31 protein-coding genes and 3 pseudogenes (1 of these 34 running past the window's edge) are annotated in these 42,648 nt (G+C 70.7%); 19 read left to right on the forward strand and 15 right to left on the reverse strand.

All coding sequences use genetic code 11. The features are described from left to right. Together ACFCZF_RS05675 and ACFCZF_RS05680 are read right to left on the reverse strand one after the other, a co-directional pair. Nucleotides 1–99: the 5' portion of an MFS transporter gene (locus ACFCZF_RS05675; RefSeq protein WP_376670563.1), read on the reverse strand. It extends 1,668 nt beyond the left edge of the window; the window shows 99 of its 1,767 coding nt (coding positions 1–99); the start codon lies at nucleotides 97–99; its stop codon lies off the left edge, out of view. Nucleotides 100–103: 4 nt separating this feature from the next. Beyond that, nucleotides 104–1,372: an MFS transporter gene (locus tag ACFCZF_RS05680; protein ID WP_376670564.1), complete on the reverse strand. Its 1,269-nt coding sequence runs from the start codon at nucleotides 1,370–1,372 to the stop codon at nucleotides 104–106. A gap of 119 nt (nucleotides 1,373–1,491) precedes the next feature. Between ACFCZF_RS05680 and ACFCZF_RS05685 the strand changes: the two genes are divergently transcribed. The 7 genes from ACFCZF_RS05685 to ACFCZF_RS05715 all read left to right on the forward strand — a co-directional run bounded on the left by ACFCZF_RS05685 (nucleotide 1,492) and on the right by ACFCZF_RS05715 (nucleotide 10,937). Continuing rightward, on the forward strand, nucleotides 1,492–2,049 hold the full coding sequence (locus ACFCZF_RS05685) for a TetR/AcrR family transcriptional regulator (RefSeq protein ID WP_376670565.1): 558 nt from the start codon (nucleotides 1,492–1,494) through the stop codon (nucleotides 2,047–2,049). A 344-nt stretch (nucleotides 2,050–2,393) separates the two neighbouring features. Further along, complete coding sequence (locus ACFCZF_RS05690) at nucleotides 2,394–3,752, forward strand: ABC transporter substrate-binding protein (protein WP_376670566.1); 1,359 nt, start codon at nucleotides 2,394–2,396, stop codon at nucleotides 3,750–3,752. Nucleotides 3,753–3,824: 72 nt separating this feature from the next. Beyond that, nucleotides 3,825–4,739: a carbohydrate ABC transporter permease gene (locus tag ACFCZF_RS05695; protein ID WP_376670567.1), complete on the forward strand. Its 915-nt coding sequence runs from the start codon at nucleotides 3,825–3,827 to the stop codon at nucleotides 4,737–4,739. Beyond that, the gene (locus ACFCZF_RS05700; protein ID WP_376670568.1) at nucleotides 4,736–5,635 is read left to right on the forward strand and encodes a carbohydrate ABC transporter permease; all 900 of its coding nucleotides are present in this window, start codon (nucleotides 4,736–4,738) and stop codon (nucleotides 5,633–5,635) included. Before ACFCZF_RS05695 ends, ACFCZF_RS05700 begins: the two co-directional genes overlap by 4 nt. Next, nucleotides 5,632–7,692: a beta-galactosidase gene (locus ACFCZF_RS05705; RefSeq protein ID WP_376670569.1), complete on the forward strand. Its 2,061-nt coding sequence runs from the start codon at nucleotides 5,632–5,634 to the stop codon at nucleotides 7,690–7,692. The genes ACFCZF_RS05700 and ACFCZF_RS05705 overlap by 4 nt, the downstream gene beginning before the upstream one ends. Nucleotides 7,693–7,739: 47 nt before the next feature. After that, nucleotides 7,740–9,884, forward strand: a complete 2,145-nt coding sequence (locus ACFCZF_RS05710; protein WP_376670570.1) for an alpha-galactosidase — start codon at nucleotides 7,740–7,742, stop codon at nucleotides 9,882–9,884. 60 nt (nucleotides 9,885–9,944) lie between these two features. Next, nucleotides 9,945–10,937: a LacI family DNA-binding transcriptional regulator gene (locus ACFCZF_RS05715; protein WP_375911165.1), complete on the forward strand. Its 993-nt coding sequence runs from the start codon at nucleotides 9,945–9,947 to the stop codon at nucleotides 10,935–10,937. 432 nt (nucleotides 10,938–11,369) lie between these two features. On the opposite strand, the gene ACFCZF_RS05720 is transcribed toward ACFCZF_RS05715, so the two are convergent. Then, a complete protein-coding gene (locus tag ACFCZF_RS05720) occupies nucleotides 11,370–14,528 on the reverse strand; it encodes a sigma-70 family RNA polymerase sigma factor (RefSeq protein WP_376670571.1) in 3,159 nt (1,052 codons plus the stop codon). A 239-nt stretch (nucleotides 14,529–14,767) separates the two neighbouring features. Continuing rightward, a complete protein-coding gene (locus ACFCZF_RS05725) occupies nucleotides 14,768–16,888 on the reverse strand; it encodes a glycoside hydrolase family 10 protein (protein ID WP_376670572.1) in 2,121 nt (706 codons plus the stop codon). Between the two features lie 217 nt (nucleotides 16,889–17,105). Between ACFCZF_RS05725 and ACFCZF_RS05730 the strand changes: the two genes are divergently transcribed. The 10 genes and pseudogenes from ACFCZF_RS05730 to ACFCZF_RS05775 all read left to right on the forward strand — a co-directional run bounded on the left by ACFCZF_RS05730 (nucleotide 17,106) and on the right by ACFCZF_RS05775 (nucleotide 30,003). Next, the gene (locus ACFCZF_RS05730) at nucleotides 17,106–18,410 is read left to right on the forward strand and encodes an ABC transporter substrate-binding protein (RefSeq protein ID WP_376670573.1); all 1,305 of its coding nucleotides are present in this window, start codon (nucleotides 17,106–17,108) and stop codon (nucleotides 18,408–18,410) included. A 105-nt stretch (nucleotides 18,411–18,515) separates the two neighbouring features. After that, entirely contained in the window at nucleotides 18,516–19,397 is an 882-nt protein-coding gene (locus ACFCZF_RS05735) for a carbohydrate ABC transporter permease (RefSeq protein ID WP_376670574.1), read from the forward strand. After that, nucleotides 19,397–20,311 (forward strand): carbohydrate ABC transporter permease, encoded by a 915-nt coding sequence (locus ACFCZF_RS05740; protein ID WP_376670575.1) that lies wholly within the window; start codon nucleotides 19,397–19,399, stop codon nucleotides 20,309–20,311. The genes ACFCZF_RS05735 and ACFCZF_RS05740 overlap by 1 nt, the downstream gene beginning before the upstream one ends. Further along, entirely contained in the window at nucleotides 20,308–21,087 is a 780-nt protein-coding gene (locus ACFCZF_RS05745) for a GntR family transcriptional regulator (protein ID WP_376670576.1), read from the forward strand. The genes ACFCZF_RS05740 and ACFCZF_RS05745 overlap by 4 nt, the downstream gene beginning before the upstream one ends. Then, nucleotides 21,084–22,016 carry an ROK family protein gene (locus tag ACFCZF_RS05750; RefSeq protein ID WP_376670577.1) on the forward strand — a complete coding sequence of 311 codons (933 nt, stop codon included), beginning with the start codon at nucleotides 21,084–21,086 and terminating at the stop codon, nucleotides 22,014–22,016. The genes ACFCZF_RS05745 and ACFCZF_RS05750 overlap by 4 nt, the downstream gene beginning before the upstream one ends. Before the next feature lie 100 nt (nucleotides 22,017–22,116). Then, nucleotides 22,117–23,634 (forward strand): DUF4127 family protein, encoded by a 1,518-nt coding sequence (locus ACFCZF_RS05755; RefSeq protein WP_376670578.1) that lies wholly within the window; start codon nucleotides 22,117–22,119, stop codon nucleotides 23,632–23,634. A 5-nt stretch (nucleotides 23,635–23,639) separates the two neighbouring features. Continuing rightward, a complete protein-coding gene (locus ACFCZF_RS05760) occupies nucleotides 23,640–25,400 on the forward strand; it encodes an FAD-dependent oxidoreductase (protein ID WP_376670599.1) in 1,761 nt (586 codons plus the stop codon). 83 nt (nucleotides 25,401–25,483) lie between these two features. Continuing rightward, nucleotides 25,484–26,176: an N-acetylmannosamine-6-phosphate 2-epimerase gene (locus tag ACFCZF_RS05765; protein ID WP_376670600.1), complete on the forward strand. Its 693-nt coding sequence runs from the start codon at nucleotides 25,484–25,486 to the stop codon at nucleotides 26,174–26,176. A 4-nt stretch (nucleotides 26,177–26,180) separates the two neighbouring features. After that, entirely contained in the window at nucleotides 26,181–28,811 is a 2,631-nt protein-coding gene (locus tag ACFCZF_RS05770) for a glycosyl hydrolase-related protein (protein WP_376670579.1), read from the forward strand. 135 nt (nucleotides 28,812–28,946) lie between these two features. Continuing rightward, nucleotides 28,947–30,003, forward strand: a pseudogene (locus tag ACFCZF_RS05775) (50S ribosomal protein L11 methyltransferase). Nucleotides 30,004–30,068: 65 nt separating this feature from the next. Here ACFCZF_RS05775 and ACFCZF_RS05780 read toward each other — a convergent pair. From ACFCZF_RS05780 to ACFCZF_RS05790, 3 genes and pseudogenes are all read right to left on the reverse strand, one after another. Continuing rightward, a pseudogene (locus ACFCZF_RS05780) lies at nucleotides 30,069–30,186 on the reverse strand (IS5/IS1182 family transposase); the annotation flags it as partial. A 62-nt stretch (nucleotides 30,187–30,248) separates the two neighbouring features. Next, on the reverse strand, nucleotides 30,249–31,169 hold the full coding sequence (locus ACFCZF_RS05785) for a phosphotransferase family protein (protein WP_376670580.1): 921 nt from the start codon (nucleotides 31,167–31,169) through the stop codon (nucleotides 30,249–30,251). Nucleotides 31,170–31,215: 46 nt separating this feature from the next. Beyond that, nucleotides 31,216–31,989: a transposase family protein gene (locus ACFCZF_RS05790; protein ID WP_376670581.1), complete on the reverse strand. Its 774-nt coding sequence runs from the start codon at nucleotides 31,987–31,989 to the stop codon at nucleotides 31,216–31,218. Nucleotides 31,990–32,122: 133 nt separating this feature from the next. Here ACFCZF_RS05790 and ACFCZF_RS05795 point away from each other — a divergent pair, with 133 nt between their 5' ends. Further along, nucleotides 32,123–32,770 carry an SMI1/KNR4 family protein gene (locus ACFCZF_RS05795; RefSeq protein WP_376670582.1) on the forward strand — a complete coding sequence of 216 codons (648 nt, stop codon included), beginning with the start codon at nucleotides 32,123–32,125 and terminating at the stop codon, nucleotides 32,768–32,770. 480 nt (nucleotides 32,771–33,250) lie between these two features. On the opposite strand, the gene ACFCZF_RS05800 is transcribed toward ACFCZF_RS05795, so the two are convergent. Beyond that, the gene (locus tag ACFCZF_RS05800) at nucleotides 33,251–33,757 is read right to left on the reverse strand and encodes an SMI1/KNR4 family protein (RefSeq protein WP_376670583.1); all 507 of its coding nucleotides are present in this window, start codon (nucleotides 33,755–33,757) and stop codon (nucleotides 33,251–33,253) included. Between the two features lie 549 nt (nucleotides 33,758–34,306). On the opposite strand from ACFCZF_RS05800, the gene ACFCZF_RS05805 reads away from it, so the two are divergent. Next, nucleotides 34,307–34,678: a hypothetical protein gene (locus ACFCZF_RS05805; RefSeq protein WP_376670584.1), complete on the forward strand. Its 372-nt coding sequence runs from the start codon at nucleotides 34,307–34,309 to the stop codon at nucleotides 34,676–34,678. Between the two features lie 597 nt (nucleotides 34,679–35,275). On the opposite strand, the gene ACFCZF_RS05810 is transcribed toward ACFCZF_RS05805, so the two are convergent. The 7 genes and pseudogenes from ACFCZF_RS05810 to ACFCZF_RS05840 form a co-directional block, all read right to left on the reverse strand. Further along, on the reverse strand, nucleotides 35,276–35,407 hold the full coding sequence (locus ACFCZF_RS05810; protein ID WP_376670585.1) for a hypothetical protein: 132 nt from the start codon (nucleotides 35,405–35,407) through the stop codon (nucleotides 35,276–35,278). A gap of 59 nt (nucleotides 35,408–35,466) precedes the next feature. Beyond that, nucleotides 35,467–38,849 (reverse strand): annotated as a pseudogene (locus ACFCZF_RS05815) (RHS repeat-associated core domain-containing protein). Between the two features lie 317 nt (nucleotides 38,850–39,166). Then, nucleotides 39,167–39,502, reverse strand: coding sequence for an ANTAR domain-containing protein (locus ACFCZF_RS05820; RefSeq protein ID WP_376670586.1), 336 nt, complete (start codon nucleotides 39,500–39,502; stop codon nucleotides 39,167–39,169). A gap of 62 nt (nucleotides 39,503–39,564) precedes the next feature. Beyond that, the gene (locus ACFCZF_RS05825) at nucleotides 39,565–39,750 is read right to left on the reverse strand and encodes a CBS domain-containing protein (RefSeq protein ID WP_376670587.1); all 186 of its coding nucleotides are present in this window, start codon (nucleotides 39,748–39,750) and stop codon (nucleotides 39,565–39,567) included. An 88-nt stretch (nucleotides 39,751–39,838) separates the two neighbouring features. Next, the gene (locus tag ACFCZF_RS05830) at nucleotides 39,839–40,387 is read right to left on the reverse strand and encodes a GNAT family N-acetyltransferase (protein WP_376670588.1); all 549 of its coding nucleotides are present in this window, start codon (nucleotides 40,385–40,387) and stop codon (nucleotides 39,839–39,841) included. Next, nucleotides 40,372–40,677: a hypothetical protein gene (locus ACFCZF_RS05835; protein ID WP_376670589.1), complete on the reverse strand. Its 306-nt coding sequence runs from the start codon at nucleotides 40,675–40,677 to the stop codon at nucleotides 40,372–40,374. Before ACFCZF_RS05835 ends, ACFCZF_RS05830 begins: the two co-directional genes overlap by 16 nt. A gap of 27 nt (nucleotides 40,678–40,704) precedes the next feature. After that, nucleotides 40,705–41,661 carry an XRE family transcriptional regulator gene (locus ACFCZF_RS05840; protein ID WP_376670590.1) on the reverse strand — a complete coding sequence of 319 codons (957 nt, stop codon included), beginning with the start codon at nucleotides 41,659–41,661 and terminating at the stop codon, nucleotides 40,705–40,707. Nucleotides 41,662–42,648 lie beyond the last annotated feature (987 nt).

Below are 42,648 nucleotides of genomic sequence, written 5' to 3' on the forward strand. Positions count from 1 at the left end.
GTGCAGGGCGGCGGCGAGGAGCACGGCCGCGGGCACCGGCTGCCCGATCCGGGTGAGGAGAGGGCCGAGTCGCTCGGTCCGCTGGCGGAGGCTGGACACTCGATCATTCCTCGATGGTCTGACTCGGCCGTCTCCCGGCCGGGTCCTGGGGGTGGAGGGCGGCCACGTCTTCGGGTCCGACGCGCACCGGGGGAGAGGTACGCGCGCGGGTACCGGCGGCAGGGGCTGCGATGACGGCCGTGGCGACGAACACCAGCACCACCACCATCGCCGGCCGCAGCCCGTAGTGATCGCCCAGGAAGCCGAGAGCGGGCGGCCCCACCAGGAAGGCGACGTAGCCGATCGTGGCCACGAGACTGACCCGGGCGGTCTCGTCGGGCCCCGAGTCGCCCGCCGCCGACAGGGCCACCGGGAAGCCCAGGGACGCGCCCAGGCCCCAGAACAGGACGGCACCCGCGGCCACGACGGCGTTGTCGGAGAAGATGACCAGGGACAGGCCGACGGCGCCGGAGATCGCGCTGGCCCGCACGACAGTCGCCCGGCTGTAGCGGTTGAGGAAGAACGTGCCGCTGAAGCGCCCGAGGGTCATCGCCGCGGCGAACCCCACGTAGACGAGTGAGCCGGCCGCGGCGTCGAGCCCGTGGCCGTCGACCATGAGCAGCGGCAGCCAGTCGTTGGCGGCGCCCTCGGCGAGAGCCATGGCCAGTACGATGGCCCCGATCAGGAGCAGCCTCCGATCCCGCCACACCCGCGGCCTCGAACGCCGCGCGGCCTCCGAAGTGGGCGCAGCGGTGCGGATCCCGATCCCGGCGGGCACGGCACGGATGCCGTACGCGAAGAGCGCGGCCGCCACCACGGCGACCGCCGCCAGGTGCCAGTGGGCGGGGAACGACGCCGCGGTGGCCGCCATGCCGGCCAGCCCTCCGATCACGGTGCCCAGACTGAAGCATCCGTGCAGCGTGGGCAGCACCGCGGAGCCGGTGATCCGCTCCACGTCGGCGCCGTCCACGTTGATCGCCACCTCACCCGACCCGATCCCCGTGCCGAATACACACAGTCCCGCGGTGACCAGGGGAGCGGAGGTGAGGGCGCTGCCGACCCCGACGACGACCACGCTCGCGATGACCAACACGGTCGCCAGTGCCGTGACTGGCCGGGTGCCGAACCTCGACACGAGGTGGCCGGAAGCCAGGATGCCGGCCATGGAGCCGACCGACAGGCCGAAGAGCACCAGGCCCATCTGCCCGGTGGTCACTCCCAGGTGATCACGGATGTCCGGCGTGCGCGTGACCCAGGAGGACATCGCGATGCCGTTGAGGAAGAAGAACAGGAACAGTGCCCGACGGCGTCGGCGTACGGCGCGGTCTATCAAGAAGGGGCTCCGCGGGCGTTCGACAGAATGGACTGGCAGGCACGATTCCGCGCACCCGCCGGGAATGTACAAATGTACACACCGGGTGGGGATCCGAGAAGACGAGGCAGACAACGGCGATGACAGGCAGCACGCGCGGCCCCAACGACCCCCGGCGCCGCGAACGCATCCTCGACGCCGCGCTCGACGTCGTGGCCGAGCACGGCGCCATCAAAGTGACCTTCCGCAGGATCGCCGAAGCAGCAGGTGTACCGCTCGGCTCGCTCACCTACTACTTCGACGACATGCAGCACCTGTTGACCGACGCCTTCACCCGGCACGCGGAGTCCGTCTCCACGCGCTACGGAGCGCTCCTGGAGGCCGCGCGGTCTCCCCGGGAAGCACAGGAGGCGGTCGTCGAGATCATCTGCGGCAAGGTCTGGGGCACCGACCGCAATCTCCTGCTCGGCTACGAGCTCTACGCCTTCGCCGCCCGCCACCCCGAGGTGCGCGCCGTCATGCGGTCCTGGATGCAGGCCAGCCGGGACGCGCTGGCCAGACACTTCGACCCGCTCACCGCCCGGGCCCTCGACGCCCTGGTCGAAGGACTCTCCATCCACAACTCCGTCGACCTCCGGCCGACCGACCGCGGGGAGGTGGCCGCCATCGTGAGCGCCGTGGTCGACCGGCGCCGCTGAACGCGGCGATCGGACCGGCGCAAGGGGCAACCGATGACGCGCCGGATGCACCGCGCCCGGTTCGGGGAGCGTTCTCGTGCTCCGGCCGGCCGCGGGGCCCTCGCCCACATTGCCACCGTAACGTAATCGATTCCGCGTGGCGAGAGCAGTCGGTGCTCATCATGGCTGAACCCCTTGAATCCCAGCTCAGACGCTATATTATGACTCTGCGTCAAGTAACGGTGTGGTTGCGAACGAAGCGTGAGGCCGATTTTCTCTTCCAGGCCTGTTGACTTCCGTCGGTTCGCATTATCTCTTTTGCCCACCGCTTCGTCGGAGCGGACCTCGGCGCAAGGAGCGACCTCATGGTGACGCGTGCTCGTACATCCCTGGCCAGACGCTGCATGCTCGGCACAGTGGCCCTGACCCTCACCGCGGTGACCGCCTGCGGCGGAGGCGGCGGCGACGAGAGTGACGGCGCGGCCGGCGGGTCCTGCGAGCCCGCCTCCGGCAAGGTCACGCTGGACTACTGGTCCTGGGTCCCCGGCATCCAGAAGGCCATCGACGTGTGGAACAAGGAGAACCCGGACATCCAGGTCAAGGTGAAGACCGTGCCCTCGGGCAATGCCGGCACCTACCAGAACCTGTCCAACGCCCTGAAGGCGGACAAGGCTCCCGACCTCGGCCAGGTCGAGTACGACTCCCTGGCCAGCTTCCGGCTCAAGGAGGGCCTGACCGACATCTCCTCCTGCCCCGGCGTCAAGGAGGCCGGCGGCAAGTTCGTCGACTGGACCTGGTCCCAGGTGGAGTTCGGAGCCGACGGCAAGGACGGCGTCTGGGCCGTGCCCCAGGACACCGGCCCCATGGCCCTGTTCTACCGCAAGGACATATACGACCAGCTGGGCATGAAGGCCCCCGCCACCTGGGGCGAGTACGCGGAGCAGGCCCGCAAGCTCAAGAAGGAGGGGAAGTTCATCACCCACTTCTCCCAGACCGACCCGAACTGGTTCACCGGTCTGCTGTGGCAGAACAAGGCCACCATGTTCGAGCGCGACGGTGACGCCTGGAAGGTCACCGTCGACCGGCCCGAGAGCCGTCAGGTCGCTGACTACTGGCAGAAGTTGATCGACGACAAGCTCGTCGCCACCGACCTCCAGGGCTTCTCCCCGGCGCTGTACAAGGCCTGGAACACCGACGAGGTCGTGACCTGGGTGAGCGCGGCCTGGGGCTACAGCACCATCCGCGACAACGCCAAGTCCACCGCCGGCAAGTGGGCGGTCGCCCCGATGCCGCAGTGGAAGGCGGGCGACCAGCAGGCCGGCAACTGGGGCGGCTCCACCACCACGGTGATGCACGGCACCGAACACCCCGCCGAGGCCGCCAAGTTCGCCCTGTGGCTGAACACCGACCCCGAGGCGCTGGCGATCCTCAACCGCGAGGGCGGGCTCTACCCGGCGGCCAAGGCGGGCCTGGAACTGCCCGCGCTGCAGCAGCCGGTCGACTTCTACGGCGAGCAGAAGATCTTCGACGTCTTCGCGCAGGCCTCCGCGGGCGTCGACACCGGCTTCACCTGGGGCCCGACCATGACGGACACCTACCGGTACCTCAGCGACGGGACGGCGAACGTCATCGGCGGCGAGAACACCCTGGGCGACGTGCTCAAGGACACCGGCGCGAAGAGCGCGGACTCGCTGCGCAAGCAGTCCCTCGACGTGACCGAGTAGACCGCGTCGCCGGACCCCTCCTGCCCTTCCTGCCGCCTCGGGGCGGCAGGAACAGCACCGCAAAGGCTGCCCGTGACTCCCACCACCGCCGCACCGGCCCCGGCGCGCCGACGCCCGCGCCGGATCCTCGCCCCGTACGCCTTCCTCGCCCCCTTCCTCATCCCCTTCGTCCTGTTCACCCTCGTCCCGGTCGGCTATGCCTTCTGGCAGAGCCTGCACAAGACCGAGCGGACCGGCGGCACCTTCGGCAAGACGCAGATGGTGTTCGCCGGCTTCGACCAGTACACGCGGGTCCTGCAGGCGGACTACTTCACCGAGAGCCTGCTGCGGGTCCTCGGCTTCGCCCTCGTGCAGATCCCCGTGATGCTGCTGCTCTCCCTGGTCCTCGCCCTGCTGCTGGACTCCGCCGTGGCGCGCGCCAAGAAGTTCTTCCGGCTCGTCTACTTCGTGCCGTACGGCATCCCCGGTGTCGTGGCGGCCCTGATGTGGGCCTTCCTCTACGACCCGCGGCTGTCGCCCGTGGTGGACCTGCTGCGCGACGTCGGCGCCGATGTCGACCTGCTCGGCCCGGACGCCATCCTGTGGTCCATAGCCAACGTCGTCACCTGGACCTACACCGGCTACAACATGCTGATCATCTACGCCGCCCTGCAGGCCGTGCCCTCCGACATCGGAGAAGCGGCCCGGGTGGACGGGGCGAGCGCCTGGACCATCGCCCTGCGCATCAAGATCCCGATCATCCGGCCGGCCCTGGTGCTCACCGGCGTCTTCTCCATCATCGGCTCGTTCCAGCTCTTCACCGAGCCGCAGGTCTTCCGCTCCATATCCACCAGCGTGACGAGCACCTACACCCCCAACATCGCCGCGTACTCGCTCGCCTCGGGCGACAGTTACAGCGAGGCCGCCGCCCTGTCCGTGATCCTCGCTCTCGTCACGTTCGTCCTGTCGTTCGCGTTCCTGCGCTTCACCTCCAGGAGGCAGGGATGAGTTTCCTCACCCGCACCGAGGGGGCGCACGCTCCCGCACCCACCGTGCGCCGACGGCCGCGCACCGGCGTGTCCACCGCCGTCGCCGTGACCTTCATGATCGCGGTCGCCTGCTACATGCTGCTGCCCGTGTACTGGCTGCTCGTGTCGTCGACCAAAAGCCAGAGCGACCTCGTCAGCACCCCCGGCTTCCTCCCCGCCGCATGGCACCTGGGCGACAACCTCTCCTCGCTCTTCGCCCAGCAGGACGGGGTCTACGCCCGCTGGCTGCTCAACAGCCTGTTGTACGCGGGACTGGGCGCGGCCGTCGCCACCCTCCTGGCCGCAGCCGCCGGGTACGCCCTGGCCAAGTACACCTTCCGCGGCCGGGAGGCGGTCTTCTCCGTCGTCCTCGGCGGCGTCCTCGTACCGGCCACCGCACTCGCCCTGCCGCTGTTCCTGATGTTCGCCGAGTTCGACGCCACCAACACCTTCTGGTCGGTGTTCCTGCCCAGCGTCGTCAGCCCGTTCGGCGTCTACCTCTCCCGCATCTTCGCCGCCGCTTCCGTCCCGGACGAGGTGATGGAGGCCGCCCGCATGGACGGCGCGAGCGAGTTCCGCATCTTCCGCACCGTCGCGCTGCGCCTGATGGCGCCCGCCCTGGTGACGGTCTTCCTGTTCCAGTTCGTCGTCATCTGGAACAACTTCCTGCTCCCCCTGATCATGCTGCAGGACGAGCGTCTCTACCCCGTCACCCTCGGCCTGTTCACCTGGCAGTCGCAGACCAGCCGCATGCCCGAACTGCAGACCCTCACCATCGTGGGCGCCCTGATCTCCGTCGTGCCCATCGTGCTCACCTTCCTCCTCCTGCAGCGCTACTGGCGCGCCGGACTCGCCGCTGGAGCCGTGAAATCGTGAACCACCCCCTCACCGACGTGACCCGCGCCCTCGGCGGGGTCGCCTACGGAGGCGACTACAACCCGGAGCAGTGGCCGCGCGAGGTCTGGCGGGAGGACGTACGCCTCATGCGTGAGGCGGGCGTCAACCTCGTCACCGTAGGCGTGTTCTCCTGGTCCCGTATCCAGCCGCGCCCCGGCACCTACGACTGGAGCCTGCTGGACGAGGTGCTCGACCTGCTGCACACGCACGGCATCGCGGTGGACCTCGCCACCGCCACCGCCGCCCCGCCCCCGTGGTTCACCCGGCAGCACCCCGACGCCCGGCCGGTCACCGCCTCGGGCACCCGCCTCGCACACGGCAGCCGGCAGGTCTTCTGCCCGAGCAGCCCCGCCTACGCCGAAGCCGCGGACGCCCTCGTCACGGCATTGGCGGCACGGTACGGCGAGCACCCCGCACTCGTCATGTGGCACGTGCACAACGAATGGGGCAACCACAACGCCCTGTGCTACTGCGACACCAGCGCGGCCGCCTTCCGCCAATGGCTGCGGGAGCGGTACAAGAGCCTCGACGCGCTCAACGACGTCTGGGGCGCCGACTTCTGGAGCCAGCGCTACGGCGACTGGGACGAGATCGACCCGCCCCGGGACACCACCGCCTTCCGCAACCCGGGTCAGGAACTCGACTACCACCGCTTCTCCTCCGACGCGCTGCTCACCCGGCACCGCGCCGAGAGCGCCCTCCTGCGCCGGATCGCTCCAGGCGTGCCCATCACCACCAACGTGATGGGCACCCTGGAGAAGAAGGTCGACGGCTACGCCTTCGCCGCCGAGTGCGACCTGGTATCGGTCGACCACTACCTCCCGGCCGCCGACCCCGACGGACACATCGACCTGGCGCTCAACGCCGACCTGGCCCGGGGCATGGCCGGGGGCCGGCCCTGGCTGCTGATGGAGCACTCGACCTCGGCCGTCAACTGGCAGCCGGTCAACGTGGCGAAACGACCGGGAGAGATGCGCCGCAACAGCCTGGCCCACCTCGCCCGGGGCGCGGACGGACTGATGTTCTTCCAGTGGCGGCAGTCCCGCGCCGGCGCGGAGAAATGGCACTCCGCGATGCTTCCGCACGCCGGCACCGAGGGACGTGTCTGGAAGGAGGCCAAAGCACTGGGAGCCGAACTGGCCACGCTCGGCGAGGTGACCGGCAGCCGCGTGCGCGGCGACGTGGCGATGCTGTTCGACTGGCACAGCTGGTGGGCCCTGGAGCTGCAGGCACGCCCGTCGGACCGGACCCGCTACCTGGACGCGGTCCGCGACTGGTACGAGGCACTGTGGACGCTGAACATCACCTGCGACCTCGTACCGCCCGGCGCCGACCTGACCGGCTACCGCGCCGTGCTCGCCCCCGGTCTGTACCTGCTGTCCGACAACGATGCCGACAACCTGAGCCGTTACGTGGACCAGGGCGGGCATCTCGCCGTCGGCTGCTTCAGCGGGGTCGTCGACGAGTACGACAGGGTGCACCCGGGAGGGAACCCCGGCGCCCTGCGCGAGGTGCTCGGGCTCGTCGTGGACGAGTACCTGCCGCTGCGCGCCCAGGACCACGCCCGGCTCGACGACGGAACACAGGTCCGGCAGTGGGTGGAACGCGTCGAATCCCGCGGCTGCGACCCGGTGCTGCGCTTCGCGGACACCGCCGACGGCGGCCCCGCCCGCGGTGGCCCCGCCGTCACCCGGCACACCTTCGGCCGGGGCGCCGGCTGGTACACGGCCGCCCGCCTGCCGGTTCCGGCTCTGCGCGAGGTGCTGCGCACCCTGTGCGCCCAGGCCGGCGCGGGCCCCGTCGTCGAGGCACCCCCGGGGCTGGAGGCGGTGCGCCGCACGGGAGAAGAGCATGCCTACCTCTTCCTGATCAACCACACGCGGGAAGCGGTCGCCGTCCCCGTCACCGGTGTGGCCGTCACTGTGGCCGTCGCCGGTGCCGGGACCACCGGCGCCGAGATCACCGGCGGCCGGGTGGTCGTCCCGCCCGGCGACGTGGTCGTGGTCCGTGAGGACCTCACGACCGCCCCGGCCTGACCTGCCGTCACCCCAGCGCCAGAGAAGCACCCGCGAGGAGCGCCCCGATGAAGAAGCCTGCCGCCCCGTTGCCCTCCGTGGAGACCCACGAGGCGAGCGGCACCGTGCTGCTGCGCACCACTCACAGCGCCTACGTACTGAGGGTGGACCGCGTCGCGGGCACGGTGCGGCACATCCACTGGGGCGCTCCGCTGCCCCTCGCCGACGCGGTGACGCTGCCGGTCTGGTCCGAACACGACAACAGCTTCGCCGGCCGGTGGGACGGCGTCGAGGAGTACCCCGTCGACGGCGGTGCCCGCTTCGGTGTGCCCGCTCTGGAGGTCCGTTTCCCCGACGGTTCCAGCCCGCTGGAGCCGACCGTGCTGGACGTGGCCCGGCGGGCGGCCGATCACGTGGTGGTCCGCCTGCGGGACCGCACCCGGCCGCTGGCCTGGCACCTGCACTACCGCGTCCCCGCCGACGGCGACGTGCTGGAACGGTGGACGGAGTTCCATCACACCGGCGCAGACGCCGACGGGGACGTCCTGCTGCTGCGGTACGCCTCGGCACACTGGCCACTGCCGCACCGCCCGGCCTGGCGGACCGGCTCGGTGCACGGCGGCTGGGCCGGCGAGGGCCGCCTCGAGAGGTCGGTCCTCCCGGTCGGCGAGACGGTCATCGGCAGCCGCCGCGGCCACACCGGACACCACGCCAACCCCTGGCTGGCGCTGGACGCCGGGGACGCGGGCGAGGAACACGGCGAGGTCTGGGTCGTCGCGCTCGCCGCGAGCGGCAGCTGGCGCCTCACCGCCCAGCGCACCGCCGCCGGCCGGACCGGTGTGGTGGCGGGGGAGGGCCACGAGGGCATCGAGCTGCGGCTGGCACCGGGCGGGAGCCACCGCACGCCGGTCAGCCTCGCCCTGTACACCGCGCACGGCTTCGGGCAGGCCGGCAGGGACTTCCACCACCATCTGCGCACGCATGTCCTGCCCAACCCGGGAGAACTGCGACCGGTGCTGTACAACTCGTGGGAGGCGACCTCGTTCGAGGTCAGCGAGGACAATCAGCTGGCCCTCGCCAGGCGCGCCGCCGACCTGGGCGCGGAACTCTTCGTGCTCGACGACGGCTGGTTCCGCGGCCGCGACGACGACCGGGCCGGACTCGGCGACTGGACACCGCACCCCGCGCGCTTCCCACGGGGACTGCGCCCGCTCGCCGACGAGGTCCACCGCATGGGCATGGCGTTCGGCCTCTGGGTGGAACCGGAGATGGTCAACGCCGACAGCGACCTGTTCCGCAGCCACCCCGACTGGGTCCTGCACCAGCCCGACCGCACCGCCACCGAGCTGCGCAACCAGCTCGTCCTGGACTTCTCCCGCCCGGAGGTGACCGAGTGGGCCCTCGGCTGGCTGCGCGAGGTGGTGGCGGACAACGCGGTCGACTTCCTCAAGTGGGACTTCAACCGGGCGTTCACCGAAGCCGGCGCGCACCCGGCAGGACCGGACGCCCGACGCGTCCACGTCGAGCACGCCCGGGGCCTGTACCGCGTACTGGACCAGCTGCGCGGGGACTTCCCGCACCTGCGGATCGAGGCCTGCGCGGGCGGCGGCGGACGCGTCGACCCGGGCATCCTCGCCCGCACCGACCAGGTGTGGACCTCCGACAACACCGACGCCGTGGACCGCCTCACCATCCAGCACGGCTTCAGCCGGCTCTACCCGGCCAGTGTCATGTCCGCCTGGGTGACCGACAGCCCCAACCCGCTGACCGGCCGCGTGGTGCCCATGCGTTTCCGTTTCCACAGCGCCATGGCGGGCGTCCTCGGCATCGGAGGGGACCTGACCCGCTGGACGGACACGGAACTCGCCGAGGCCGCGGAACTGGCCCGGGTCTACAAGGACATCCGGCCCGTGGTGCAGCACGGGCGGCAGTACCGCCTGCTGGCCCCGGGCGAAGGACCCCTGGCCGCCGTGCAGTACGTCAGTGACGACGGCGGCCGTGCCGTCGTACTGATCTGGCGGCCCAGCACGGCGTTCGGCCCCGCGCTGCCGCCCCTGCGACTGCGCGGACTGGACGAGGAAGCCCGGTACCGGGACGAGGAGACCGGACGCGCATGGTTCGGGTCGACCCTTCAGAGCTTCGGCCTGCCCATGCCCGACCTGCCTACCGGCGACTGCGCGAGCGCGCTGGTGCGCCTGCGACGGCAACGGTGAGAGCGCTTCCAGGGTCAGTTCGGACGTGAAGTAGGGTGACCATGGAAGGGAGCGTGTGTGGTGCGTGAGCGGGTCACCATGGCCGACGTCGCCCGTGCGGCCGGGGTGTCGTCCGCGACGGTCTCCTACGTCCTTTCGGGCAAGCGGCCGGTGGCCCCCGAGACCCGGGCCGCGGTCGAGGCCGCCATCGAGGAGCTGTCCTTCACCGTCAACGTCACGGCCCGCAGCCTGCGCACCGGTCGGTCCAGTCTCGTGGCGCTGATCGTGCCGGACATCGCCAACCCATTCTTCGCGCAACTCGCCGCCACACTTCAGGAGCAACTGCGCGGACTCGGGCTGCACGTCGTCGTCTGCGACACCGGCGCGCGCCGGGACGAGGAGCGGGCCATGCTCGCGGAGGCGGTGCACCAGCACTTCGCCGGGGTCGTCATCACCCCTTTCCGGCTCAAGCCGCAGGACTTCAAGCCGCTCGTCGACGCCGGTCTGCCCGTCGTCGTCAGTGCCGACGTCTCCTTCGGCCCGATCGATCTGGTGACGCCCGACGCCCGGGTGGCCACCCGACGGGCACTGGAACGGGTGGCCACGGCCCAACGTCGGCGCATCGCGATGATCGCGGGTCCCCGCGACGCCACCGGCGGGGACCCGCGCCTGGAACACCTCAGAGCCCTCGCCCTGCAGTTCGGCATGTCACTGCCGCACGAACTGGTCGTCCGGGGGGAGCACACGAGGGAGGCCGGAGCAGCCGGATTCGGCACGCTCATGAGCCGCCGCTATCCACCCGACGCGGTCTTCTGCGCCAATGACGTGATGGCCGTCGGTGCCATGGACAAGGCGCATGAACTGGGTGTCGACATCCCGGGTGATGTGGCCCTGATCGGCCACGACGACGCCTCCTTCGCCTCGCTCGTGCGCCCGCAGCTGACCACCATCCGCTACCCGGCCACCGAGGTCGGCCGGTCGGCCGCCCAGTTGCTCATCGAGCGGCTGAACGGCCGACAGGTTCCCAAGACGGTGCACGTGAAGGCCGAGTTTGTGGCACGTTCCTCCGTCTGAGGCGACGACCCGGTGATGCGGTGCCGTGCCGCTTTCGCCGAGCGGACCCGCTGCCGGCACGGGCCTGCCCGCTCGGGGTCAACTTCGACTCTCTGAATTCCCAGTGCCGTGGCCGCTTCGTTGGGCCACGCCCGCGCTCTGTCGACCTCCTCATTCCGCTGCCTGACATGCCACCTGTGGCGCCGCCGGGCGCCGGCCTTCCGAACGGCCTGCCCGACCCGCCCTTCAGACACATCACCGACAAGCCGGTCGGCACTGCCGTACGCGAGCAACCGGCCGCTGCTCATGCCCACCCCGTACTTCCGGGACGGCAGGCGCCGTCAGCACCAACTGGTGCTGAGGGCGGACCGTCCCCTGGAGTACCGGGTGGGGGAGCGGTGAACGAAGCCGGACACCGGGGCCGGAGTGACGCTCCGGACCCGGGCCGCCTGGTCAGGCCGAGCGGTGACGGCCCGCGGCGTTCCGCTTCTTCCTGCGGGCCAGCAGCGTGCCGCCGGCCAGACAGGCCAGGCCGGTCAGTGCGAGGGGCCACACCTGCGCGCCGGTAGCGGCCAGTCCGCCCCCGCCGCCCTGCGGACGCGTCCCCTCGTCCGGCCCGGCGGCGAGCGGCGCGGCGGAGGACGGCGTCCCCTGCGGGCGCGGCGCCGCACCGGCCGGAAGGTCATCGGCGGCCGGCGCCGTGCCCGCGGTCGCGACGACCGCGCCCAGGTCCACCGGCTCGCCGGCCGGAGCGTCGATCAGGCCGGCCGGGCGGCTCTGAAGCGGCGCCCCCTTCTCGCGCACCGGGCTCTTGGACGGCAGGGTGAAGTCGCCACGGGCCGGGTCGGTGACCGCCGCCGCCGCGTCCTCGCCGGTCACCTGGAGTCCCGCGCCCTCGTACGACAGGGAGCGCAGCTCCTCGAGGGAGGAGGGCTCCAGCGCCTCGCAGGAGGAACCGGCGGGCTGCAGCGTGCCGAGCCGGACCGAGCGGGCGGCCGGGTCGTTCACGTAGCCGTTGTGGTCGAGCGCGGACAGCATCGACGGCGAGGCGGCGCAGGGCCACCGCTGGATCATCAGGTGCTTGCGGGTGGTGTCCGTGCTCGGGGCCACGAACAGGTTGTTGGTCACGCTGACGTTGCTGGTCACGAAGGTGGCTCCGGCCTCCTTCTCCCACGGCTGCGGCTCGCGGTCCGCGTTCTCCTTCACCAGCAGGTTGGTGACGTTGCCCGACATGGTGTTGTTCACCAGCTCGACGTCCGAGGCGTTCGCGACGGCGAGCCCGGTGCCGTTGTTCGCCGCGATGTTGCCCGTGAACAGGGCGCCGCGCGAGATCTCGAAGAACGCGCCGAACTGGTGGTTGGCGGTGAACTGGTTGCGTACGACCGTGGCGTCGCGTATGTCGATGTCGAGCCACAGGGCGTGCGCGTAGTTGCCGAGGAAGTGGTTGCCGCGCGCGGTGACGTTCGTGGAGTCCATGATCTTGACGCCGGCGGCGTCCCAGGCGGTGCGGAAGCCCTCGGTGTTGTTGTAGGACACGAGGTTGTTCTCCAGCAGCACACCGCGTGCCTGGCCGCCGCCCATGCCCTTGCGCCCGTTGAAGCTGAGGTTGCTGCCGCGCACGACGATCTCGTCGGGTTTGCCGGCACCCAGGAGGTTCACCCCGGACACGCCGTTGCGCACGGCCGTGACCCGTTCCACCGTCACGCGCGGCGCGCCGATGCGCAGGCCCTCGTCGCCGAAGTGCGCGAAGCCGATGCCCCGGACGACGGTACCGGCGGCCTCCTGCCCCCAGACGGTCAGCCCGTAGGGGTGCGCGGCCGCTTCCATCTCGTGTCCGTCCGGATCGCCGCCGACGCACAGGGAGCCGTCGGCGACGGCGAAGGTGCCCGCCCCAACGTCCGCGAGTCCGGAGACCTGCCGCAGGGCGGAGCCGTCGGAGAAGACCATTTCGCGCCGGTGGGCCAGGGGGTACTCGGGGTCGAGATAGTCCTTCGGGTCCTCCCAGTCGGGGGTCGGCAGATTGTGCTCCCACGGCGTGCACCAGCGCCCGTCGCGTTTTCGCCAGGAGTCGACCACCTCACTGCCCTTGATCCACACCTGGGCGTTCGGCGCGGCCTGGAGGGTCAGGCGCTTGGTGATGCTCGCCTTGGCCACCCGGTAGGTGCCGGACCGCAGCACCACCGTCCCTCCGGCCGGCGCGGCCGACAGGGCGCGCCGCACGGTGGCGTACGGGCGTGCGGCGCTACCGTCACCGGAGTCCGAGCCCGAGGGCGCGACGTGGACGGCGTCCGCCGGGACGGGGTAGGCGGTGTCGGCGATGCGCGGCAGCGGACCGGTCACCGCGGGCGGCGCCATGATCCGTGCGGGCAGAGCGTCGCCCAGCTCTGCCCGGGGAGAGGAGGCGGCCGAGCGGCTCGGACGCCGCGCCGGCGTCGACGAGGCGACGTTCTGGCTGCGCACGGGCCGGGCGAGCGGCCCCGGCTCGGCGGACGGCGTGATCACCGGCGTACGGTCGCCGGCGGCACGCGCCGGTTCGGGCGCGGCGGAGGGCAGCGCGAACGCGGCGACGGCGACGGCCGTGGCGGTGCCGACCCCGGCACCGGCCACCGCGAGGGACTTCACCGACCCGCCGCGACGCAGGTGCCGCAGGCGGACGAGACCACGTCCGGGCGGCGGCTGCGGCACGGTGGCGCCGGAACCGTCGGGCATGGTGGCGCCGGGACCGTCCGGCACCGTTGAGCCGGAACCGTCTGGCACGGTGACCGAGCCGCCGTCCGCACCACTGCGGACGGCGGTGTCGGCAAGGGACGTGGGCAGGGCGGGGTCACGCAGCCCGAGCGGGAGCGGCACCAGACCGAGGCCCGTCAACAGGCCTTCCGCAGGCAGCAGTCCGTCCTGGTCCTCGACCAGGCCGGCGCAGGAGGGGCAGTCCCGCAGATGTCGGTCGAGACGCTTGCGCATCAGCGGCGAGGGCCTGCCGTCCCAGGCCGCGACCAGCTCCGTCCACGGCGCGCACTCCTGCGCGTGCCGGGCCCCGACGGCTCGCACAACGCGGCGCGTCACGTCGAGCTGTTCCCGCATCCGCTGCACCCGCACCGCGGCGTGCGTGGCCGGCACCGCCAGCGCGGCGGCGAGGTCCTCGCGGGTCAGTTCGCCGGCCAGCTCCAGCCACCACAGCGAAGCCGTCTCCCGGTGCCCGGGGTCGAGCCACGACATCGCCAGCGCCGTCTCGCGCCGCTGCCCGCTGAGCCGCAGCCGCAGCACCGCCTCCTCCTCGAATCCGGTGTGCACGGCGAGGTGCTCCTGAGCGTCCTCGTGGTCCACGAGGTCGGGGGCCAGGCTCTGGGAGCGCCAGCGGTCCTTGACCTGGCGCAGCGCGATGGACACCAGCCAGGGACGGAAGCGGTCCGGTTCCCGCAGTTGCCGTAGCCCTGTGAGCATTTTGATGACGGTTTCCTGGACCAGGTCGTCGACATCGGGGCCCCCTCCCACGGCCCTGCCCACCACGTTGTAGACCAGCGGGAGGCAATCCCGTGTCAGCTCCTCCAGCGCCCGTGGTTCGCCTGCTCGGGCGGCGATCACGGTGCGTAGCTGCGCCTCTGACTCGTGCACTCGACATCTCCTGAAACGACATGAATCGGTGGGCCGGGCCGTTCCCGCGGCCTCACCTGTACAGACGAGTCCGGCGACTGGGGATAACAGAAAATCAGAATCGGAGTTCGGAAGTGATCCCGGGCTCCCCGGGGGACCTGCCGGGAAGGTCCCCGTGCTGGTCTCAGGAGCCAGGGACGCGAAGGGGCGGGAGTCCGTGCCGCCGCGACGAACTCCCGCCCTGTTCACCGGTGCGGGTTTCAGCCCTCGGCCTGCTCCAGCCAGCGGCCCACCATGCGCAGGTCACGGGTGACGCCCGAGGTGAATCCGCCCTGCGCGCCGTCCCAGTCGGCGGAGTTCGCGACGACCGCCGCGACCTGGCGCCGGGCCGCAGGCAGGCCGTGATCGCCGGCCGTCTCCAGGAGCTTCTTCGCGGTCTTCAGCCGGATCGAGGCCTGCTTGGCGTCCGCCCCGCTCACGCACGCCCCGGAGGCGGAATCGAGTCGGCTCAGAACGGGACCCAGTGCCGCCTCGGCGGCCTTGGCCGGATCGGCGTGCGGCGCGAACGCCTTCGTGCGGTAGGCCCCGAGGTGCAGAGCCTGGATCTGCGCGTCGGTGAGCTGGTTGTACGCGAACAGTGCGGTGCCGTCGGAGCCGGCGTCCTTGACGGCCTGCAACTGGTCGCCCATGACATTCGCGGGTGAGCCGTTGATCGGCCCGTAGGTGGCCGTGTAGAGGTAGGCGTTCCCGACGCGCTCGCGCATGACCTCGGTGTCCTCGCCCACCGAGTCCGGAGAGAAGCCGAAGGACATGCCGGTGAGGAGGTCCAGGTAGTCCTTGTCGATCCAGTCGGCCCAGTTCTGGAACTTCTTGCTGAGCCCGTCCACCGGGTCGGCGAACACTGCGCCGGACAGGGCGAGTTCGGGTTTCAGCTCGCGCTGCATGTCCCTGACGCTCTTGACGAAGGACGTGATGTTCTCCTCGCGCCAGGAGTTGAAGACCTTCCACCCGGGGTCGGTCTCCTTGAGCGTGTACGGGTCGACGCCGTGCTCCTGCCGGAACGCCTGGCGCGAGTAGTCGCTGTAGGAGAAGGACGACGCATAGGGCAGGGAGACGGGGTAGCGGATGTAGTCCAGGTGCAGTCCGTCGAGGTCGTAGTCGCTGATCATCTCCCGGAACACGGAGCGGATGTAGTCGCGTACTTCGGGCATCGCCGGGTCGACCCAGTAGTAGCCGGGTTCCATCGTCGAGGGCTGAGGACCCTGCTTGCCGACGTCCGAGCGCTCTACGGCTGCCCATTCGGGGTGTGCCTTGAGGATCGGGCCGGGGCCGGCCTGCCCGCCGGTGCTGTCGTCGCCGGCACCCTCGGAGCCGACGAAGAAGGTGTGCGCCCAGCCGTGCAGCTCGATGCCCCGACTGTGGGCCTCCTCGATCCACACCTTCAGCGGGTCGAAGCCCCGCATGTTCGGGCGCTGCGCCTCGACGCCGGCGGCCTTCGCGGCGTCCGACGGGAAGATGGTGTAGCCCTGCCAGAGCGTCTCGAGGAACACCACGTTGAAGCCCGCGTGCTCGATGCGGTCCATCGTCGCGCGGATCGCCTCGGGAGTCGTCTCCTTGGGGCGCACCCACACGCCTCGGCCCTCGACGGGACGCGACTCGCGTGTGCGGTCCGCGGCGCCGGTCGCCGTGGTCGCGGCCGTCGTGGCGAGCGCGATCGCGTCGGCCTCACGACCGTCCCTCAGCGCGTCGCGTGCCTCGGTGATCGTCCGTGCGGACTCGGCGATGCCCCGGTCGACGTCCGCCTCGGGAAACACGGTGCAGGACCGGGCGGCCTCGGTACGGCGGGCCAGCGCGTCCTCGCGCAGCAGTTCAGCGCGTACGACGTACGCCTCGGCGTCCACCGTGACCGTGACCCGGTCGTCGGCGATGCTCACCTTCGCGCCGATGCTGCTGTGGGCGGCGAGCCACTTGGCGGCCTTGCCGTGGCCGGACAGGACGAGGCCGTCGCGGGGAATGGCGCGGTCGCTGCCGCCGATGGCGACGATGCGGCCGTCCTCGACGACGACCTCCTGACCGTACTCGTTCGTCCCCGTGGTGGGCGACCCGAACTCCGGTGTGTAGGCGATGAGCTGGTCGGTGCCGCGGCAGCCGGGAAAGCACGTGCCGTTGCCGTCCGTGCCGCCGGGGTTGGTCTCGGCCGTCGGGTTCACCGCGGAGAGGTCGTAGGAGGCGGGGGCCTGGAGCGTGGCGGGAGCCTCGCCGCCCGTGGCCGCGGCGGACGAGGGGTGTGCGGTGCCGGCGTGGGACGGGGCGGCGAGGAGCGAGGTGGACAGTGCTGCGGCCGTGAGAAAGGCCAACGGGAACTTCCGGTTCACGGGCACGGGAGAGGACCTCCGGATCGGTGGGGATGCCCGGAAGCATCGACAAGAGGTCCGTACAAGTCAACGGCTGAACGCCAGTTTGCTGAACTTTCCTTGGAGTATTGACTTGTTGGTCAGGCCCACTGACACTACTCGGGCAGCAAGTGGTACGGACCACTTAGTGGTCGTGTGTGCTGCCTCTCCCGCTGACCCAGCCGTCCGACTCGCAAGGAGTGCCATGCCTTCCAAGAGAGGCGTCCGTCTCGCCGCCCTCGCCGTCAGTGTTGCGACGTTCGCCAGTGCGTGCGGCCTCGGTTCGACCGACACCGGCACGGACACCTCCGCGGAAGGGGAGGTGAAGGGCCAGATCACCTTCCAGACCCTTCAGCTCAAGCCGACCTTCACCGAGTACATCGACGGTGTCATCGCGGACTTCGAGAAGAAGCACCCGGAGACCGACGTGAAGTGGGTGGACATCCCCTTCGAGGGTGCCCAGGAGAAGATCACGGCCGACGCCAGCGCCGGCTCACTGGCCGACGTGGTCAATCTGAACCCGCAGTTCGCGCAGGCCCTTGAGGACAAGGGCGTCTTCGTCGACATGGACAAGGCCGCCGCGGACGTCAAGGACGCGTACGTGCCCGGCGCGTGGGACGCCTTCACCGTCGCGGGCAAGCCCGGCTCCTTCGGCATCCCGTGGTACCTCACCTCCGAGGTCACCATGTACAACAAGGACCTGTTCAAGAAGGCCGGCCTCGACGCGAACAAGCCCCCGGCCACCTTCGACGAACTCCTCGACCAGGGCGCGGTGCTCTCCGAGAAGGGCAAGGGCGACTTCTACGGCATCCACCCCGCGCTGGAGAACCGGTTCATCACCGACCTGGCCAAGCAGGGCGTGCCGATCGTCGACGAGGACGGCGAAACCTGGACGTTCAACACGCCCGAAGCCGTCGCCTACCTGGAGAAGCTGGTCAAGGCGTACAAGGGGGGCACCTACCCCAAGGACTCCCTGACCCAGGACCACAGCAAGGAGACCGAGGCCTACCAGGGGGGCCGTATCGGCCTCTTCCCCTCCGGCCCGAACTTCCTGGCGATCATCAAGGAGAACGCGCCCGAGATCGCCGAGGCGACCGGTGTGGGGCCCCAGATCACCGGTGACCAGGGCGTCACCAACATGTCGGTCATGGGCAACCTCATCCCCAAGACGAGCAAGAACCAGGCCACCGCTCTAGCCTTCACCAAGTTCCTCTCGAACGCCGAGAACCAGCTGGCTTTCAGCAAGATCGTCACAGTCCTGCCCAGCACCAAGGCCTCGCTGAAGGACACGTACTTCACCGGCGAGGGCGACGGCTCCGTCGAGGCCCAGGCCCGACGGATCTCCGCCGAGCAGATCGCCAAGGCCGAGAACCTGGTCCCCGTCCAGTACGACCAGCGGGTGACCGCCGCGGTCATCGGCCAGGTCGAGCTGGCGCTCAAGGGCGACCTCTCCGCCAAGGAGGCCCTTGACAAGGCGGTCGAGGCGGCCAACAAGATCAGCGCGAAGTGACGCGAGGCTGATCCCTCCCGCGCGGGACGCCCACCGCAGACCTGACGGCCCGCCCCCGGTGGGCGTCCCCCACCGCACCACCCCCGAACTCTCCCTGGAGGCCCCGTGACGACCGGCCGCCGCTGGTACGCCCCCTGGCTCTTCTGCGCACCGGCACTGTTCTTCGCCATCGCGTTCTTCATCGTGCCGTTCGCCAACACGCTGGTCCTGTCCTTCACGGACGCGACCACCCTCGGCGGCGGTGTCTTCACCGGCCTGGAGAACTACACCCGCCTGCTGGACGACGAGGCCTTCTGGCTGTCGCTGCGCAACACCGCGCTCTACACCGTCGTCGTCGTGCCCCTGCTGGTCCTCCTGCCCCCGCTCCTCGCGATGCTCGTGCAGAAGAAGATCGCCGGCATCGGCTTCTTCCGGGCCGTGTACTACTCCCCGGTCGTCGCCTCGATGGTCGTGGTCGGCCTCATCTGGTCCTGGCTGCTGTCCTCCGACGGCATCGTCAACTCCGTACTGCGTGGCCTGCACATCGTCTCCGAGCCCCTCCCCTTCCTCACCGACTCCACGCTGCTGCTGTTCAGCGCCATGGCGATGACGGTCTGGAAGGGCCTCGGCTACTACATGGTCGTCTACCTGGCGGCGCTGGCGAACGTGCCCAGGTCCCTCCTGGAAGCCGCCGAGGTCGACGGTGCCGGTCCCGTGCGCCGCTTCTGGAGCGTCACCGTCCCCACGATCCGGCCCACCATGGTCCTCGTCGGCACCCTCGCCGCGATCGCCTCCGGCAAGGTGTTCGCCGAGATCTACACCCTCTCCGACGGAAGCGCCGGCCCCGGCGGCGAGGCCCGCACCCTCGTCTACACCATCCGTGAGACGGGCCTGGGACTGGGCGGCGAAGCCGGTTACGCCTCCGCGATGTCCGTCTTCCTCTTCCTCGCCACCCTCGGCCTGTCGGTCGCCGTCACCCGACTCAACACCCGGGAGGACAAGGTCTGATGAGCACCACGACCACCCCCGCCCCGGCACCCGCCGTGAAGACGCGTCCTCACCGGTCGACGCCTGCTCCCGCCCGCCGTGCCGCGCGCGTACGCGCCGTCACCGGTCGTGTCCTGCGCTACGCCGCACTACTGGTCGTCCTCGTCGTGATGGTCGGCCCGTTCCTGTGGCAGTTGTCGACGTCCCTCAAGGGGCTGGGCGACCAGGTCTTCGGCTACCCACCGCAGCTTCTGCCGCACGCGCCGACACTCGAGCACTACGGCGCCGTCACCGAGACCGTCCCCGTGCTGCGCTACGCCACCAACTCCCTGGTGGTCGCCGTCAGCTGCGCGGCGACCAACATCGTGTTCGGCTCGATGGCCGGCTACGCCCTGGCCCGGATGGCCTTCCGGGGCCGGAAGATCGTGTTCGCCTGCTTCCTCGCGACGATCATCATCCCCTTCGAGTCGATCCTCGTCTCGGAGTTCCTCATCGTGCGTTCCATGGGCATCAACGACACCCTGTTGGGCGTCATGGTCCCGCTGGCCGTCACCGGCCTGTCCGTGCTCCTCATGCGCAACGCCTTCGCGGGCCTGCCCGCCGAGATCGAGGAGGCCGCCGTCCTGGACGGCGCGAGCGAATGGCAGCGGTTCTGGCGCATCGCCATGCCTTCGGTGCGCGGGACGATCGCCGTCGTCGCCATCTTCAGCTTCGTCTTCGCCTGGGACGACTTCCTGTGGCCGCTCGTCGTCCTGTCCGACTCGGACAACTTCACGCTCACCGTGGGCATCCAGTACCTGTCCGGCACGTTCACCAACGACCAGCGGGTGATCGCCGCAGGCACGATGATGGCCGTCGTGCCGCTGCTGGTCCTGTTCTTCAGCCTCCAGCGGTACTTCTTCCGGGGAGTCGGCGAAGGAGCGGTGAAGGGATGACCGGCGTGACGGTCGAAACAGGGGCGGACCAGCCCGCGGAGCCCGGCGGCGAGCGGGGCGGTTCCGGTACGGCCAAGCACGAGGCGCTGCGGCGCGCCCTGTCGAAGATGATCGACGACGGACTGGCGCCGCACGAGGCCCTCCCCAGCGAGCGGGAACTGATGCAACGCTTCGCGGTGAGCCGGATGACCGTGCGACGCGCGGTGGAACGCCTCGCGCAGGAGGGGCGCGTCTACCGCGTCCAGGGCGCCGGTACGTTCGTCGCGGACCCGGCCACCATCAGCAAATCGCTGCACCTCACGTCGTTCTCGGAGGACATCCGGGCCCGCCGCATGGTGCCCGGGAGCCGCTTGCTGCAACTGGAACGCACCGGCGCCGACATGGTGTGCGCACGCGACCTGTTCGTCGAACCCGGCGCGCCCCTCGTCCACATCGCGCGTCTCCGCCTCGCCGACGACGAACCGATGTGCTTGGAGAACGCCTGGCTGCCCGAGGCGTACGTCCCCGGCCTCGTCGACCAGGGCGAACCCGACTCGCTGTACCAGTTGCTCTCCCGCGCGGGCGTCGCCCCGGAGTCCGCCGACCAGACGATCCGCGCGACCGTCCTGGACAGTGAGCAGGCCCGCCTGCTGGAAGTGCCGCCGCACTTCCCGGCACTGCTGGTGCAGCGCATCACGAGGGACGCGCGCGGCCGGGCGGTGGAGCGGGCCGAGAGCCTCTACCGCGCGGACCGCTACGACTTCCGCGTCACCGTGTTCCGGGAGCGGCATCCATGACCGCGGCTCCCATGGTCGAAGCCCTGGGCCTGGACATCGGCGGCACGAAAGTCCAGGCGGGCGTCATCGGAGAGGACGGCCGGGTCCTGGCCCGTCGCAGCGCCCCCACCCCCGCGGCGGAGGGCCCGGACGCCGTCCTTACCACCGCCGTGGCCCTGGCCCGCGACGTGCTCGCCGAGACCGGCCCCGTCCACGCCGCCGGTCTCGGCACCGCCGGAGTGGTCGCGCCGGACGGGCGCAGCATCGCCCACGCCACCGACGCCCTGCCCGGCTGGGCCGGCACCCCGGTCGCCGACCGGCTGGAGGCAGCGCTCGGCCTGCCTTTCACCGTTCTCGGCGACGTCCAGGCATTCCTCGCCGGGGAAGCCGTGGCCGGCGGGGCGCGCGGAGCGGATGTCGCCGTCGGGGTCATGGCGGGCACGGGGATCGGCGGGGCGGTCCTGGTCGGCGGCGAGGTGCTGCGCGGCGCGACCGGTGCGGCCGGCCACCTGGGTCACGTCCCCGTGCCGGCAGCCGCGGGCGAACCCTGCCCGTGCGGGCGCACGGGGCACGTCGAGGCGGTCGCCTCCGGGCCGGCCATGACCGCCCGGTTCCGGCGTATGCGGCCGACGACACCCGTCGCCGATCTGCGCGTCGTGGCCTCGTTGGCCGCCGAGGGGGACCCGGACGCGGTCCGTGTCCTGACCGACGGCGGCCACGCCCTGGGGACCGCGCTGGGCGGCGTCGTCGCCACGCTCGACCCCGGCGTCGTCGTCATCGCCGGCGGCGTCCTCGGTTCGGGCCCGTGGTACCTGGACGCGCTGCGCGACGCTCTGAGCCTGGCGACGCTGCCGTCCCTGGCCGGTGTCACGGTCCGCCGCGCCGAACGGGGCTCCGACGCCGTCCTGCTCGGCGCCGCGGACACGGCACGGCGGCACGCACGGACGTGACGAACCCACCGCCGAAGGGCCCGTCGGGCACCGTCCCACCCCCGAACGGGCCTTCGCACACGACCCCGCGAAACAACCCCCACTCCAGGAGAACCACCCGGTGAACGCCACCGACGCCCCCCGGAACCATCACCCCGGCATCGCCCTGGTCCCCCTCGACGAGCGTCCCGCCTGTGCGACGCTGCCCGTGATGGTCGCGGCGCTGGCCGGGGTCCCCGTCCGGACGCCCGCCGCACTGCTGCCCGCCCTGCGCACCCCGGGAGACCCGGACGGCATCGGCAGGTGGCTGGCCGGGCAGGCCCCCGACGCTGCCGTGGTGTCCCTGGAGACCCTCGGACACGGCGGCCTCATCGCCTCCCGCACCCGCCCCGGCACCGTCGCCTCGATCGCCGCACGCCTCGAACCGCTGCGCGCGCTGGCGGCCACGGGCACCCCCGTGCACGGCGTCACCCTCGTCACCCGCACCCCCGACTCCGACGACGCCATGGAGGAGCCCGACTACTGGGATCCGCACGGACCCGCACTGCACCGCTGGTCCGCCGCCCTGCACCGGGCCTCACTGCACGGCGCGCCGGTGCCGGAGACGGACGTACCCGACGAGGTGCGCGCCGACTTCCTCGGTCGCCGGCTGCGCAACCACGCGCTGAACCTCGTCGCCCTGGAACTGGTCGCCGACGGCACACTCACCTCCCTCGTCGTCGGCGCCGACGACACCGCGCCGCACGCCCTGGCCACCGCCGAACTGGGCTGGCTCACTGGGTGGACCAACTGGCTGGGCGGGCCCGTCGCCGTCCGCCCCGGAGCCGACGAGGCGTGCACGACGCTCGTCGCCCGCACCGTCGGCACCCTGCTGGGCGGCCCGGCGATCCGCGTCGCGATCGAGGGCCGGGACCTGGATCGCGTCGCGCCCTACGAGAACGTGCCCGTCGGCCGCACCGCCGCGGGTCAGGTCGCCGCGTGCGGTGGCATCGTCGTCCAGGAGGACGATGACGCCGACGTCCGTCTCCTCGTCCACACCCCGGACGGCACGGGCGCCGACTGGGCGGTCGCCCCGCCCGCCACCCGCGCGGACGACGCCCGCGAACGGGCCGAGTCACTGGCCGGCCGGGCCGCGCGGCTCCTCGCCTCCGGCCACCGGGTCGCCGTCGCCGACTGCGCTCAGCCCAACGGCGCCGATCCCCTCCTGGTGACCGCACTCGCCGGGGCGGGGATCGCCGAGGAACTCGTCGCCTACGCCGCGTGGAACACCGCCGGCAACACCCTCGGCACGGTCGCCGCGCACGCCCTGACCCACGTCGCCGCCGAGAGTGCCGGAGTGCTGGACACCGCGGCGCACCGCCGACTGCTGCTGCACCGCTACCTGGAGGACGCCGCCTACATGACGTGCGCCCGCGCCACCGCCCGCGCCGAGCTGGGCAGCGTCCCCGGACGCCACGACCACGTGCCCGACGGGCACCGCGTCCTCGCCCTGATCGAGGCGGAGCTGACCGCGTTCCAGACAGGGCTCGGCATCTTCCCGGAACTGTGCCTGGAACCCGGTTCGGTGCGCCTGCCGTGGCACCGCACCTTCGAAATCGACTTCACGGTGACCACCGCCGTGGCCCAGGAGGACCGTTGAACACCGTGGAGAGTGACGTCGCAGTCATCGGCGGGGGACTGGGGGCCGTCGCCGCCGCGCTGGCCGCCGCACGCGCCGGACGGCGTGTCCTGCTCGCCGCGCACGCCGACCGCCTCGGCGGCCAGGCCACCACCCAGCTTGTGCCCGCCCTCGACGAGCACCCCCACGTCGAGCAAGCCGGCATCTCCGCCTCCTACCGGGCCCTGCGGGAGCTGACCCGCGCCGCGTACGGCGGCCTGCCCAACCCCGGCGACGGCTGGGTGTCCCGCCTGTGCGCCGAACCCGTCGCGTTCGAACGGGCCCTGGAGACCCTCCTCGCCCCGCACGTCGACGCCAGCCGCCTCACCGTACTGCGCTCCCGCACGCCGATCCGCGCCGTGCGCGCCACGGACGGCACCGACCGCATCGCCGGGGTCGTCCTCGCCGGCCCCCGAGGCGACGAACTCACCGTCCGAGCCGAGGCGTTCTGCGACGCCAGCGAAGCGGGCGACCTGCTCCCGCTCGCCGGCGCCGACTGGGTGTGCGGCTCGGAGGGCACCGACGCCCACGGCGAGTCCCTCGCCCTGCCCGGCGGCCCGCACCCGGACGCCGTCCAGTCCTGCACCGTCGGCTTCGTCGTCGAACACCGCGCGGGCGAGGACCACACCGGGCCCGAACCCGTCGGGTACGCCGCGCTGCGCGACGCCCAGCCGTTCACGCTCGACATCGCCGGCTGGGACGACCGGACCCACCGCTACCGTGTGTTCACGGACGGCCCCGACGGCCACCCGCCGTTCTGGACCTACCGGCGGCTGCGCTCCGCGGCCCTGCTGGGCGCCCCGGAAGCCGCCCTGATCAACTGGTCCGGCAACGACTACGCCGCTTCCTCCTCTCTGGACGACCCGGCCGCCGCCTACACCCTCGCCAAGCACCTCAGCGCCGCGTTCCTGCACTGGCTGCGCACCGAGTGCCCCCGCGACGACGGCTCCGGCCGCGGCTACCCCGGCCTGCGGCTGCGTCCCGACATCGCGGGCACTCCCGACGGTTTCGCCGCCGAACCGTACCTGCGCGAGGCGCGCCGCCTGCGTACCGCCCGCGTCGTGCGCGAGCAGGACCTGACGCCCGTCACGGGCTCCGCACGGGCGGTCGCCATGCCCGACGCGTGCGGCGTGGCCAGCTACCACATGGACCTGCACGCACGCGTCGGCCACCCCGGCTCCGCCTACGCGCCGACAGCGCCCTTCCAGGTGCCGCTGTCCGCGCTCGTCGCCGAGAGCCCCGGCAACCTGCTCGCCGCGGCGAAGAACCTCGGTGCGACGCAGGTCGCCGCCGCCGCGTACCGCGTCCACCACGGTGAGTGGGCCGTGGGCGAGGCGGCGGGCGCCCTCGCCGCGCACGCCGTGGCCACCCACCGCAGCCTCTCCGCCGTCGTCGCCGACCCCCGCACGAGACTCGCCCTCCAGGCGAACCTCGTCGCGGACGGCGTACCCCTTGCCTGGCTTCTGGACGTCCCCACCGACGCGGAGGGCGGCGTCCCCGCCCACCTCCTGGTCGCGGCGGGCGGCCTCACCGGGCGCCGTCGGGCGGACCTGGCCGTACGTCCGCACGAACCGGCCACCGAAGCCGACCGGGCGGCCCTCCACGCCGCCGCCGAGCGCCTCACCGGCCGCCCGCTGACAGGGGTACCCGTGGCGGACGGCGACTCGTGGGCCGACCAGGTCCGCGCCGTCGGTACCGCCATCGGCCTCGCCCCGGAGCGGCCCGCACCGGCGGCGGGGCCCGCATGACCCCCCACAAGACCGCACCAACGAGGGAAAGGCCGACGGTGGAACAGCGCGAGGAGACACGGACGACGCCACGGGCCGAACGGCTGCCCAGGGCGGAGATCTTCCTGCGCGCCGTCGACGGCGGACTGGTGGTGTCCTGCCAGGCCCGCCCCGGCGAACCCCTGGACGAGCCCCACTTCATGGCGGTCCTGGCCCGGACCGCCGTGCTCGGTGGTGCCCGCGCGATCCGCGCCGAGGGCGTCGAGGACGTCGCCGCGATCCGCGCTGCCGTGGACGTGCCCGTCCTCGGCCTGTGGAAGGACGGCGACGCGGGCGTCTACATCACCCCCACGCTCCGGCACGCCCTCGCCGTCGCCGAGGCCGGCGCCGACGTCGTCGCCCTGGACGGCACCGCCCGCCCCCGCCCCGACGGCCGCACGCTGGAAGCCACCGTCGCCGCCCTGCACACGGCGGGCGTCGCCGTAATGGCCGACGTCTCCACGTTCGCGGAGGGCACCGCCGCGATCGAGGCCGGTGCCGACCTGGTCTCGACCACGCTGTCCGGCTACACCGCCGCCAGCCCCCGTCTGGACGGCCCCGACCTGCGACTGGTCGCCGACCTCGCCGCCGCCCACCCGGGCTTCCCCGTCATCGCCGAGGGTCGCTACCACACGCCCCGGCAGGCCGCCCTGGCGCTGGAGGCCGGCGCCCGGGCCGTCGTGGTGGGCGGCGCCATCACCCGCCCGCTGGACCTCACCGCCCGCTTCGCCGCGGCCCTCGCCCCGAAGGACGACTGAGAACATGACCGACCCCACCGCCGCCCCCGCCGAGTGCCACGTCGTCACCCACGTCCACTGGGACCGTGAGTGGTACCGCCCCTTCGAGGCGTTCCGCGCCCGTCTCGTCGAACTCGCCGAACAGGTGTGCGCGGAGCTCGACGACGGACGGCTCGGCTCCTTCCACCTCGACGGGCAGACGATCGTCCTCGCCGACATCGCGGCCCTGCGCCCCGATCTCGCCGACCGGCTGCGTTCCCACGCCGCCGCCGGGCGCCTGACCATCGGCCCCTGGCACGTGCTCGCCGACAACCAGCTCGTCTCCGGCGAGAACCTCGTCCGCAACCTCCTCGCCGCCCGCCGCTGGGCCTCGGGCGCGAACCTCGCCGACGTCGGCTACAGCCCGGACGCCTTCGGCCACCCCGCCGATCTGCCGCGCGTCCTCGCCGGGTTCGGCATGGACACCGCTCTGGTGTGGCGGGGAGCGCCCCCCGGCGTGGCACGCTTCCGCTGGAGGTCGCCGGACGGCTCCGAGGTGTTCGCCGTCAACCAGGCCTACCACGCCGCCGAGGTGCTGTGGCCCGCCCAGCACAGTGACGGGGGAGAGGACTCCCGTGTCGCGGAGTTCCTGACGGCCGAGCGCGACCGCCTGCCCGGCGGGCCCTGGCTGCTGATGAACGGCGGAGACCACCTCGCCCCCTCCGACGCCGCCGCCCGGGTCGCCGACGCCCGCCGGGCCGCCGCGGCCGAGGGGGTCACCCTCCGCGAGTCGACGCTGCAGGAGTTCTTCGCCGACGCTCGCAAGGCGGCCGCGGCCCACGGTCACCCGCCCCTGCACGAAGGCGAACTGCGCGTCCCCGGTGACCGGCTGACCTTCGTCCTGCCCGGCACCCTCTCCGCCCGCGTCGACATCAAGCAGGCCAACGCCGCCGCCCAGACCCTCCTGGAGCGCTGGGTCGAACCGGCCCTCGCCCTGCACGCCCCCGACGACGACACGCTCGCCGCCGAACTCCGGCACGCCTGGGAGCTGCTGCTGCGCAATGCCCCGCACGACTCGATCTGCGGATGCAGCGTCGACGCGGTCCACCGCGAGAACCACGTCCGCTACGAGCGGATCGGACAGATCGGCGAGCACCTTCTGCAGCGTGCCCTGCTGACCTCCGGGCTGGACACCCGGCTGTACGGGGAGCGGCCCGCCGAGGAGACGTCGTTCGCCGTCCTCAACCCGCACGGTGACGAGCACACCGGCCCCGTCACCGTCGAACTCCTCACCGCCGTCGGGCGATTCCCCGCCGAGGTCACCGGGCCCGACGGGCGGCCGGTGCCCTTCGAGGCCGAGGACCTGGGCGTCGAGACGTCCTTCGAGGCGGACCTGGAACTGCTGCCCGACTCCAAGCCGTCGCAGCGGCACCGACTGCGGCTGCGCGCCCACCGGGTGCCGGCACTGGGCCGCCGCCTGTACCGCGTGCGGCTCTCCGACGCCCCGGTCGAAGCCGCCGACCCGCACGACTCCCGCGAACTCGTCCTGGCCGACGGCAGCGTGGCAACCGTGGCGGACGACGCCTCCCTCACCCTCACCCGCCCCGACGGCACCGTCCTGACCGGCTTCGGCCGTCTCGTCGACGGCGGTGACAGCGGCGACACCTACAACTACGACCCGCCCCGCACCGACAGCCTCCGCACTCCCGCCGTGCGCACGGTGCGCCGCACCGTCTCCCCGGTGCGCACCACCCTGGAGATCGACGCGGTGCTCACCGTGCCGCGTGGCCTCACCGCCGACCGCGGCGCGCGCGGCGCCGATGAGGTGGAACTCCCGCTGCGGGTGAGTATCGCCTCGTGGCACGGTGAAGCCGCCCTGCGCTGGAACGTCGAGTTCGACAACGCCGCACGCGACCACCGTCTGAGGCTCCACCTGCCCACGCTCCACGGCACCGGCACCTGGACCGGCGACGGCCATTACGCCCTGGTCGAGCGCCCTGTGACCGCCGACCTGGGCCCGCTGCCCGACCGACCGGGCCACGAGGCGGTCTGCGCAGCCGCACCCGTGCAGTCCGCCGGCGCCATCGGCTTCGGCGCGGGCCGCGTCACGGTCGCGGCGCCGGGCCTGCCCGAGATGCGCGGCGTTCCCGGTGCGGACGCGGGCACCGAGGAAATGGTCGTCACACTGCTGCGCTCGGTGGGCTGGCTCTCCCGCTTCGACCTGCGCTCCCGGACCACCGGCGCCGGACCGATGCTGCCCACCCCCGACGCCCAACTGCCCGGCCACCGTGCCTTCACCTTCGCCACGGCCCTCGGGGCCCGGACCGGCCTGTCCGAGTTCGCCGCGTCCGTGCGGGTGCCGTTGCGTGCCGTGCAGATACGACCCGGTACGGAGGATCGTGGGTCGGCGCACGGAGTGGGCGTGTCCGGAGCCCTGCTGACCGCGCTGAAGCAGGCAGAGGACGGCCGGGGCCTGATCATCCGCGTCTCGAACCCCGCGCCGGAGACCACCGACGTCCGCGTGCGCATCCCCTCGGGCTCGAGCGTCGAAGTGTGCCGCCTCGACGAGACCCCGGACACCGCCGCCGTACGGCTGCCCGCCCCGGACGCGGACGGCGTCCTGCGCTGGAACGCCGCGCCGTTCTCCCTGACCACCTTGCGGCTGATCCGGACCTGACGGTTCGTCCGTGCCCGGCCCTGGCCGATCGTGCACGGTCGGCCGGGACCGCGCTGTTGGCGCGTCCAGGTCCGCCGGACCGCCTACTGGGCACTCGGCCGAGGTCGACTGGCCGGCCTCGCAGTCGAGGCGGAGTTGGTGGACATCCACTGGACCGAAAACCACACCCACCAGTCCGCCCGCTGGCATTCCGAGAACGCTGCCCCTCTTCCCCGGCGACCGTCGTCGCCGACGACCGGATGAAGGCCAACGACGCCTACCGACAGGCGTGCGAAGGAACGGCCCTGCTCTGGCAAGGCGACTTCCACAACGCCCGGCAACTTCTGCAGGCGATGGGCCGCCGAATCGACCGCAAGCCGCCCAGGCCCAGCACGTCCCCGAGCGAGAACTTCCACCTGCACCGACGCAGCAGCAGCCGCCGCACCCGCGTCCTCGGAAGGCTCCTGGTGCTGCTGGACGACGACTACGCGCTGGCGTCGCGCCGGGCCCCCGACGTCCGGCAGGCATGCCTGGAAGCCTACGGCCCCCACAGGGACCCACGGCAGTCTCTCTGCGGGAACTACTAGGAGTGATCGGTGCTCACCAGTGGCGTTTGAAAGAGGTCGACGTGCCGGCGCTCGGGGCTCGCATCCACCCCCACTACGGCGTGTTCGCACCCGTCAGAGGCGAGTACGTTGGCCTGGTCGCCCACACGCCACTGCCACCGACGACCCAGCACAGTCCCACAAGTACGGCATTCGACCTCGGCACGGGAACGGGCGTCCTCGCTGCGCTCCTGGCCCACCGCGGTGCCAACCGCGTCGTGGCCACCGACATGAGCTCCCGCGTCCTGACCTGCGCCAAGGAGAACGTTCACCGGCTCGCTCTGACCGACCGAATCGAGGTGTCGGGCCACGGCCTGTTCCCCGACGGCCGCGCCGACCTCGTCGTCTGCGACCCGCCCTGGCTCCCCGCCCGTCCGACCGGCCCTATGGAACAAGGCGTCTACGACCCGGACAGCATCATGCTCCATAGCTTCCTCGCCGGCCTCCGAACACGTCAGCAGTTGCTCGACGCCATCCAGGAAGCACAGCTCCGCGTTGTGGACAAGATGGATTCCAAGCCCCGTCACCCACGCTCCAAGGACGCTGCCGACCCACTCCACACAGCACGAAGCGCCGAGACCACGTCCCTCTGGCGTCTGACAACGTGACCGGTACCTGGACCACGCAACGACATCTCGCTTATCGGTTCGCCAGGTGAGTACATCCCGTGCGTGACTTCGCCGATCATGGGTCTCGTAGTCGCGTGCGAGTCGGCGGTGGTGCATCAGCCAGCCGACGGTCGGCTCGACCACCCAACGTCGGGTGATGACCTTGAACCGTTGACGCCGGGGTCGCGTTGGACGACCTCGAGGCATGCAGCGGCGGAAGCGATGCGTATGTGGCAGACGCGGTGCTATGAGACCAACAGAGCCAGCGTTTCCTTCGCGTTGTGCTCGGCGATTTCCTGCATCACCGTGCGGTGCGGGAAATCGCCATCGAGCAGGCGAAGGGGGCCAGCCACCAGTGAGAGACGCATCGCAAGCATGTAGAGGTCGAGCCGTGCCGGATCGAGTCCGGGGCGGGACAAGGCTGGGTGCTGGTCACCGAAACGAAGCTGCAGGAACACGTGCTCCCACTCGACATCGAAGAACATCAGGCCCTCAATGTCGATGAGGACGGGGTGGCCGGACGCATCGACCAGGACATGGTCGGGCCCGAGTTCTCCGTGAATCAGCCCGTGCTTCGTGCGCGGAGCCACTCGTGTGGCCAGCTCCTCCAGGCGGTCGTGCAAGGGGGCCGCGGCTGAGCTGATGCTGGGGTCGCGTTCGGCCGCCTCAGCGAGGTCCTCGATGGCACGTTCGAGTACCAGTTGCTCGCATGAATCGCCACTGGCTCTGTCGCCTCGATCGAGCACGTCCACCCTGCCGTAGTGCTGGCTGTGCTGCTGGTGCATCACGTCGAGCATTGCGGCCAGCTCGCTCAAGGTATGTGATGCGCGTGCGGGATCCGTCTTGAGGAGCGCCTCCAGAGTGCCACCGGCAACGTCCTCGACCACTGCCACGTCCGCCGGGTAGCGGCGTCGGCTGCCATCAGCGAGAAGCACTCCTGGAACCCGGACTCCAAGGCCGTCCAGTATCCGCTGGGCCGCCAGGAAGGAGGCCAGCCCGGAGGCGGGAGCGAAGGGGTGGGCCGGGTCGGTGGCTTCCGCAGCCGGCCAGAAGTTCTCGGCCTCGGCCCAGCTGTAGACGATCACACTTGCTGTGCGTGATTCGCTCGTGCGAACCCGGTAGACCCCCTTCTTGCTCCCGCCGCGCAACCGGTCCACTCCGACCACGCGGGCCTCCGCCCCCAGTGCCTCATGCACGATCCCTGACAAGGCTTCACTGAGCCTTTTCCACGTGATCAGGTGGCGAGTTCGAGGCGACGACGGCGCGGACGACGGTGGTGATCTGGGTGGTGCTGCAGCGAAGCTTCCGCAGGAGCCGCCAGCATTTGAGGGTGGCCATGGCACGTTCGCCGAGGCTGCGGATCTTGGCGTGATCGTGGGTCTGACGCCGGCGCCAGCCGCGCAGATTCTTGTCTCGGAACGGGACGCGGACCGCAGGACCTGCGCCCTGATACGCCTTGTCCGCCCAGCACTTGACGGCGTCGGCGGCGAGAGCGTCGGGAATGCCGTGGGTCCTGGCCGCGGTCAGATCGTGCACGGCTCCGGGTAGCGCGTCCGAGACCCAGACCAGACGGCCGGCTGGATCCGCGAGCACTGGCACGTTCATGCCGTGGTGCTTCTTCTTCCCCGAGTAGTACGGGCGGTCGGCGGCGATGCGGTCGATCGGCAGCACGGTGCCGTCGAGGATCACGTACGCCTTCTTCCGCGCGGTCTCCATGGCCTGTTCGAGCGTGGGAGCGAGGGCGGCCAGGAGGTCGACGGCCTCGCGTATGCAGCGGTAGGTCGTGGCGATCCCGATGCGGAAGCCTGCGGCAAGGCGCGCGTAGGTGTCGCCGCAGCGCAGGTGGGCCAGGACGAGCAGGGCCTGCCGGCCGCAGGTCAGGCGACGCCAGCGGGAGCCGATGCGGCGGCGGTGACCTGCGAGGAGACCGGAGAGGTGCTGCAGGGTGCGGCTGGACAGATCGATGCCGGACGGGTAGACAAGCACGCGAAAACTCCTGGCGGACTGGTGATCTTGGTCGTGAACCCGTCTATCAGGAGCTTTCTTCATGTCCGCCGCCGGTGCCGCACGTCCAACCACCCATCAGGTCAGAAACGGCTGACTGAGAGGATGCTGTGCCATGACCGGACCGATCAGTGAGTCGTGGACGCGAATCGAGAACTGGCTGGCAGAGTACGCGCCGGCGACCTACGCCGCGCTGGCACCGCCTGCGGATCCGGCGGACATCGCCGCAGTCGAACATGTCATCGGCCACCCGCTGCTGAAGCCCTTGGTGGTGTCGCTGCTGCGACACGACGGTTTCCTCAACCAGTTTCGGGGCTCGCTGCTGCCAGGGCGCTACAGACCGATAAGTGCACGCGAGATAGCGGCTGCGTGGCAACTCCTCACCGGCTTCTACGACAAGTGCGAGGCTGATGAGAAAGGAAAGGAGGCGGACAACGACTTCATGAAGCTAGGGTTCAGCAGCGTCCTGTACGGACACCCGCAGTTGATCCCCATCGCGCGGGATCTCGGCGGAGGGCACATCGTGCTGGACCACCGTCCCGAAATCGACCGGGGGCGCGTCCACGAAGCCGAGGCCGTGGAAGGCGTTATGCGCCTGTCACATGAGATGTGGACGTCTCTGCCGGCGCTCATGGAGGCGATCGCCACGTCTCTTGAGACCGGCCAGCCACTCAACGGCAACATGCCGGTAGTGGACGAGGAGCAGAGGCTGTACTGGGACTCCATACCGCTGCGCAATGACCGGACCCTGCATCGATCATGACACATCAGAGGCGGATAGTGAGGATCTGAGCCTCGGACGCGCTACCCGGGGCCGTGCACGATCTGACCGTGGCCCGGACCCACGGCACCCCCGACGCTCTCGCCGCCGCCGACACCAAGTGCTGGGCGGACAAGGCATACCAGGGCGCAGGCTATGCCGTCCGCGTCCCGTTCCCGGGCAAGGGCCTGCACGGCTGGCGGCTGTCACGCCCGCGTTCACTGCCAAGATACGCGACCTCGTCGAGCGTGCCATGGCCACCCCTCACATGCTGGCGGCTCGTGCGGAGCTCCGTCGCAGCACCACCCGGATCACCGTTGTCGTCCGTGCCGTCGCCGCCCTTGAATTGGCCACCTGATCAAGATGGAAACGGCTCAGTGTCTCGTGTGTCCAAGATCAGGGGTCAAGGCCCATGCGAGATTTCGTGCCTCGTTCACCGTGCAGCATCTTCACCCCGGTCTTTGGATGCCGACTCGGGTCCTTTCAGCGTGCGGTGCAGTTCTTGCCGGTTGTCTCACGTTGCGGATACGGCCCGTCGGGTGTGGTGCCGTGCAGCCAGTCGGTGATCCATTCGGCCAGTGACTGTCCAACGGGGGCCAGGGCGTGTGCGGTGCAGCAGAGGTTGGGGTCCCAGTCCCACATCTGTCCGTCGGCCGTCTTGAAGTCGATCAGTGCCCACATGGCGCAGCCCCGGTCCATGAGCGGGACGATGCCCGGAGGCAGGGGATGCTCGGGATCAGCGAAGTCGTGATACGCCTCGGTGATGTCGGCGCAGTCGCTGAACCAGTCGCGGGTGTCCGTTAGGGACACCGCCTCCCACGATCCGAATCCGCCGTTGGCGACTTCGAGGTAGAGCCTGCGTAGAAGCCGGGGCATCAGGTGTCCCACCATCTGTTCCACCGCCCGGACGTCATCCGTGGACGCGGGGTCGGGCAATTCCTGGTCGGCAACATGCGCACGGACAGCCAGGATGAGGTCGTCGTCAGTCACAAGCAAATCTTCGGTCACCTCAGTCCGCGTGTCTATGGGCGAATGGCCTGTTCAACGCTTCCTCGAGGAGCTTCAAGCATCGCAGTTCGGATCTTGCGGACGGCCGCGTCGGCGACGCTGCCCAAGCAGCACCAAGGACCTGTGGCCCGTGCGGTGTCCTCGCCTGTGAACCTACAGACCAGGGCCCGGTTCCTGGCGTACGAGTGAACCAGCGGCGGGGTGCACGATGCGATCAGGGTCGTCCAGGCCACCGAACCCGGCACCTGCCAGGTGACCGTGGCCGGGAACTCGACGTGGCCACCGCGCCGGAGGCCCGTACGGCCCTTCGCACGGTGCTCGCCGACCACCAGCATGTGGTGCTCGACCTCAGCTTGTTAAGGCCGTCGACACGGCGAGGGAGCGCGTAGCCGAGTACCTGCTGGCCGCGCGGCTGGAGCATCTGCATGAGGGGTCCACCGCCCGGTCCGCGAGGCCTGCTTCGTGGACGGAGCGGCTGCCCGGCCTCGCCGCGCGCCCGCTGGACGGCGACGCCACCGGGGCGGTGACCGCATGACCGGCGAGCTCAGCGGCGTCGACCTCGCCCGCCAGACCCTGGTCGCGGCCCGGGAGGCGGCGACGAAGAACGGCGCCAACCAGACGAAGAAGCCGAAGCGGCGCACCACCACCGTCGTACGCTGTGACGGGCGCGAGCCGCTCGGGCTCGGTGCGGCGATCGGCATGATGATGACCGAGCGCGGCATGGTCGCCCCGGCCGCCGGCGGATCCGTCCTCGCCGGCTTCGACGCCATCCTCGCCGCGTCCGTGCCCGAGCTCGCCGGGCGCGTGAAGCCGCGGCGTTCGACGCGGACACCGGCCGCCTGGACGCCGTCCCCGACGCCCCGGCCGTCGGCACGAAGCTGCGCTGGAGCGCACCGAAGTTGATCGCGGCGCTGCGCCCGCGCGTCCGACCGCCGGCCGCCCGACGACGACGTTGTCGCGACACCCGGCGGCGCAGAAGGCCGCGAAGTCCGCCGTCGCCCCGCGTGCCCTCGATGAGCTGTCCTGGGCGGGCCGGCGAGTCAGCCGCCGCGCCGGGAGCGCCCTCGCCCGAGGTGGCGTGGCAACCGTGCGGGCAAAGGTTCTCCAGCGCGGGAGGCGGGCGCATCACCGGTGGTTTCCGCTCTGGACGGGGCGGGACCTGCCAGGGCGCCCGGAGGGGTTGAGGAAACTGATGTTGCTGTCAGAGGTTGTGAAGTGCACTACTGAACGCCCAGAACGCCAACCAGCACGAGGACTCCGCACAAGGTCATCCCGGCTCCGACTACCACCGGCATAACTCGAGCCATTGCGGGCTGTTGGCGATTGGCCCGGCCAAAGACGTTGGGCTTTTGCATCGCGCGTCTGGCGAATGCCTGGCTTCCGAGTATCAGCACGAGCCCAACGATTATCGCACCGAGTCCTACTAGCGTGCGTTCTTCCATCGGTTCCTCCCAACCACGGTGCTCCGCCACCAGGCGTGGCTCTGGGGCAGAGGAAAGCTCACCTGTTCCGCTTCCGAAGGAGCCCGACGACAATGATCACGGCGAAGACCACGGCAACTGCGATAAGGACGTACAGCAGCGGCCCTGTGACCGGCTCCTTGCCTTCTGCGGCGAAGGTTGTGAGAAACATTTCCCTCTCCTGCCAATGAGGGCCGGGGGCGGCGAACAGCCACCCCCGGCGCGTTGCGATCAGAACTGGACTTGCAGCCCGCCCGAGCACTTGGGAGTGGACGCTCTCGGGCCGCCTACGCCGCCCGTCCCGGCGAATGAGCCTCCCTGCGCGATCTGGAAGCCGACGCTGCCGAATGCGGCCTGGCACTTGCCGTAGGCAGAAGGTCCGGCGCTGGCGTCGCCGGTGCTTTCCTCATAGCCGCCGGAAACGCCGGGAGATCCGACTCCGATGTTGAAGAACCCGCCTCCTTCGCCCTGGTCGTCTTCCGCGTAGCCGCCTCCGACACACACCCAGAAGCAGGCCTCTCCTCCGATCTGCCAGGCGGCCAGGCCGCTGGGGTCGATGCGGTTGACGGGGTCGCCTTCGGCGTAGAGGTAGGGGTTCTTCTCCTGGCCGGAGGGGTCGGGGCTGGTGAAGCGGCCGATGTTGGGGTCGTAGTAGCGGGCCGCGTAGTGGTACAGGCCGGTGGGGTCCTGGTAGCCGCCGGCGAACCGGTAGGGCTGGGGGACCTTCTCGGTGGTGGTGCGCTGCACGCCGCGGGGGCTGTAGGCATACGTGTTGACCTTGGCACCGGTCTCGTCGGCGAGCGCGATGACGGAGCCGAGCGCGTCGGTGAGGTAGTAGTACGACTTGCCCCCGGTCGTCATGGAGTTCAGCGTGCCCCGGGTTCCCGGTTGAATCCCATGTCCACGCCTGCCGTGGTCTTGGCGGCCAGGCCGATCGGGCCGTTGTGGAAGAAGGTGTCGCCGAGCTTGATGCGCTCGCTCTGGTCGGTCGAACCGTACTGCCCGGCGTAGGTCTTGCCGCCGACGGTGATCGACGTCATCTGGCTGTAGTCGGACCAGGTCTCGCCGGTGCGGGTGCCCTCGGGCGTCGAGGCGCCCGCGGTCTCGTTGCCGACCTTGTCGTAGGACCAGTTGGCGGAGGAGCCGTTTTTGGCGGTGACCTGCTGGGCGTCGTTGACCGTGTAAGTGGTGCCGCGCGGGCAACTGGGGTCGACGCCCTGGCTGGTGAGGTTGCCGGCCTGGTCGTAGCAGTACTGCCAGGAGGCATTGAGCGTGGTGCCCTTCTCCTCCTTGGCGTAGGAGAAGCGGCCGGCGCTGTCGTAGGTGAAGGTGGTCTTCAGGCCGGTGACCGCGTCGGTGCGGGTGCGGATCTTGGCGCCGTCCGTGCCCGCGTTCGAGTACCAGTATGCGAGGTCCACCAGGGTGCCCTTCGGCGAGGTCGCCTTGATCTTCTCCGGGCGGCTGGACTTGTCCGGTGTCACCGTCTGGACGGTGCCGCCCGGGTAGGTGGTCGTGGTGCGGAAGTCGTTGGCGTCGTACTTGTACGTGGTGGTCTTACCGGTCGGGTCCTTCAGCTCGGTGAGCTTGTTGACCTCGTTCCAGGTGTAGTCGGTGACGCCGGCCGGGTCCTGGTAGGTGTCGACGTTGCCGGCCGGGGTGTAGGTGAGCTTGGTCTGCGAGCCGTTCTGCAGTGTGCGGACCGTCTCCCTGGACAGCGGGTCGAACTCGTACTTCGTGACCCCGGTGCTGTCGTCGCGCTGGCGCAGGTTGCCGTCGCCGTCATAGTGGTAGCGCACCGTGGCGTTGGTCGAGGAGACCAGCACGACCCGGTCGCGGTTGTCGTACTCGTACACTGTCTTGATCCCACGGCCGTCGGTGACCGTTTCGGGGCGGCCGAGCGCGTCGTAGGTGTAGGTGGTGTCGCCCAGCGGGGCGGGCGGGTCCACCTTGGACAGGTTGCCCTTGGCGTCGTAGTCGAACGAGGTGGACACCGACTTGGTGTCCGACATGGTGGTGGTGACCTTGCAGGTCTGGCCTTCGAAGCCATCGCAGGCCGGGGTTGCCGGGTTGTAGTCGAAGGAGCGCTTGCCGCCTCCGGTGCCCGTGACGGCCACGGATTTGGTGTTGCCGGCGGTGTCGTAGGTGTAGTCGGTCTTCTCGCCGTCGGCGCTGGTGAACGACTTCGGCAGGTCCGCGCCGGCGATGGTCTGATACCCGGTCAAGGACGCGGTGGCTCCGGTGGGCAGTTCGGCGGAGGTGGGGTTGTTGCGTCCGTCCCAGCCGTAGGCGGTGACGTTGCCCGCGCCGCCGCCGACGCCCATGGCGTCCTCGGCGGTGTCGATGTTGTGGTTGGCGTCGAAGGTCCGCTTCCGTGTGTGCCCGAGTGCGTCAGTGACCTTGGCGACGCCGCCGTCCGCGTTGTGCTCGTACTTCGTCGCGTGCTGCTCGGGGTCGGTGGCCGTCGTCGTCCCGGCCGCCGACGGGTCGGCGTTGGAGTAGGCGTAGGTGTAGGTGGGGCCGGTGTGCCCGGCCGCGGCGTCGAACTCGGTGGCGCGCAGCATGGAGCGGACGCGGTTCTCATCGTCGTAGGTGAAGACCGTGACCCGCCCCTCCGGGGTGGTGATCTTCGTCAGGCGGCGGGAGGAGTCGTAGTCAAAGACGGTGGACTTGCCGTCGGTGTCGGTGGTCTTGGCCAGGTCGCCGGCCGGGTTGAGGCCAAAGACGGCGGTGCGGCCGGTGTGGTCCTTTGCCTGCCACTGGCTGGCGTCAGTCTTGACCAGGTCGATCCAGCGGCCTGAGCGGGTCTCGGTGAGCTTGAAGCCCTTGTGCTCCGTGCCCTCGTCGTGCTGGTCGATCGTGATGGTGCCGTTGTTCTTGTCGGTGACTTTGGTCAGCGTGCCGTGCTCGTTGTAGGTGTCCTTGGAGCCGGACTTGCGGTCGGTCAGGGTGTAGGTGCTGTCCGCGTTCTTCTTCAGGTCCTTGGAGTAGCCCTTGGGCGTGGTGAAGGTGCCGTCGGCGTTCTCGGTGTAGCGGACGGTGGCGCCGGTGGCGTCGTAGAGGACGACCTCACCAGAGAAGAGCTGGAGGTAGCGCTCGTACTCCTGCCACCACCGCTGGGACACCTTGCCCCAGGGCGCGTCGAAGGAGTTGTACGTCCGCGCCAGGCGCAGCGTCTTGCCTACGCCGGCGATCTCGAAGTCGGTCGCGGCAAGCATGAGGTTGCCGGTGGAGAGGTTGATCCTTGCTACCAGCGAGTCGGTGATCCGGAAGTCCGAGATCTGGTGCCAGGGCACCGCGCCCTGGTCCTCCGGGACGTACACCGTCGGAGCGGCGTCGGCCGCCGCCGACCGCAACGAGCCCTTCGGCGGCTGCGGGATCTCACCGGTACGTGCACGTTCCTTCTGCTCGGCCCGCCACGCGGCCTGCTCCTTGGTCGGTTCGGCCTCCGCCTCACCGGGTACCGGCTTCGTCTTGCCGGCCTTGACCGGAGGGACCTCGAAGTCGGTCTTCTTGCCCCACGCCGACGTCGGGCCCGGATCCGCCGGCTCGGGTGTCGGCCCGGCGAACACCGGGGCCACCGGGGCGACCAGTGACAGCGCCGCCAGGGCCGCTATAAGCCCGTAACGCGAGGATCTCCGGGCACGCCGAAACGGCGTGCTTCCAGCACGCGAATGCATCAGCTTCCCCCCACAGGAAGTCAGGCCCGGCAACCCCAGCGGTCACCAGAGACGCACAAGCTGTCACAAGAAGCACACAAACCGGCGCAGCGTCCCCTCGAACTGACTTTCCACGCAGGCCGGAATCAGCCCAGCCGTTTGCCGAGCACAAACGGAGCTTTCCGGGATTTTTGGTCTCAGAAGATGGGCGGTATAGCCGCATCTACCGGCACTGTGCGTCGCAGAGATGACCGGAATCCTTCGGCACCGCAGCCCTATGGCGTGCCCGGCCTGTGGTGGCGGGCGCGCAGCATCCGGCCCAGCACCTGGCGCATCGGCGGGGGCCGGCGGGGGCCGACGGTGGTGTCCACCAGATGCCGGGCCACGGTGTGCAGCTTGGTGTTGCTGTGCTGGGAGACGCCCACCAGAACCTCCCAGGCTTCCTCGGGTGTGCAGCGGCCGATCGCCATGATCATGCCGCGCGCCTGGTCGATCACCGGCCGGGACGCCAGGGCCTGGCGCCACTGCGCGTTCTCCGCACGCAGCCGCTCCAGCTCCGCGCGCCTTTCCCCGGCGGGGTCTGCATCGTCGCTGGCGCGGTTGGGTCTCACAGCTGTCCGCCTACCCGGCCATGGTCCGGTAGGCCTGTTGGCCGTGCCACCCTTGGCGGCCGTTACGCGTTGGGGTCGGCAGCGCTGATACCGCCCAGGGCGGGGGCCGGGCCGCGTTCGACGGCCAGGTCGCCGAGGGCGACGATGCCGACCGGTCGGCCGTTGTCGACGACCGGCAGGCGACGCAGCGCCTTGGACCGCATCAGCTGCACCGCCCGGTCGACGTCGTCGTCCGGGGCGACGGCCATAGACCTGTTGGACCCGAGGGGGCCAACGGCTGCTGAACAGCAACGAAGAAGCCGCCGGTGCCGCCGGGGGCTTCGCTGTGCCCAGGGTTTAGGGAGCGGTCGGCACGCGCAGGTCGCGCAGCATCACCGAGAAGTTCGGGGAGTCGGGGAACGGCTGCCGGTTGCCGATCTTCCGGTAGCCCCACGACTCGTACAGCGCCTCGACCTTCGGGTGGTCGGGGTCCACGAGGAGCACCGCCAGGGCCTCGGGCCTGTCCTCGAGGAGTGCGGCGTGCAGCCGCTCGGCGGTCCCGGTCTTGCGCCAGGTCGGGCGCACCATCAGCTCCGACACCGAGAAAGTGGAGTCGTCCGCCGGCGGCTCGCTCAGGTGCTCGCGCCACCACTCCCTGCCCGCGGTCGCCGGGGCGCCGTACGCGAACCCGACCGGTTCGTCGCCGTCGTAGCCGATGACGCAGGCGAACCCGGGATGGCCGCCCCAGTGGTCCACGAACCAGGGGAAGCGCTGGTTGAACTCGTCGTCCATCTCGTCGGCGTAGGCGTCCGCGTGTACGTCCAACAGGGTCTGCCGGATGACCGGCAGGTCCTCGTGGCCGAAGCGGCGGAGTTCAACGGCTGTGGTGGTCAAGAGCTGCTCCATTCGGTCCGGTAGCGGTCCATCCACTCATGCGCGATGTGCGCGGAGGGAGCACGGGCGATCAGGTCACGCTGGAAGTCACCGAGGAGCAGCCGCATCCGTCCGGGCAGCGGCGTGCCCGCCATGATCTCGAAGACCTGGCCGCTGGTGGCGCACGCCTGCTCGACGTCGTCCTGGTGCAACTGCGCGAGAGCGAGCCGGGCCGTGGTGTGGGCGCGGTTGCGCCGGTAGGTCTCCGGCAGCGCGGCGAGCGCCCGGTGGGATGCGGCTTCCGCCTGGGCCGGGTGGCCCACGACGTCCCGCACAATCGCGGTCAGCGACTACAGCTCCGCAGGCCCGTAGAAGGCGATCCAGGTGGCCCGCGGTTGTGTCAGGTCGCCCTTCGCCAGAGCATCCTCGGCCCGACCGAGGCAGCTCAGCGCAGCGCGGTTCTCGCCGTTGTGCGCGAGACCGGCAGCGGTACGGGCGTAGGCGAGGGAGGCGTGCAGCGGGCTGCGCCGGGCGATAGCCGTCGCCTGGGCGGCCTGGGAGGACGCCACTGCCTCGGGGTAGTCGCGGCGCTGCCGGGCGAGCATCGCCCGCAGGTTCCACACCTGCATGGCCATCTCGGAGTCCTGAGCGAGGCCCGCGAGCGTGAGCGCCCGGTCCAGGTGGCGGCCGGCACCGTCGAGCCGTCCGGCGTCGATCAGGGACCATGCGGCCGTCGCGGTGAAGTCGGAGGCGAGCGCGAACAGCCGTTGTCGCACGCGCTGGGTGGTGGACTGCTTCTGCAGTCTCAGCGCCTCGGCGGCCCCGTCGAGGGCGGCCTGCTCCAGGCCGTGGCCGCCGCGTTCGGCGTCGAGGGCGACCAGGCGCTCGACGTCGTCGCGTAACCGGATCACATCGGAGGTGCCGACCCGCGAGGGCCGGGCGGAGACCGGAGAGGCGAGGGGTATGACGGCGGCGGCCGCGGTGCCGGCGGATGCGCCGAAGAACTGGCGACGGCGCACGTCAGGGTCCTCCGGTAGTGCTGGTGGAACGGACTTGGACTTCCCCCGGGGCACGAACCCTAGAGCCGTGGCGGGCAGGCCGGTGACGATCTCCAGGCCCCGGCGCTGGCGTCCCTGCGGCCACCGGTTCTCACCGGACAGCCAGCGGTACACCGTGCGCTCTGACGTCGTGCCGTCCCGGCCGGTGAAGGCGCCGATGGCCTTGTTGACCGCTTCGGCAAGCTCCTCCGTCGCCGTCTGGTGCTTCTTCAACCAGGCGGCTAAGGGTTCGTTTCTGGTCTCCGCCACGACAGCACGGTAGGGCGTGCGCCCGGATGACGGCAGGTAACGGAAGAGCCAATTCGTCGGTCGGCCCGTGGCAGGTCCGGCCGACTTCGTCATGCACCCCGGGCGGTGACGGACGGTTAGGTGTCGTGTACGGCCCCGCCGCGCCTCGTTCCCCCCGTGCGAGCGCGGCGGGGCGCCGACCCGATCCACCTGCTGAGGCAGCGATGACCAGTGCAGGAACGTCACAGGAAGAGACCGCCGCGTCAGCCGTCCCGGCCCCTGCTGCGGCCGTGCTGTACGTGTGTGCGGAGCGGAGCAAGCTGACCCCTACGCTCGCGGCCGACCGCGCCGAGGCGGAGGGGCGCGCGTTCGCTGCGGCTCGCGGGCTGCTGACTCTCACTTCCGTGCCACAGGCGATTCTCATTCCGATGTCATCTGAGAGATGTCCATCGCCCGCTAGTTGTTGGGGCGTCATGTGACTACTGCAGACGCAATATGAGAACTGTTGACGCAGGCACCTGAGAATCGCCTGTTCAGTTCACTGAGAATCACAATACGAAGACGGTTGTGACCTGCTGTTTCTTCCTGAAGGTAGCGAGATGGTCTTCACACGCCCCCACGCCGACGGCGCTCGCGTGTGCTGTACCTGGGCCAACCGACGATACGTCACTCCCGCTAGCGCGGGCTCAACGCGACGTAGACGCGGATCTTGGCGTGGTCCGACGAGTCATCCCCGCTAGCGCGGGCTCTACGACAACTGCCGCGTTCATTCGGAGCTGGAGGAGGAATCATCCCCGCTCGCGCGGGCCCTACTGGGAGATGGCCAACTCTCGGGCCGACATGGCCGGATCATCCCCGCTAGGCCGTGTCTGACAAATGATCACGATGGGGGTGACCGCCTCGTGTGAAGAGAAGATGCCTTTCGTCCAGGCCAACGATCTACGCTGGCTCGATGGGCAACGATCGACGCGTCCGTCACCTCGTGGTCAATGAGGCCGTCTGGCGTTG

The sequence above is a fragment of the Streptomyces sp. NPDC056296 genome (assembly GCF_042268605.1).
Lineage (GTDB): Bacteria > Actinomycetota > Actinomycetes > Streptomycetales > Streptomycetaceae > Streptomyces.

Bases quoted from the DNA above. Each gene is read 5' to 3' on its own strand.
- ACFCZF_RS05685 (WP_376670565.1), top strand. From the start codon at position 1,492: ATGACAGGCAGCACGCGCGGCCCCAACGACCCCCGGCGCCGCGAACGC.
- ACFCZF_RS05690 (WP_376670566.1), top strand. From the start codon at position 2,394: ATGGTGACGCGTGCTCGTACATCCCTGGCCAGACGCTGCATGCTCGGC.
- ACFCZF_RS05700 (WP_376670568.1), top strand. From the start codon at position 4,736: ATGAGTTTCCTCACCCGCACCGAGGGGGCGCACGCTCCCGCACCCACC.
- ACFCZF_RS05710 (WP_376670570.1), top strand. From the start codon at position 7,740: ATGAAGAAGCCTGCCGCCCCGTTGCCCTCCGTGGAGACCCACGAGGCG.
- ACFCZF_RS05730 (WP_376670573.1), top strand. From the start codon at position 17,106: ATGCCTTCCAAGAGAGGCGTCCGTCTCGCCGCCCTCGCCGTCAGTGTT.
- ACFCZF_RS05740 (WP_376670575.1), top strand. From the start codon at position 19,397: ATGAGCACCACGACCACCCCCGCCCCGGCACCCGCCGTGAAGACGCGT.
- ACFCZF_RS05745 (WP_376670576.1), top strand. From the start codon at position 20,308: ATGACCGGCGTGACGGTCGAAACAGGGGCGGACCAGCCCGCGGAGCCC.
- ACFCZF_RS05750 (WP_376670577.1), top strand. From the start codon at position 21,084: ATGACCGCGGCTCCCATGGTCGAAGCCCTGGGCCTGGACATCGGCGGC.
- ACFCZF_RS05770 (WP_376670579.1), top strand. From the start codon at position 26,181: ATGACCGACCCCACCGCCGCCCCCGCCGAGTGCCACGTCGTCACCCAC.
- ACFCZF_RS05795 (WP_376670582.1), top strand. From the start codon at position 32,123: ATGACCGGACCGATCAGTGAGTCGTGGACGCGAATCGAGAACTGGCTG.
- ACFCZF_RS05805 (WP_376670584.1), top strand. From the start codon at position 34,307: ATGACCGGCGAGCTCAGCGGCGTCGACCTCGCCCGCCAGACCCTGGTC.
- ACFCZF_RS05810 (WP_376670585.1), bottom strand. From the start codon at position 35,407: ATGTTTCTCACAACCTTCGCCGCAGAAGGCAAGGAGCCGGTCACAGGG.
- ACFCZF_RS05825 (WP_376670587.1), bottom strand. From the start codon at position 39,750: ATGGCCGTCGCCCCGGACGACGACGTCGACCGGGCGGTGCAGCTGATG.
- ACFCZF_RS05830 (WP_376670588.1), bottom strand. From the start codon at position 40,387: ATGGAGCAGCTCTTGACCACCACAGCCGTTGAACTCCGCCGCTTCGGC.